Annotated in this window: 51 protein-coding genes, 1 rRNA gene and 1 riboswitch (1 of these 53 cut by a window edge); of the genes, 28 read left to right on the top strand and 24 right to left on the bottom strand. The window is 64.6% G+C overall.

Annotated elements, in window-relative coordinates; all coding sequences use genetic code 11:
- The 7 genes from Q0D31_RS12665 to Q0D31_RS12635 form a co-directional block, all read right to left on the bottom strand.
- On the bottom strand, window positions 1–788 hold the 5' portion of the coding sequence (locus tag Q0D31_RS12665) for a phospholipase (protein ID WP_291850856.1). The gene continues 286 nt to the left of window position 1, outside the view; 788 of the gene's 1,074 nt are visible here — the first part of the coding sequence; the start codon lies at window positions 786–788; its stop codon lies beyond the left edge, outside the window.
- A 15-nt stretch (window positions 789–803) separates the two neighbouring features.
- Complete coding sequence (locus tag Q0D31_RS12660; RefSeq protein ID WP_291850853.1) at window positions 804–1,775, bottom strand: S1C family serine protease; 972 nt, start codon at window positions 1,773–1,775, stop codon at window positions 804–806.
- A 156-nt stretch (window positions 1,776–1,931) separates the two neighbouring features.
- The gene (locus Q0D31_RS12655) at window positions 1,932–3,449 is read right to left on the bottom strand and encodes an AMP-binding protein (RefSeq protein WP_291850848.1); all 1,518 of its coding nucleotides are present in this window, start codon (window positions 3,447–3,449) and stop codon (window positions 1,932–1,934) included.
- 120 nt (window positions 3,450–3,569) lie between these two features.
- On the bottom strand, window positions 3,570–4,127 hold the full coding sequence (locus Q0D31_RS12650; protein ID WP_291850844.1) for an HNH endonuclease: 558 nt from the start codon (window positions 4,125–4,127) through the stop codon (window positions 3,570–3,572).
- 209 nt (window positions 4,128–4,336) lie between these two features.
- Window positions 4,337–5,314, bottom strand: coding sequence for a peptidyl-alpha-hydroxyglycine alpha-amidating lyase family protein (locus Q0D31_RS12645; RefSeq protein ID WP_291850840.1), 978 nt, complete (start codon window positions 5,312–5,314; stop codon window positions 4,337–4,339).
- A gap of 129 nt (window positions 5,315–5,443) precedes the next feature.
- A complete protein-coding gene (locus Q0D31_RS12640) occupies window positions 5,444–7,231 on the bottom strand; it encodes an NAD(P)/FAD-dependent oxidoreductase (protein WP_291850837.1) in 1,788 nt (595 codons plus the stop codon).
- Between the two features lie 178 nt (window positions 7,232–7,409).
- The gene (locus Q0D31_RS12635; protein ID WP_291850834.1) at window positions 7,410–8,057 is read right to left on the bottom strand and encodes a DNA-3-methyladenine glycosylase 2 family protein; all 648 of its coding nucleotides are present in this window, start codon (window positions 8,055–8,057) and stop codon (window positions 7,410–7,412) included.
- A 37-nt stretch (window positions 8,058–8,094) separates the two neighbouring features.
- Between Q0D31_RS12635 and gluQRS the strand changes: the two genes are divergently transcribed.
- A complete protein-coding gene (gene gluQRS, locus Q0D31_RS12630; protein WP_291850831.1) occupies window positions 8,095–8,979 on the top strand; it encodes a tRNA glutamyl-Q(34) synthetase GluQRS in 885 nt (294 codons plus the stop codon).
- An 85-nt stretch (window positions 8,980–9,064) separates the two neighbouring features.
- Window positions 9,065–10,318, top strand: a complete 1,254-nt coding sequence (locus Q0D31_RS12625; protein ID WP_291850828.1) for an ATP-binding protein — start codon at window positions 9,065–9,067, stop codon at window positions 10,316–10,318.
- Here Q0D31_RS12625 and Q0D31_RS12620 read toward each other — a convergent pair.
- Window positions 10,245–11,138: a YihY/virulence factor BrkB family protein gene (locus Q0D31_RS12620; protein WP_291850825.1), complete on the bottom strand. Its 894-nt coding sequence runs from the start codon at window positions 11,136–11,138 to the stop codon at window positions 10,245–10,247. The genes Q0D31_RS12625 and Q0D31_RS12620 overlap by 74 nt on opposite strands.
- A gap of 134 nt (window positions 11,139–11,272) precedes the next feature.
- Between Q0D31_RS12620 and Q0D31_RS12615 the strand changes: the two genes are divergently transcribed.
- The 6 genes from Q0D31_RS12615 (at window position 11,273) to Q0D31_RS12590 (ending at window position 15,178) form a co-directional block, all read left to right on the top strand.
- Window positions 11,273–11,467 (top strand): twin transmembrane helix small protein, encoded by a 195-nt coding sequence (locus tag Q0D31_RS12615; protein WP_291850821.1) that lies wholly within the window; start codon window positions 11,273–11,275, stop codon window positions 11,465–11,467.
- Window positions 11,468–11,490: 23 nt separating this feature from the next.
- Window positions 11,491–12,063 (top strand): cob(I)yrinic acid a,c-diamide adenosyltransferase, encoded by a 573-nt coding sequence (locus Q0D31_RS12610; RefSeq protein WP_291850818.1) that lies wholly within the window; start codon window positions 11,491–11,493, stop codon window positions 12,061–12,063.
- A 111-nt stretch (window positions 12,064–12,174) separates the two neighbouring features.
- Window positions 12,175–12,924: an electron transfer flavoprotein subunit beta/FixA family protein gene (locus tag Q0D31_RS12605; protein ID WP_291850815.1), complete on the top strand. Its 750-nt coding sequence runs from the start codon at window positions 12,175–12,177 to the stop codon at window positions 12,922–12,924.
- Window positions 12,924–13,868, top strand: coding sequence for an FAD-binding protein (locus tag Q0D31_RS12600; RefSeq protein WP_291850812.1), 945 nt, complete (start codon window positions 12,924–12,926; stop codon window positions 13,866–13,868). The genes Q0D31_RS12605 and Q0D31_RS12600 overlap by 1 nt, the downstream gene beginning before the upstream one ends.
- Before the next feature lie 41 nt (window positions 13,869–13,909).
- Entirely contained in the window at window positions 13,910–14,791 is an 882-nt protein-coding gene (locus tag Q0D31_RS12595; RefSeq protein WP_291851392.1) for a 3-hydroxybutyryl-CoA dehydrogenase, read from the top strand.
- 189 nt (window positions 14,792–14,980) lie between these two features.
- The gene (locus Q0D31_RS12590) at window positions 14,981–15,178 is read left to right on the top strand and encodes a putative motility protein (protein ID WP_291850809.1); all 198 of its coding nucleotides are present in this window, start codon (window positions 14,981–14,983) and stop codon (window positions 15,176–15,178) included.
- A 71-nt stretch (window positions 15,179–15,249) separates the two neighbouring features.
- Here the strand turns inward: Q0D31_RS12590 and Q0D31_RS12585 are convergent, their stop codons facing one another.
- Window positions 15,250–15,912 carry a TlpA disulfide reductase family protein gene (locus Q0D31_RS12585; RefSeq protein ID WP_291850806.1) on the bottom strand — a complete coding sequence of 221 codons (663 nt, stop codon included), beginning with the start codon at window positions 15,910–15,912 and terminating at the stop codon, window positions 15,250–15,252.
- Window positions 15,913–16,031: 119 nt separating this feature from the next.
- Here Q0D31_RS12585 and argH point away from each other — a divergent pair, with 119 nt between their 5' ends.
- The 3 genes from argH to lysA all read left to right on the top strand — a co-directional run bounded on the left by argH (window position 16,032) and on the right by lysA (window position 19,064).
- Window positions 16,032–17,429: an argininosuccinate lyase gene (gene argH, locus Q0D31_RS12580; protein ID WP_291850803.1), complete on the top strand. Its 1,398-nt coding sequence runs from the start codon at window positions 16,032–16,034 to the stop codon at window positions 17,427–17,429.
- 101 nt (window positions 17,430–17,530) lie between these two features.
- Window positions 17,531–17,791 (top strand): lipoprotein, encoded by a 261-nt coding sequence (locus tag Q0D31_RS12575; protein WP_291850800.1) that lies wholly within the window; start codon window positions 17,531–17,533, stop codon window positions 17,789–17,791.
- A gap of 7 nt (window positions 17,792–17,798) precedes the next feature.
- On the top strand, window positions 17,799–19,064 hold the full coding sequence (lysA, locus tag Q0D31_RS12570; RefSeq protein ID WP_291850795.1) for a diaminopimelate decarboxylase: 1,266 nt from the start codon (window positions 17,799–17,801) through the stop codon (window positions 19,062–19,064).
- Here lysA and Q0D31_RS12565 read toward each other — a convergent pair whose 3' ends face one another.
- Together Q0D31_RS12565 and Q0D31_RS12560 are read right to left on the bottom strand one after the other, a co-directional pair.
- On the bottom strand, window positions 19,065–22,298 hold the full coding sequence (locus Q0D31_RS12565) for an efflux RND transporter permease subunit (protein ID WP_291850791.1): 3,234 nt from the start codon (window positions 22,296–22,298) through the stop codon (window positions 19,065–19,067).
- Entirely contained in the window at window positions 22,295–23,284 is a 990-nt protein-coding gene (locus Q0D31_RS12560) for an efflux RND transporter periplasmic adaptor subunit (RefSeq protein ID WP_291850788.1), read from the bottom strand. Before Q0D31_RS12560 ends, Q0D31_RS12565 begins: the two co-directional genes overlap by 4 nt.
- A gap of 299 nt (window positions 23,285–23,583) precedes the next feature.
- Between Q0D31_RS12560 and Q0D31_RS12550 the strand changes: the two genes are divergently transcribed.
- From Q0D31_RS12550 to Q0D31_RS12530, 5 genes are all read left to right on the top strand, one after another.
- Window positions 23,584–24,027: a thioredoxin domain-containing protein gene (locus Q0D31_RS12550; protein ID WP_291850785.1), complete on the top strand. Its 444-nt coding sequence runs from the start codon at window positions 23,584–23,586 to the stop codon at window positions 24,025–24,027.
- Window positions 24,028–24,068: 41 nt separating this feature from the next.
- Window positions 24,069–24,272, top strand: coding sequence for a DUF2892 domain-containing protein (locus tag Q0D31_RS12545; RefSeq protein ID WP_291850782.1), 204 nt, complete (start codon window positions 24,069–24,071; stop codon window positions 24,270–24,272).
- 274 nt (window positions 24,273–24,546) lie between these two features.
- Complete coding sequence (locus tag Q0D31_RS12540; RefSeq protein WP_291850780.1) at window positions 24,547–25,707, top strand: efflux RND transporter periplasmic adaptor subunit; 1,161 nt, start codon at window positions 24,547–24,549, stop codon at window positions 25,705–25,707.
- A 1-nt stretch (window position 25,708) separates the two neighbouring features.
- The gene (locus tag Q0D31_RS12535) at window positions 25,709–26,845 is read left to right on the top strand and encodes an ABC transporter permease (RefSeq protein ID WP_291850777.1); all 1,137 of its coding nucleotides are present in this window, start codon (window positions 25,709–25,711) and stop codon (window positions 26,843–26,845) included.
- Between the two features lie 2 nt (window positions 26,846–26,847).
- Window positions 26,848–27,546, top strand: a complete 699-nt coding sequence (locus Q0D31_RS12530) for an ABC transporter ATP-binding protein (RefSeq protein WP_291850774.1) — start codon at window positions 26,848–26,850, stop codon at window positions 27,544–27,546.
- Window positions 27,547–27,726: 180 nt separating this feature from the next.
- Here the strand turns inward: Q0D31_RS12530 and Q0D31_RS12525 are convergent, their stop codons facing one another.
- Both Q0D31_RS12525 and Q0D31_RS12520 read right to left on the bottom strand, forming a co-directional pair.
- Window positions 27,727–28,635 (bottom strand): NAD(P)-dependent oxidoreductase, encoded by a 909-nt coding sequence (locus Q0D31_RS12525; RefSeq protein ID WP_291850770.1) that lies wholly within the window; start codon window positions 28,633–28,635, stop codon window positions 27,727–27,729.
- 124 nt (window positions 28,636–28,759) lie between these two features.
- Window positions 28,760–29,140 carry a carboxymuconolactone decarboxylase family protein gene (locus tag Q0D31_RS12520; protein WP_291850766.1) on the bottom strand — a complete coding sequence of 127 codons (381 nt, stop codon included), beginning with the start codon at window positions 29,138–29,140 and terminating at the stop codon, window positions 28,760–28,762.
- Between the two features lie 164 nt (window positions 29,141–29,304).
- Here Q0D31_RS12520 and Q0D31_RS12515 point away from each other — a divergent pair, with 164 nt between their 5' ends.
- A complete protein-coding gene (locus tag Q0D31_RS12515; RefSeq protein ID WP_291850763.1) occupies window positions 29,305–31,887 on the top strand; it encodes a TIGR02302 family protein in 2,583 nt (860 codons plus the stop codon).
- A 286-nt stretch (window positions 31,888–32,173) separates the two neighbouring features.
- Here the strand turns inward: Q0D31_RS12515 and Q0D31_RS12510 are convergent, their stop codons facing one another.
- Window positions 32,174–33,649 carry a multicopper oxidase domain-containing protein gene (locus tag Q0D31_RS12510; RefSeq protein WP_291850759.1) on the bottom strand — a complete coding sequence of 492 codons (1,476 nt, stop codon included), beginning with the start codon at window positions 33,647–33,649 and terminating at the stop codon, window positions 32,174–32,176.
- Between the two features lie 494 nt (window positions 33,650–34,143).
- Between Q0D31_RS12510 and Q0D31_RS12505 the strand changes: the two genes are divergently transcribed.
- Together Q0D31_RS12505 and Q0D31_RS12500 are read left to right on the top strand one after the other, a co-directional pair.
- On the top strand, window positions 34,144–34,626 hold the full coding sequence (locus Q0D31_RS12505; protein WP_291850753.1) for a DoxX family protein: 483 nt from the start codon (window positions 34,144–34,146) through the stop codon (window positions 34,624–34,626).
- Window positions 34,610–34,906, top strand: a complete 297-nt coding sequence (locus Q0D31_RS12500) for a DUF302 domain-containing protein (RefSeq protein WP_291850750.1) — start codon at window positions 34,610–34,612, stop codon at window positions 34,904–34,906. Before Q0D31_RS12505 ends, Q0D31_RS12500 begins: the two co-directional genes overlap by 17 nt.
- Before the next feature lie 384 nt (window positions 34,907–35,290).
- On the opposite strand, the gene Q0D31_RS12495 is transcribed toward Q0D31_RS12500, so the two are convergent.
- Window positions 35,291–35,668: a response regulator gene (locus tag Q0D31_RS12495; RefSeq protein ID WP_291850747.1), complete on the bottom strand. Its 378-nt coding sequence runs from the start codon at window positions 35,666–35,668 to the stop codon at window positions 35,291–35,293.
- A 32-nt stretch (window positions 35,669–35,700) separates the two neighbouring features.
- Window positions 35,701–36,573: an MJ0042-type zinc finger domain-containing protein gene (locus Q0D31_RS12490; RefSeq protein WP_291850744.1), complete on the bottom strand. Its 873-nt coding sequence runs from the start codon at window positions 36,571–36,573 to the stop codon at window positions 35,701–35,703.
- Between the two features lie 249 nt (window positions 36,574–36,822).
- On the opposite strand from Q0D31_RS12490, the gene ftsE reads away from it, so the two are divergent.
- The 3 genes from ftsE to Q0D31_RS12475 all read left to right on the top strand — a co-directional run bounded on the left by ftsE (window position 36,823) and on the right by Q0D31_RS12475 (window position 39,234).
- Entirely contained in the window at window positions 36,823–37,482 is a 660-nt protein-coding gene (gene ftsE / locus Q0D31_RS12485) for a cell division ATP-binding protein FtsE (protein WP_291850741.1), read from the top strand.
- On the top strand, window positions 37,475–38,446 hold the full coding sequence (locus Q0D31_RS12480; RefSeq protein WP_291850738.1) for an ABC transporter permease: 972 nt from the start codon (window positions 37,475–37,477) through the stop codon (window positions 38,444–38,446). The genes ftsE and Q0D31_RS12480 overlap by 8 nt, the downstream gene beginning before the upstream one ends.
- A gap of 74 nt (window positions 38,447–38,520) precedes the next feature.
- Window positions 38,521–39,234 (top strand): YdcF family protein, encoded by a 714-nt coding sequence (locus Q0D31_RS12475; RefSeq protein WP_291850735.1) that lies wholly within the window; start codon window positions 38,521–38,523, stop codon window positions 39,232–39,234.
- 28 nt (window positions 39,235–39,262) lie between these two features.
- Here Q0D31_RS12475 and Q0D31_RS12470 read toward each other — a convergent pair whose 3' ends face one another.
- On the bottom strand, window positions 39,263–40,036 hold the full coding sequence (locus Q0D31_RS12470) for a class I SAM-dependent methyltransferase (protein WP_291850732.1): 774 nt from the start codon (window positions 40,034–40,036) through the stop codon (window positions 39,263–39,265).
- A gap of 77 nt (window positions 40,037–40,113) precedes the next feature.
- Entirely contained in the window at window positions 40,114–40,707 is a 594-nt protein-coding gene (locus Q0D31_RS12465; RefSeq protein WP_291850727.1) for a gamma-glutamylcyclotransferase, read from the bottom strand.
- A gap of 109 nt (window positions 40,708–40,816) precedes the next feature.
- On the opposite strand from Q0D31_RS12465, the gene Q0D31_RS12460 reads away from it, so the two are divergent.
- The gene (locus Q0D31_RS12460) at window positions 40,817–41,998 is read left to right on the top strand and encodes a DUF2125 domain-containing protein (RefSeq protein ID WP_291850724.1); all 1,182 of its coding nucleotides are present in this window, start codon (window positions 40,817–40,819) and stop codon (window positions 41,996–41,998) included.
- Between the two features lie 148 nt (window positions 41,999–42,146).
- On the opposite strand, the gene Q0D31_RS12455 is transcribed toward Q0D31_RS12460, so the two are convergent.
- From Q0D31_RS12455 to Q0D31_RS12445, 3 genes are read right to left on the bottom strand one after another with little or no spacing between them, the layout of a single operon-like run.
- Window positions 42,147–43,091 (bottom strand): prephenate/arogenate dehydrogenase family protein, encoded by a 945-nt coding sequence (locus Q0D31_RS12455; protein ID WP_291850721.1) that lies wholly within the window; start codon window positions 43,089–43,091, stop codon window positions 42,147–42,149.
- On the bottom strand, window positions 43,088–44,185 hold the full coding sequence (gene hisC, locus Q0D31_RS12450; protein ID WP_291850718.1) for a histidinol-phosphate transaminase: 1,098 nt from the start codon (window positions 44,183–44,185) through the stop codon (window positions 43,088–43,090). Before hisC ends, Q0D31_RS12455 begins: the two co-directional genes overlap by 4 nt.
- A gap of 26 nt (window positions 44,186–44,211) precedes the next feature.
- A complete protein-coding gene (locus Q0D31_RS12445; RefSeq protein WP_291850715.1) occupies window positions 44,212–45,057 on the bottom strand; it encodes a chorismate mutase in 846 nt (281 codons plus the stop codon).
- Between the two features lie 175 nt (window positions 45,058–45,232).
- A riboswitch (SAM riboswitch) is annotated at window positions 45,233–45,312 on the top strand.
- A gap of 81 nt (window positions 45,313–45,393) precedes the next feature.
- Between Q0D31_RS12445 and Q0D31_RS12440 the strand changes: the two genes are divergently transcribed.
- Window positions 45,394–46,596 (top strand): homoserine O-acetyltransferase, encoded by a 1,203-nt coding sequence (locus Q0D31_RS12440; RefSeq protein WP_291850712.1) that lies wholly within the window; start codon window positions 45,394–45,396, stop codon window positions 46,594–46,596.
- 1 nt (window position 46,597) lies between these two features.
- Window positions 46,598–47,266, top strand: coding sequence for a methionine biosynthesis protein MetW (gene metW, locus Q0D31_RS12435; RefSeq protein ID WP_291850709.1), 669 nt, complete (start codon window positions 46,598–46,600; stop codon window positions 47,264–47,266).
- A 114-nt stretch (window positions 47,267–47,380) separates the two neighbouring features.
- Here the strand turns inward: metW and Q0D31_RS12430 are convergent, their stop codons facing one another.
- Window positions 47,381–48,241, bottom strand: coding sequence for an alpha/beta hydrolase (locus Q0D31_RS12430; protein ID WP_291850704.1), 861 nt, complete (start codon window positions 48,239–48,241; stop codon window positions 47,381–47,383).
- A 257-nt stretch (window positions 48,242–48,498) separates the two neighbouring features.
- Between Q0D31_RS12430 and Q0D31_RS12425 the strand changes: the two genes are divergently transcribed.
- Window positions 48,499–49,164 (top strand): TIGR02594 family protein, encoded by a 666-nt coding sequence (locus Q0D31_RS12425; protein ID WP_291850701.1) that lies wholly within the window; start codon window positions 48,499–48,501, stop codon window positions 49,162–49,164.
- A 43-nt stretch (window positions 49,165–49,207) separates the two neighbouring features.
- Here Q0D31_RS12425 and Q0D31_RS12420 read toward each other — a convergent pair whose 3' ends face one another.
- On the bottom strand, window positions 49,208–49,993 hold the full coding sequence (locus Q0D31_RS12420; RefSeq protein ID WP_291850697.1) for an MOSC domain-containing protein: 786 nt from the start codon (window positions 49,991–49,993) through the stop codon (window positions 49,208–49,210).
- 223 nt (window positions 49,994–50,216) lie between these two features.
- Between Q0D31_RS12420 and clpB the strand changes: the two genes are divergently transcribed.
- On the top strand, window positions 50,217–52,856 hold the full coding sequence (clpB, locus tag Q0D31_RS12415) for an ATP-dependent chaperone ClpB (protein ID WP_291850693.1): 2,640 nt from the start codon (window positions 50,217–50,219) through the stop codon (window positions 52,854–52,856).
- Between the two features lie 43 nt (window positions 52,857–52,899).
- On the opposite strand, the gene Q0D31_RS12410 is transcribed toward clpB, so the two are convergent.
- Window positions 52,900–54,966, bottom strand: a complete 2,067-nt coding sequence (locus tag Q0D31_RS12410) for a M23 family metallopeptidase (protein ID WP_291850688.1) — start codon at window positions 54,964–54,966, stop codon at window positions 52,900–52,902.
- A gap of 853 nt (window positions 54,967–55,819) precedes the next feature.
- Here Q0D31_RS12410 and Q0D31_RS12405 point away from each other — a divergent pair.
- Window positions 55,820–56,026: ribosomal RNA gene (locus Q0D31_RS12405) — 16S ribosomal RNA — on the top strand; the annotation flags it as partial.

Below are 56,026 nucleotides of genomic sequence, written 5' to 3'. Positions count from 1 at the left end.
GTAACGTAGCAGAAGGTGCCGCCGTCGCTCATGCCCGTCAGCAGCATTCGGCTCGAATCGATGTTCCAGCGCGAGCGCACCGATTCCAGGATGCGCATCAGGTTCGGCGTATCGGCGTCGTCGCCCATCAAGGCCCAGGTGCTGCCGGTGGCCGTTGGCGCGACCAGGATCGCGCCGCGGCTGCGGGCGTCGCGCAGCCAGCTCCACAGGAAGCTGCGGCCGTTGCCGCTGCCGCCATGCAGCGCCATCACCAGCGGCCAGGCCCGCCTGGGCGTGTAGTATTCCGGCACGTAGAGCGAAAAGCCGCCGCGGCCGCCGGGTTCGTCGTGGTCATGTATCACGCCGGTATCCTCGCCGGACGGCGCTGCAAGCCGCGCCATGAGTCCAGCGTCCTGGCGCAGCGAAGGATCGACGAAGAACTCGCTCACCGGCGGCAGCTTCGCCGATAGCGCATAAAGCGCTTCCTGCGCCCGCGGGACGTGGCGCAGCGCGCGAAACACGCCGACCAGATCGCCATTGCCGTGTTGCACGATCCGCAAGGCATCGAACGCCGCGAGGGCTGCGTCGCTGGCGATTTCAAGCGGCGTCCTGATGTCGGCGAATCCGTCGGGCCATTGCACCAGCCGCGGACGCACCGCCCGCAAGGCTGCGTCAGGCTGGCCTGCGGCTTCCATCACGCGGTCGAAATCCGGCGGATGGAGGTGGCGCGCAACAAAGCCGAGGGCTTCGAGCGACTGCAGCAACGGCGGCAGCACGGCCACGATGTGGTCCACCACGGCCTCGCTCATGGGCGGTGTCCAATCTCAGTGCAGCCGTGGCGCCTTCAACAATTTGGCGCGATCGATCGAGGTCAGCGCCACGTCGAAGGTGACGCCCTCGTGATAGACCGTAAGCGGCACGTCGACGCCGGCGGCGCCGAGTGACCACAGCTTCCGGTAGAATCCGGCCTGGCTGACGACATTCTCGCCGTCGACGGCGAGGATGACGTCGCCAGTCTTGATCTCGGCCCGCGCCGCCGGTCCCTTGCCGGCGATGCCGACCACCACGACGCGGCCGTCGATTTCGGTCGTGTACATGCCGAGCCAGGGCCGCGCCGGCTTGTTGACGCGGCCGAATTTCCTGATGTCGTCGAGCACCGGCTTCAGCAGGTCGATCGGCACGATCATGTTGACGTGCTCGGCCTTGCCGTCGCGCTCCCGTTCAAGCTGCAGCGAACCGATGCCGATCAGTTCGCCGCGGTTGGAGATGAGCCCGGTGCCGCCCCAGTTCGGATGCGCCGGGTGGGTGAAGATCGCCTCGTCCAGCAGATATTCCCAATAGCCGGCGAATTCCTGCTTGGCGGCGATCCGGCTCGCAACCGATCGGGTGCGGCCGCCGGCGCCGCCGACCACGACGCGGTCGCCGACCGCGGCGGCGGCCGAAGAACCGAGCGGCAGCGGTTGGAGATCGAGATTGCCGAGCGCCTGCACCAGGCCGAAGCCGGACTCAAAGTCGAAGCCGAGCGCGTGGCCTTCCACGACCCGGCCGTCGCCGCGATGCAGCCATACGGCTTCCGCCTCGGTAATGAGATAGCCGATGGTCAGCACCAGCCCGTCATCGATCAGCACGCCATTGCCGGCCCGTTCGGTGCCGAGCGTCTCGGCGCTGAAAGCGTCGGGCGGGATGATGGAATGCAGCCCGACCACCGACGACAGGGTGCTGTCGAGGTCGAATCCATAATCGCCCTGACGGGGCTGGTTTGCGGGCGGCACTCTCCATTCGGTCAAAGAGGGCATGGTGGTCTCCTGTCGAACCGGCCGGGCTGCGGCGAGCAAGCGCGCGAATTCGTTACAATCTATGCCGCAAATGTCGGCCTTGAAAGTGTCTCGCAGAACGAGCCGTCAAGCGACTGTTATGAGGGCATATTTACACATGTTCTGCAGCGTTTGCGGTCATTCCACCCTTGCCCGTGCGCGGGAAGGCATGATCCGGAACTTGCGGTTTTCCTTCAGCCAGCCGGCGCGCTCGTCGCGGAGCAGGGTGCGGCGAACTTTCCCGGAATCGTCGCGCAAGCCGACGGCAACGATCTCGAAACTTTCCGGATGCTTGTAGCGGCTGAGCCGGTCGGCCAGGAACGCCGCCATGCCGTCGGCGACGGCTTGCGCGTCGCTCGCCGGCGCAAGTTCGAGGATGGCATGCACGCGCTGCCCGAATTCCGGGTCGGGCAGGCCCACCACGATGCAGGAACGCACCTCCGGATGCGCCGATATCGCGGCCTCGACCTCGGCCGGATAGATGTTGGCGCCGCCGCGCAGGATCATGTCGGCGAGCCGATCGCCGAGATAGAGATAGCCCTCGGCGTCGAGCCGTCCGATGTCGCCGAGCGACTCCCAGCCGTCCGGCCGACGCTTCGGCTCGGCGCCGAGATAGTGGTAGGTGCTGCCGGCGCCGTCATTGGGCAGGAAATAGATTTCGCCGGTTTCGCCTGTTGCCACATCGTTGCCGTCCTCGCCGATGATCCGCAGCCGGCAAGTGTCGCCGATTTTGCCGACGGAGCCCCTGTGGGCGAGCCATTCCGTGCCGGAAATGATCGTGGCGCCCTGCCGCTCGGTGCCGCCATAGAGCTCGTAGATGCGCTCGGGCCCGAGCCACCCGATCCATTTTTCCTTTAGCCAAGGCGGCATCGGAGCCGCCATGTGAAACACGGTCTGCAGGCTGGAGAGGTCGTAGCGGTTTCGAACTTCGTCGGGCAGGGCCCAGATCCGGTGCATCATGGTTGGCACGAAATTGACCCATTGCACCCGGTTGGCCTCGATCAGGCGCAGCGTCTCCTCGGCGTCGAACTTGACCAGGCCGGTGACGCGCCCGCCGTTGAACAGCGCGGTGTGCGACACGATGAAGGGCGCGTTGTGATAGAGCGGCCCGGGGTTGAGCAGCGACACATTCTGCACGAGGCCGAGCGGGGACGGCGCCGTCGTCTCCACCACTGCCGGCATGTGATCGAGGATCACCTTGGGCCGCCCGGTCGAGCCGCCGCTGGTCATCGCCTTCCAGTAGCGCGCCACCGGGTTCGTCACCGGCTCGTCCGACAGGCCTTCGGGCACGAAATCGGCGGGCAGCGAATTCGGCGCATTCCAGTCGGGCTGGCCACCGACCACCAATGATGGCTTGAGGATGTCGAGCACCGCGGCCGCCTCACCGCGCGGCAGCCGCCAGGTCAGCGACGTCGGCGTCGCGCCGCACTTCCACACCGCAAAGGTGGTCTCGAAAAACAGGTTGCTGTTGGGCAAGCCGATGGCGACGAAGTCGCCGGGCTTGACGCCCCTGGCGGCAAAGGCGCGGGCGCGGGCATTGGCGTTGCGCTCGAGCTGGTCCCAGGTGAGCGTGTCCCTGCCGTGGCTGATCGCGATGGTGTCCGGATGCTTGCGCTCGGCATACCAGCGCGGCACGTCGGCGATGGGGATCAGCATGGGGCGCGGTCTTCCGTTGGCGGCGTTTGGCGGCCGCGCTTGTGCTTCACCAGGAGGCGAAAGCCGCCTTGTCAGGTACTTCACCAACAGGCGCCGTTGCAAGTCAAGCTGCGCCGGAGCCTACGGATCGAGCTCGGTATCCCAGTATAAATAGTCGAGCCAGCTGTCGTGCAGATAGTTCGGCGGAAATAATCGCCCGTTGCGGTGGAGCTGGTGCACGGTCGGCGCAAACGGGGTCTGCCGCGGAAACATCCGCGCCTGCTGCGGCGTCAAATTGCCCTTGCGCAGGTTGCAGGGCGAACAGGCCGCGACCACGTTTTCCCAGGTGGTCTGGCCGCCCTTGCTGCGTGGAATGATGTGGTCGAACGTCAGGTCGTCATGCGCGTGGCAATACTGGCAGGCGAAGCGGTCGCGCAGGAAGACGTTAAACCGGGTGAAGGCAGGATGCGTCGTCGGCTTGACGAAGGACTTCAGCGACACCACGCTTGGAAGCTGGATCTCGAAGGTCGGGCTGCGCACGGCGCGATCGTAGTGCTCGACGATGTTGACGCGATCGAGGAACACCGCCTTGATCGCGTCCTGCCACGACCAGAGAGACAGCGGGTAGTAGCTCAGCGGCCGGAAATCCGCGTTCAGCACCAGTACCGGCCAACCGCCCTGCGAGACATGTGCGTTCAAGTAACGCTCCTGACTCCTATGTTAGCTGCGAAGCAGCATGCTCGTTGCATACTACAGTCAGCGTGACGGGATTGTGAAGAGCGTTCCGGGGCTTATCCAGCAGAGCGCAGGCGTGGCGTGAGGCCATTTCGATGGAATCGGCTTCGAATCCCCGTGTCTCGGATGCAAGCCGTTCATGGGCGATCCCGCGCGACAGCGCGGGATCGCGCTCAGGCCCGGACCCTCTCCAGCTTTTGCAGGCAGCGGCTGACGGCGACTTCAGGCGGCATCGGCGTATCCGGAAAGCTGGTCTTCCAGTCGGTGACGCCGACCTCGCCGAGATAGATGTCGCCCCTGGAATCCATCGCGATTCCATGCGGGGCGAGGAACTTGCCCGCCTCCAGCCCCGGCCCGTTCTCGCCGCCGAGCCGGGCGATGCGCTTGCCGCCGGCGTCCACGATCGACAGCCGCGGGCCGAGATTGGGCACCTTGCGATTGACCGCCATGCCGGGGCCGAGCTCGCCGATGATGAAGGTCGAGGCCATGCCGCTGCCGCAGCGGCACAGCGCGCAGGGCCGGTGCAGATTGTTCCACTGCGTCTGGTATTTGCCGTTGCCGTCGAACACCTGGACGCGATGATTTTCGCGGTCGGCGACATAGACATATCCGTCGGCGTCGGTTGCGATGTTGTGCACGATGTTGAACTGGCCGGGATCGGTGCCGGGCTCGCCCCAGGTCTTGAGCAATTTCCCATCCGGAGAGTATTTATGGACGCAGGCATTGCCGTAGCCATCCGAGACGTAAATCTCGCCCTGTGGTGACAGCGCCGTATGGGTGCAGCGGTGAAACGGCTCGCCGCTCATGAACGGCGCGGGCTTGTTCGGGATACCGATCGTCAACAGCACCTTGCCGTCGGTCGAGCACTTGCGCACGGTATGGTCGCCGTCATCGGTGCAATAGAGATTGTCGTCGGCATCGATGTGTAGGCCGTGGGCGCGGTTGAACAGGCCTTCACCCCAGCTGCGCAGGAAATTGCCCTCGCGGTCGAGCACGATCATCGGATGGGCGCCGCGGTTGAAGACGTAGACACGGTCCTTGCTGTCAACCGCCACCGAAGCGGCATCGGTCAGGCTCCAGCCGTCAGGCAGCTTGGCGAAATTCTCCACCACGCGGTAACGGTGCTCGCCCGAGCCGAGAATGGTCGGCATCTGTGTCTTCCTTTCTGTTCGTCACTCCGGGGCGACGCGAGCGTCGAACCATGGTGCGCAATTGCGCACCTGAGAATCTCGAGATTCCGGGTCTGCGCTTCGCGCATCCCGGAATGACGGTGTGTGAAATCACCCAATCGCCGCCCGCGGCCCGACGTCGCGCGGCAACAGGCCTTCCTCGATCGCCTTGATCTGCAGCGCCAGATGCTTGGAGCCGATGCGGCATTGCGCGAGGCCGCCGGCGATCAACCACAGGCCGGGCTGGCCGGTGCGGGTGTACATGTTGCGCAGTTCCTGTTCCTCGCCGAAGCCCCAGATCGTGCCGACCCGCGCCTCGATCGCCTCGCCGAACAGCTTGCGCACCAGTTGTTCCTGGCGCTTGTAGCCGGTTGCCAGCACCACGAGGTCGGCGGCAATGGTTTCGCCGCCCTTCATCATGGCGCCCCCGGGCGCGAATTTCTCGATATCGGAGAATTGCCGGAGCGCGATGTCGCCTTTGACGATCAGGTCGGAGCAGCCGACGTTGAAATAATAGCCGCCGCCGCGGGTCAGGTACTTGAACTGCCAGCCGGTGTTGTCCTCGCCGAAATCGAGCTTGAAGCCGACGCGCGCCAGGCCCTCCAGTAACTCGGTGTCGAGCGCCTTGGATTTCTCCGCCGTCAGCGCGTGGCTTTTGCGCGCGAGCTTGAGCGGCATCGAGGTTGCGATCAGGTCATTATCCTCCAGCGTGCCTTCATTATAGGGCGCATAGACCAGTTGCGCCGATGGTTCGATGCTGACGACCAGCGTGGAGGAGCGCTGGAACATGGTGACGGCAGCGCCGCTGGAATGCAAGTCCTGCGCGATGTCGTGGCCGCTGTTGCCGGTGCCGACCACGATCGCGCGCTTGCCCTTCCAGTTCTCGCCGTCGTCATACTGGCTCGAATGCAGCACCTTGCCGCCGAAATCCTTCAGGCCCGCAATGTCAGGCACGCTCGGTATGCCGCTGACCCCGGTCGCCAGCACGACATGGCGCGGATGCATGACGCGCTTGCTGCCGTCGGCGCGGCGCAGCATCACCGTCCAGCGGCCTTGCTGCTCGTCGTAGCTGCCGCCCTCGAACTCGGTCTCGGTCCAGAAGTTCAGCTCCATCGCCTCGACATAGGCCTCAAACCAGTTGGCGAGCTTGTCCTTGGGGATATAGGTCGGCCAGTTCGGCGGGAAATGCAGGTAGGGCAGGTGGTTGACCTGGACTTGATTATGCAGCGTCAGCGCATGGTAGCGCTTGCGCCAGTTGTCGCCGATGCGCTGTTCGCGGTCGACGATCAGGGTATCGACGTTCAACTGCTTCAGGCGTGCGGCGATGCAAAGCCCGGATTGGCCGCCGCCGATGACGAGGACGGTCGGGTCGCGGTCGGCATAGGCGGCGGATTGCTTGCGCAGGTCGAGCCAGTTGGGGCCGCGGAAATCGCGTGAATAGGCGTTGCCGCGCGGCCGCTGGACGCCAAGCTGCTCCTCAAAGCCTTTCAGCTCGCCAAGCTCGGTCAGCAGCGTCCAGGCCTTGAGGCGATTGCCGTCGTCCGGGTCCGGAATAAGCCGGAGAACGCCGCTGCCACGCCCGACCATTGTCTCGAATTTGAAGATCGCCTCGACCGCATCGGTGCCCGCGCGCATCACCTTGCGCGGCTGGGCGCGATCGGGGTCGATCGCAAAGCCCGAGGGCGTCGCGCGTCGGGCCAGCGGCGGCAGCGCGTTGAGGATCGCGTCGGCGCCGTTCAGTGTCTGGATGTTCCAGCTCAGTGCCAGAACGTCGCGCCAGTAGCTGTCGGGGTGAAACAGCGCCTTCAGCGCGCCGCCGTCCGGCTTGGCCAGTGCCTCCTCGAACCGGTTAAGCCAATCGTCGGCGGCTACCGAAATGTCGTCCGTCCTGTCGAGCATGCGCGTTCCCATCATCGGCCGTCTGTGCGGCGCGTTCCCCGGTGAACCTATACCCAATCGGGAGGACGCAGAAAGGGGCGCGACGGGATGCCGGCTATTCCGATAAGGGCAGGTCGGCACCCGCCGGCGGCGCGTTTTGGTTCCAGACATCCCATAGGCAACGATTGATCGAACGAAATCACCCTGCAAGCACGCCTTCGCGCTTTTTCATCACCCGGTAATAACTCCACCACAGATGCGCCGCGGCGCCGCGATAGGGTCGCCACGGCTCCGCCAGCGGCGCCATCTGTTTCGGCGTCGGGCGCGTTTTCAGGCCGAGCCCGATCTTCACCGCTTCCTGCACCGCGAGGTCGCCGGCCGGCCAGGCGTCGCCGTGCCTCAGGCAGAACAGCAGATAGATATCGGCGGTCCAGGGACCGATGCCGTGCAGCGCGATCAGCGTGTTGTGGGCGGCATCGGCATCCTCGTTCGCGAGAACGTCGAGATTGAGCCGTTCGGCAGTGATCTCGCGCGCCAGGGTCTTCAGCGTCTTGATCTTGGCGGCCGAAAGCCCGAGGCGGCCGAGCCGGTCGGCCCGCGCTTTCCGGATGGCGTGATGGTCGAACGGATCGAACGCCGCACTGACCCGTCCCCAGATCGCGGCCGCGCTCGCGGTGGATACTTGCTGACCGCAAACGATGTGCGCAAGCCCGGCAAAACCCGGCTCGCGCTGTCGCAGCGCCGGCATACCCGTCAGCGCGAGGATCGGCTTGAGCCGCGGGTCCTGCTTGACCAGGACGCGGATGGCCTCTTCGAGGTCGTCCTGGGTGTTGAGGTGGATGAGCATTGCGGCATAAAACGACCATGTCCCGCGGAAGAGATCAATGCCGCCACCCGTTTTCCGATTCGCGCCGAGCCCGAACGGCTATTTGCATCTCGGCCACGCCTATTCGGCGCTGCTGAATGTCGACCTGGCGCGGCGGGTGGGCGGAAAGTTGCTGTTGCGGATCGAGGATATCGACGCGACGCGTTGCCGTCCGGAATTCGAGGCGGCCATCTACGAAGACCTGGCCTGGCTCGGGATCGGCTGGGAAAAGCCGGTGCGGCGGCAATCGGAGCATTTTGCGCGCTACCTTGAGGCCGTCGACGCGCTGTCGGCGCGCGGCCTGATCTATCCGGCCTTCGAGAGCCGCGCCGAGATCGCCGCTCTCGTCGCGGAAAGGGAGCGCGCAGCGCCCTGGCCGCGCGATCCCGACGGGACCCCGCTGTATCCGGGTATGGCTAAATCGCTCGCGCCGGCGGCGCGAAGGCGCCTGCTCGAGCAGGGCGTGCCCTACGCATTGCGGCTCGACATGGCGGCGGCCTGCGAGGGTGCGCAAGACCTTGCCTGGACCGAGCGCGGCGAGGGGCCCGGCGGCGAAACCGGCAACGTTGCCGCGCGGCCGCAGGCCTGGGGCGACGTCATCCTGGCCCGCAAGGAGACGCCGACCAGCTATCATTTGGCGGTGGTAATCGACGACTCCTTGCAGGGCGTCACCGATGTGGTGCGGGGCCGGGACCTGTTCTGGTCGAGCAGCGTGCACCGGCTGCTGCAGCACCTGCTGGGATTGCCGCAACCGGCTTATCGGCACCATCCGCTCGTGACGGACGCGTCCGGCCAAAAGCTTTCCAAGTCGACCGACGCCACCGCCCTGCGCGAATTGCGCCGGCAGGGCGCCACGCCAGCCGACATCCGGCGCCTGGTCGGTTTGCCGGAAGGGCCCCCGTAGTTTCCGCTGGGGGTTGCCGCAAACGTCTCCGTGACTCCGGCCGTCGCGGCGTGTCATGCTGGCGACGCGCGGGGTAAGGAGGATTATGTCGCCAAGGCAGCGCTCTAGGCGCGTCACACGGCCGGTCAAGACGCGGCTCACGAAAAAACGCGTCTCCGGCGCGGCTGCGCAGACGCGTGGCCGGCGCAAATCCTCAGTCGTCGCGCCCGGCATGGTCGAGGCCGCGCTCGCCGCCTTTGCGCACGAGGTTCGCACGCCGCTGACAGGCATCCTGGCGATCAGCAACCTCCTGGCGACCTCCGATCTCGATGAGCGGGAACGGCGTTGGGTCGACACCATCAGGGCAGGCGCGGAGCATCTGGCGAGCCTTGCGACCCTGTTTGTCGACGCCGCCCGAAGCGGCGGTCCCGGGCTAAAGGTGCGGCAGGACTTCTTCGACCTGCGGACACTCGCGCGTAACGCCGGCGATTCGCTGACCGGCCGCGCTGCGGCCAAGGGCCTGGAGGCGTCGGTCGATATTTCCGGACGACTTCCGGCATTTGCGATCGGCGACCCGGTCCGGCTTCGCGCCGCGCTGGAGAACCTGATCGACAATGCGGTCAAATTTACCGACCAGGGCAGCGTGGCACTGCTGGTCACGCCGCTGCGCAGCACCAAGGGCAAGATCGCCGTGGCATTCGCGGTCTCCGACAGCGGCATCGGCCTCACGCTCAATGAGGTCAAGCGCCTGTTCCGTCGCTTCTCTCAGGCCAATGTCTCCATCGCTTCACGCTTCGGCGGCGCCGGGCTCGGATTGGCCTCGGTCAAACAGCTCGCGCGCGCGATGGGCGGCGACATCCTCGTGACCCAGCGCAAGGGCGGCGGCACCACCTTTACGCTCAAGGCCGTGATGGCCTCCGCAGAAGACACGCTGACCGTTTCGTCACGCACGGTGGACGATGCGCCGTCGGTCTCGCAGCAATCGCTGCGACTGCTGAGCGTCGAAGACAATCCGTTCGGGCGGGTGGTGCTCAATGCGATCCTGACCGAACTCGGCCACCAGACCGAGTTCATCGGCCAGGGCGAGGCCGCGCCGCAGCGGATCGCCCAAGGCGCGTTCGACGCGGTGCTGATGGACATGGTGCTGCCGGGGATCGACGGCATCGAGGCCATCCGGCGCATTCGCGCGCTGGCTCCGCCGCTCGGCGGCATCGCGATCATCGGCGTATCGGGGCGCGGCGACGACGAGGCGGCATCGCGCGACGCCGGCGCCGACGCCTTTCTGGTCAAACCTGTGTCTCCGCGTGCGCTAGCGACTGCGCTGCTTGAAGCGACACGCCGGAGGGTAGCCGCGACTTGATGATCGCCGCGTTCAGTTCGCCGCCATAGACGAAGATCGCGGCGATGAAATACAGAAACACCAGCGCGATGATCACCGATGCGAGCCCGGCGTACATCGTGACGTAATTGTTGGCGAACCGCGCCAGATACTGGCCGAATACGACGCCCGAGAGCATCGACGCGACCATGGTGAAGATGATGCCGGGCAGAATCTGCAGAAAGCTGCGACGGCCGGCCGGCAGCCAGGTGTGCAGGATGATGAGCGCGACGATCAGCGCCGCGACGGTGATGCCGTAACGGGCGACGTTGAGGACGCTCTCGTTGGTTTCGACGAAGAACGGAATGTGACGCCGCGCCGATTCGAGCAGGAGCGGGCCGAGCACGATCAGGAACGCCATCGCCAGCGCGGTGAAGGCGGCGACCAGCGTATAGCCGATCGACTCCAGCCGCAGCCAGTACCAGCTTCGCACTTCGATCACAGAATAGGCGCGGTTGAGCGCGACGCGCAGGGCTTCGACGCCGTTCGACGCGAAATAGACCGCCAGCACCGCGCCGATGGTCAGCACGTCGCTGCGGGTCGTGGTCAGCACGTCGTGGATCTCCCCCGACAGCGCATCCGCCACCTGTTTGGGCCAGACCTGCAGCAGCAACTCGGCGGCCTGGTCGGCGAGTTCCTTGGAGCCGGCAAAACCGGCCAGCGAGGTCAGCACGATCAGGAACGGAAACAGCGCCATCAAGGTCGACAGCGCGATGTGGCTGGCGATCGCCCAGCCGTCATCGGCGAGAAACGTATAAAACGCGTCCATTGCGACGTGGTAGACGTAGCGAAGCTGCTTCACATACCACCTCAAGCTCGCGAACGGCGGTTCGATCCGAAACCCCTTGAGCTTCGGACATTATCGGTCAAAAAGCCAGATCGGCGAGCCATTGTGAACGTGTGGAAGTTGACCTTTTGCGGTGTTATGTAGCACCCATGGCATCCTTCCTCAGTACGATCGTTCTGCCCATCGCGGTCGCGGCCGTGGCGCTGGTCCTGCTGCTCGGCCTCGTCAACATGATGCGTGGCGGCTCGCCCAGTCGTTCGCAGAATCTGATGCGGCTGCGGGTCTTGCTGCAGTTTGTCGCCGTCGTCATCGCCATGGTCGCCGTCTGGGCGATCGGCAAGTAAAGTCCGGAAAGAAGGAATCGCGAATGGTCGTGCTCAACCGCATCTACACCAGGACCGGCGACGACGGCACCACCGCGCTCGGCAGCGGCGAGCGCCGTCCGAAGTACGATCTGCGGATCGCCGCCTATGGCACCGTGGATGAAACCAACGCCGCTATCGGCGTGGTGCGGCTGCACCTCGGCGCGGCGCGCGAACTCGATGCGATGCTGGGCCGGATCCAGAACGACCTGTTCGATCTCGGCGCCGACCTGGCGATGCCCCAGCGCGACGGCAAGGCGGAGCGGCTGCGGATGCTGTCGAGCCAGGTCGAGCGGCTCGAACGCGACATCGATGGTTTGAACGAGCAGCTTTCGCCGTTGACCTCGTTCGTGCTTCCGGGCGGCACCCCCGCCGCGGCCTACCTGCACCTGGCCCGCACCATATGCCGCCGGGCGGAGCGGATCATGGTGGAACTCGCCGCCCGCCCCGACGAACCTGTCAATGCGGCGGCCATTCACTATATGAACCGCCTGTCCGATCTCCTGTTCGTCGCCAGCCGCGCGGTAAACGACAACGGGGCCGGCGATGTGCTTTGGGTGCCGGGCCAGAATCGCTAGGCTGTCTCTCCATGGGCCGATTTTTGGCCCTGGCGCGTTGACCGCCGATGGCGGGACCTTTAGGTTCCGCGCCCAAGCCAATTAACCCGGAATTGAAGTGAAAGTGGATCGATGAAGGTTCTTGTGCCGGTCAAGCGGGTGGTCGACTACAACGTCAAGGTTCGCGTCAAGAGCGACGGGACGGGCGTGGAACTCGCCAACGTCAAGATGTCGATGAATCCGTTCGACGAAATCGCCGTCGAGGAAGCGCTGCGGCTCAAGGAAGCCGGCAAGGCGACCGAGGTGGTGGTGGTGTCGATTGGCCCGGCGCAGGCCTCGGAGACGATCCGGACCGGTCTGGCGATGGGCGCCGATCGCGGCATCCTGGTCAAGGCCGAAGGCCATGTCGAGCCGCTGGCGGTCGCCAAGATTCTCAAGGCCGTGGTGGATCAGGAGAAGCCTGGCCTCGTCATTCTGGGCAAGCAGGCGATCGACGACGATTCGAACCAGACCGGCCAGATGCTGGCGGCCTTACTCGGCTGGTCGCAGGCGACCTTCGCCTCCAAGGTCGAGGTCGACGGCGCCGATTTCAAGATCACGCGCGAGGTCGATGGCGGCCTGCAGACCGTGAAGCTGAAGGGACCGGCGATCGTCACCACCGACCTGCGGCTGAACGAGCCGCGTTACGCCTCGCTGCCCAACATCATGAAGGCGAAGAAGAAGCCGATCGACGACAAGAGCGCGGCGGACTACGGCGTCGATCTCACGCCGCATCTCGAAGTGCTGAAGACGACGGAACCGCCCGGCCGCAAGGGTGGCGTCAAGGTCAAGGACGTCGCCGAACTGGTATCCAAACTCAAGACCGAAGCCGGGGTTCTCTGATGACGACGCTGCTGATCGCCGAACACGACAACGTCTCGATCAAGGACGTCACCAACAAGGCGCTGACGGCGGCCGCCGCACTCGGCGCCGACGTGCATGTGCTGGTCGCCGGTGAAAACGCCAAGGCGGCGGCTGATGCCGCAGCCCGGCTTGCCGGCGTCAAGAAGGTGCTGCTGGTCGACAACGCCGCCTACGCCCACGACCTCGCCGAACCGCTGGCCGCGCTGATCGTTGCGCTGGCGCCGTCCTATGACGCGTTCGTCGCGCCGGCGACCTCGCGCTTCAAGAACGTGATGCCGCGCGTCGCCGCCCTGCTTGACGTGATGCAGGTGTCGGAGATCATCAAGGTGATTTCGCCGGACACCTTCGAACGGCCGATCTATGCCGGCAACGCCATCCAGACGGTGAAGTCCAGGGACGCCAAGAAGGTGATCACGGTGCGGACCTCGACCTTCGCCGCGGCCGGTGACGGCGGCAGCGCTCCGGTCGAGAACGCGGCCGCAGCCGCCGACCCCGGCCTCTCCAGCTTCGTCGGCGAGGAAGTCGCCAAGAGCGATCGTCCCGAACTGACGTCGGCCAAAATCATCGTCTCCGGCGGCCGCGCGATGCAGAGCCGCGAGAATTTCGCCAAGTATATCGAGCCGTTGGCCGACCGGCTGGGCGCCGGCGTCGGCGCCTCGCGCGCCGCGGTCGACGCCGGCTATGCGCCGAACGACTGGCAGGTCGGCCAGACCGGCAAGGTGGTCGCGCCCGAACTCTATGTCGCGATCGGAATCTCGGGTGCTATCCAGCATCTCGCCGGCATGAAGGATTCCAAGGTGATCGTTGCGATCAACAAGGATGAAGACGCGCCGATCTTCCAGGTTGCCGATTACGGCCTTGTGGCGGACCTCTATCAGGCGGTTCCTGAACTGACCGAAGCGCTCGGCAAACTCGGCAAGTAGTCACGGCGGACAACGGCCGGAACGTGAACGTGGATGACAAGATGGCGGTGACAATCAAGAAGGTCGGCGTGATCGGCTCGGGCCAGATGGGCAACGGCATCGCGCATGTGGCGGCGCTGGCCGGCCTCGACGTGGTGCTCAACGATGTATCGGACGACCGGCTGAAATCGGCGATGGCGACCATCAACGGCAATCTGTCGCGCCAGGTCGCCAAGAAGGCGATCACCGAGGGTGCGCGCAAGCAGGCGCTCGACCGGATCTCCTCCACCGTGGCGCTCGACGGATTGTCGGATTGCGATCTCGTGATCGAGACCGCGGTCGAAAAGGAAGAGGTCAAGCGCAAGATCTTTCACGATCTCTGCACGGTGCTGAAGCCGGAAGCGATCATCGCCTCCAACACCTCGTCGATCTCGATCACGCGGCTTGCCGCCTCGACTGACCGGCCCGAGCGCTTCATCGGCATTCACTTCATGAATCCGGTGCCGCTGATGGAGCTGGTCGAACTGATCCGCGGCATCGCCACCGATGATGTCACCTTCGATACCGCCAAGGAGTTCGTCACCCGGCTCGGCAAGCACATCGCAGTCTCGGAGGATTTCCCGGCCTTCATCGTCAACCGCATCCTGCTGCCGATGATCAACGAGGCGATCTACACGCTCTACGAGGGCGTCGGCAATGTCGAGGCGATCGACGCGGCGATGAAGCTCGGCGCCCACCATCCGATGGGACCGCTGGAACTGGCCGATTTCATCGGTCTCGACACCTGCCTGTCGATCATGCAGGTGCTGCACGAGGGATTGGCCGATTCCAAGTACCGCCCGTGCCCGCTGCTGGTGAAGTATGTCGAGGCCGGCTGGCTCGGCCGCAAGACCCAGCGCGGCTTCTACGATTACCGCGGCGACAAGCCGGTCCCGACGCGTTAGGCGCGGCGTTGGCGTCATCTGTTGGGGGTACTGAGCAAGCGTACCCACCATTTCCTGAATCGAAACGAGTAGACGGTGGGTACGACGCGCTGTGCATGCGACACCAATTCTCAAATCGATGGCGAATTCACGATCTCCAGCATTCGTTAACCATCGCCGGGTAGGCTCCGCGCGTTAGGAGTCGAGCGAATGGACATGATGGCTATGGTATCGAGCCTGCTCGCCATGAAGGCGGGCGGCGTGCAGCAGCAAGTCGCGGCGACGATCCTGAAATCCAATGCGGACGCGGAGAAGTTCGCGGTCCAGACCCTGCTCGGCGGCCCGGCCGCGCCGTCATCGGCCAATCTCGCGCCCGGGGTTGGCGGCAATCTCGATATCGCGGCGTAGGTCTATTCTCCCGTCATTTCAGGATTCCGGGTTCGCGCGAAGACGCGCGCCCCGGAATGACGATTCCTAGACTAGGGCTGCACCGCTGCCTTGATCAGCTTGATGGCGTCGTCGCTGGCCCATTCGGCGGGGCCGGCGAGGTTGGCGATCTCGCAGCCCTGGCCGTCCACCAGCACCGAGGTCGGCATCCCCAGCGCCTTGCCAACGCTCTTAAGATCCTGAAAAACCTTGGCTTTTGAATCGGCGAAATATGCGAGCCGGGTCAGATTGGCCTCTTTCAGGAAGGTTCGCGGCTTGTCGGGATCGCGGGTGTCGATATTGATCGCGACCACCTCGAACGCCTTGCCGCCGAGCTGCGCCTGCAGGCTGTCGAGCGCCGGCATTTCCTTGCGACAGGGCACGCACCAGGTGGCCCACAGGTTCACCAGCACGGTCTTTCCGCGCCAGTCCGAGAGCTTTCTGGGCTTGCCCTCGGCGTCTTCAAAGGCAAGGTCCGGGAGCCGCATCGGGCTTGTCGCCATGGTCAGCGCGGCCACCTCGCCATGGGCCAGCGGCGCGAGCTTGCGGGCCAGTTCGACTGCCCCGCTGCAGGCGGAATCGCCGCCCGGCCCGCGCTTGAAGCCGCCGAAGCCGTAGAAGGCGGCAAATCCGGCCAGCGCCAGGGCCGCCGCCGCGCCAATGGCGATCGGGATCCGGCGGTTGGCGGCCGGGAGGGGCGGGGGCGTGTCGGGCATATCGTTTGTCATCCTGTATCGGATACGGCTATGCAGGGCGCATGTTACGGTCGGGGTTCGGTCGCGAAGGGCCCGGCGTTTCGCTGGATCCGACGTTAAATGGCAGGGCGCGAGAAGTCATGAGCAACAAGATGTGGGGCGGTCGTTTCACCGGGCGGCCCGACGCGATCATGGAGGAAATCAACGTCTCGATCGACGTTGACCGCCACCTCTACGCCCAGGACATCGCCGCGTCCAAGGCCCACGCCGCGATGCTGTCGGCGCAAGGCATCATCACCGCGAGTGATGCGAAAAATATCGGCAAGGGTCTAGACACGATTTTGTCAGAGATCGACAACGGCGCGTTCGATTTCAAGCGCGCGCTCGAAGACATCCATATGAACGTCGAGAGCAGGCTGTCCGAATTGATCGGGCCGGCCGCTGGGCGCCTCCACACCGCCCGTTCCCGCAACGACCAGGTGGCGACCGATTTCCGGCTTTATGTGCGCGACGAGATCGACGAGATCGACGCGGCGCTATCAGCGTTCCAGCAGGCGCTGGTGACGCGGGCGCTGGAACATGCCGCGACCGTGATGCCGGGCTTCACCCATCTGCAGACCGCCCAGCCGGTGACGCTCGGGCATCATCTGCTCGCCTATGTCGAAATGGCCGCGCGCGACCGCGGCCGCTTTGCCGATGCCCGCCGGCGGCTGAACGAATCGCCGCTGGGCGCTGCGGCGCTGGCGGGAACCTCGTTTCCGATCGACCGGGCGGCGACCGCCAAGGCGCTCGGCTTCGACCGGCCGATGGCCAATTCGCTCGACGCGGTCTCGGACCGCGACTTCGTGCTGGAGGCGCTGTCGGCGGCGTCGATCGCGTCCGTGCATTTGTCGCGCTTCGCCGAGGAGCTCGTGCTCTGGACCTCGCCGCTGGTGGGCCTGGTGCGGCTCTCCGACAAGTTCACCACCGGCTCCTCGATCATGCCGCAGAAGCGCAATCCGGACGCCGCCGAACTGGTGCGCGCCAAGACCGGGCGGGTGATCGGCGCGCTCACCGCGCTGCTGATCGTGATGAAGGGGCTGCCGCTCGCCTATCAAAAGGACATGCAGGAGGACAAGCAGGGCGCAATGGAGGCGTTCGGTGCGCTGTCGCTGGCGATTCGCGCCATGACCGGCATGGTGCTGGACCTCGTGCCCGACGAGGCGCGGATGAAGCAGGCGGCCGGCGAGGGCTACGCCACCGCCACCGATCTGGCCGACTGGCTGGTGCGGACGCTGAAAATGCCGTTCCGCGACGCCCATCACGTCACCGGCCGCATCGTCGCTTTGGCGTCGAAACAGGGCGTGGCGCTGCATGAGCTGCCGCTGCAGGCGATGCAGGAGGTCGAGCCCAAGATTACCGCCGACGCCTTGCGCGGGCTTTCGGTGGAGGCTTCGGTCAGGAGCCGGACCAGCTATGGCGGCACCGCGCCAAAGAACGTGCTGGCGCAGGCAAAGGCCTGGGCCAGACGGCTGGAAAAAGCGCGAAAAAGACCCTGAGAGATAATTTTCGCTGCAATTTCATGGTTATCCCGCGGCCATCAGCACTCGCCAGAGCGCGGCAATCTTTGTATGGTGCGCCGCGTATTGGGGATTCCATCGTGATCATCAACGACCGCCCTTCGTCCTCGAGATGGGCCATCATTTTCTTGAGCGCGGCCGCGCTCATGCTCGCGGGTTGCGGCCGCAAGGGCGGGCTCGATCTGCCGCCGAACGCGCCGCAGCTGTCGGGCGCCCCGGATACCGAGGCCGAGCGCGCGGCGCAGCCCGGCGTCTTCAGTTCGACCTACGGGTCCGATGCGGCGCCGACGGCCCCCAAAGGCAGCAAGAAGAAATTCGTTCTCGATCCGCTGCTGGACTGAGCCCGCCATGAATCACTTCGACTATCGCAACGGCGTGCTGCACGCCGAAGCCGTCAACCTGTCCGACCTCGCGGATGCCGTGGGTACGCCGTTCTATTGCTATTCGACGGCGACGCTGGAACGCCATTATCGGGTCTTCACCGAGGCCTTTGCCGGCGAGAAGACGCTGGTCTGTTATGCGATGAAGGCCAATTCCAACCAGTCGGTGCTGCGCACGCTGGCGAAACTCGGCGCCGGCGCCGACGTGGTGTCCGGCGGTGAGCTCAAGCGCGCGCTGGCGGCCGGCTTTCCGCCGGAAAAGATTCTGTTCTCCGGCGTAGGCAAGACAGAGGCCGAACTGCGCGCGGCGCTGGCGGCGGACATTCTCTGCATCAACGTCGAGTCCGAACCCGAACTGGAATTGCTGGCCAGGCTCGCGGTCGAGGCCGGCAAGACCGCGCGGATATCGGTGCGGGTCAATCCGGATGTCGATGCCGGCACCCATGCCAAGATCGCCACCGGCAAGTCCGAAACCAAGTTCGGCGTTCCGATCGCGCGCGCGCGCGCCGTTTATGCCCGTGCGGCCAAACTGCCGGGGATCGTGGTGACGGGCGTCGACATGCATATCGGCAGCCAGATTACCGATCTCGGCCGGATGGAAACCGCGTTCCGGATTCTCTCCGATTTCGTGCAGACGCTGCGCGCCGACGGCCACGCGATTTCGCATATCGATTTCGGCGGTGGGCTCGGTATCCCCTATCACGCCGACCGCGAAGCGCCGCCCCTGCCGTCCGCCTATGCGGCGATGGTCAAGCGGGTGACGCACAATCTCGGCTGCACCCTGATGTTCGAGCCCGGGCGGATGATCGTCGGCAATGCCGGCATCCTGGTTTCCCGCGTCATCTACCTGAAGCCCGGCGAGGCCAGGAATTTCGTCATCATCGACGCGGCGATGAACGATCTGATCCGGCCCACTTTGTATGAAGCCCATCACGACATCGTGCCGGTGCGCGAGCCGGCCAAGGGCGCGCCAATGATCAGGGCCGACGTGGTCGGCCCGGTCTGCGAAACCGGCGACTACATCGCGCTCGACCGCAGCCTGCCCGAGCCGAAGGCCGGCGATCTCATCGCGATCATGACCGCCGGCGCCTATGGCGCGGTGCAGTCCGGCTTCTACAATACGCGGCCGCTGGTGCCGGAAGTGCTGGTCAAGGGCGACCAGTACGCCGTGGTGCGCCCGCGCATCGAGGTCGACGACCTGATCGCGATGGACCGAACGGCGCCGTGGCTGTGATCAGTTTGCGTTCCTGACGTCGGCAGGCGGCGTTGGCGGCGTACGGTCCCGGAGCACAATGTAGATGGCGGGAATGACAAGTACCGTCAGCAGCGTCGATGACGCGAGCCCGAACAGCAGAGAAATCGCCAGCCCCTGAAAGATCGGATCGAGCAATATGGTCGCGGCGCCGATCATGGCCGCGAGCGCGGTCAAGAGGATCGGCTTGAAGCGCACGGCGCCGGCTTCCAGGACCACGTCGCGCACCGACTTGCCCTGTCCGCCGCTGTGCCGGATGAAATCCACCAGCAGGATTGAATTGCGGACGATGATGCCGGCGAGTGCAATGAACCCGATCATCGAGGTCGCGGTGAAGGGAGCGCCGAACAGCCAGTGGCCGATCAGGATCCCGATCAGCGTCAAGGGAATCGGCGTCAGGATCACCAGCGGCAACCGGAAGCTGCGGAACTGGGCCACGACCAGCACGTAAATGCCAAGTATGGCGGCGCCGAATGCCGCGCCCATGTCGCGGAAGGTCACATAGGTGATCTCCCATTCGCCGTCCCATAACAGCGTCGGGCGAGACTCATCCGCAGGTTGACCGTGCAGGCTGATGGCGGGCTTCGGCAACGCGCCCCAATCGTGGGCGTCGATACGGGTGGCGACCTCGAGCATGCCATACAGCGGAGCCTCGAAGCGGCCGGCGAGTTCGGCCATCACCATGTCGGCAAAACGGCCGTCGCGGCGGAAGATGGCCGGCGAACCCTCCTCGACGCTCGCCTTCACGACCTGGCCCAGTTCGACCACCGTCTTGCTGCCGGGGAGCGTGTTGGCGGGCACCGGGGTCGAAGCCAGCGCTTCGGTCCAGGCCAGATCGCGCTTCGGCAGGCGGACCGCGATCTCGATGGGATTGCGGTCTTCGCCGCGGTGGGAGTAGCCGACCGAAACGCCGCCGAACAGCGTCTGAATGGTGTCGTAGACGTCGCGCTGCTCGACGCCAAAGAACTCGAGGCGGTCCTGGTCGATCGACAGCCGCAGCCGTGGCCGCTTCTGGCCGATCGAATCGTCGATATCGACAATGAACGGCACCTCGGCGAACACTTTCTTGAGTTCGCCGGTGACCGCCCGCCGTGTCGCCGCGTCGGGTCCGTAGATCTCGGCGAGCAGGGTCGCCAGCACGGGTGGGCCGGGCGGCACCTCGACCACCTTGATGCTGGTGCCGGCGGGAACGCTGACCGCTTTGAGCTGCTGCCGCAGATCGAGCGCGATGTCATGACTTGCCCGCTTGCGGTCGGCGCGCGCGGCGAGATTGACTTGCAGTTCGCCAAGTTCGGGCCTCTGCCGCAGGTAATAGTGCCGCACGAGGCCGTTGAAATTGAACGGCGCCGGCGTGCCGGCGTAGGACTGCACCGAGGTGATCTCGGGCAATCCGCGCGCGATATCAGCTGCGGCGAACAGCGTTCGCTCGGTGTCCTCCAGGCTCGCGCCTTCGGGCAGATCGAGCACGACTGCGATCTCGGACTTGTTGTCGAACGGCAGCAATTTGACGGTGACGGACTTGGTCGCGAACAGCGTCATCGACAGCAGCGTCGCGACACCGACCGCGATCAGGAAGATCCAGGACGAGCGCTTGCTGCGCACGATCGGGGTGGCGAAGCGACGGTAGATGCGCCCGAGCATGCCTTCGTCATGCGCCGCGTGAGCCGCGCCCGCGGCGCCTTCTCTCGGCGCCAGCCGCAGCATCAGCCACGGCGCCACCACCATGGCGACAAAGAACGAGAACAGCATGGCGGCCGACGCGTTGGCCGGGATCGGCGCCATATAGGGCCCCATCAGTCCCGAGACGAACAACATCGGCAGCAGCGCAGCGACGACCGTCAAGGTGGCGACGATGGTCGGATTGCCGACCTCGGCGACGGCCTCGATCGTGGCCTGCACGCGGGGACGCCCGTCGTTCATCGACCAATGGCGGGCGATGTTCTCGACCACCACGATGGCGTCATCAACCAGGATGCCGATCGAGAAGATCAGCGCGAACAGGCTGACGCGGTTGATGGTGTAGCCCATCAGGTTGGCGGCGAACATCGTCAGCAGGATCGTGGTCGGAATAACCACCAGCGTCACCAGCGCCTCGCGCCAGCCGATGGCAATCGCAATCAGAACGACGATCGAGACGGTGGCAAGGCCGAGATGAAACAACAGTTCGTTGGCTTTTTCATTGGCGGTCTCGCCATAATCTCGCGTGACCGTGACTGCCACACCATCGGGAATCAGGCGCGATTTCAGTCCTTCGAGCCGGTGCGAGATTTCCTCCGAGACAACCACCGCATTGGCGCCCGCCCGCTTGGCCAAAGCCAGGCTGACCGCGGGCACTCGCTGCCAGTTTCCCTTGCCGTCGCGCGCATCGTTCCAGACGCGGTGCTCGGTGGTGTTTGGCCCGATCACCACCGAGGCGACGTCCTTGACGTAGACGGGGCGACCGTCCCGGGTCGAGATCAGCAACAGGCCGATGTCGGGAATTCCTGACAGCGTTTGCCCGGCCGCGACGCCGCGGACGATCCCGGCTTCGCGGACCTGACCCGCCAGGAACGAACGATTGGCATCCCTTACCTTGCCGACGAGTTGCTGCAGCGTGACGCCAAACAACGACAACTTCTCCGGATCTGGTTCGACCCTGATCTGCTGGGGGGCACCGCCGGAGATATAGGTCAGCCCGATGCTGTCGACCTTCATCAACTCGGCGCGCAGTTTGTCGGCAATCTCGTAGAGGTCCTTGTCCGACCAGCGGTCGGCGACTTCGGGTCCGGGCGAAAGCGTGAGCACGGTGACGGCGACGTCGTTGATGCCGCGCCCGACGATCAACGGCTCGGGAATGCCGACCGGAATACGATCCAGATTGGCGCGCACCTTCTCGTGGACGCGCAGGATCGCATCCTCCGACTTGGTGCCGACCAGAAAACGGGCCGTGACCAGGACGCGGTCGTCTTCGCTCTGGCTGTAGACATGCTCCACGCCATCGATGCCCTTGACGATGGCCTCGAGCGGCTTGGTGACCAGTTCGACCGCATCAGGCCCCCGCAATCCGTCGGCGTTGACGCGGATGTCGACCATGGGGACGCTGATCTGCGGCTCTTCCTCACGCGGAATTGCGATCACGGCCATCAGGCCAACGATGAGCGAGGCGAGCAGAAACAGCGGCGTCAGTGGCGAACCAATGGTCGCGCGCGTGAGCCGTCCGGACAGGCCGAGGTTCATGGCTGGACCAACTGGTCGCCGGCGCGGATCCCGGAGAGAATCTCAAGACCGTTCGGAATTTCCGGCGAAGGTCGATCGCGGCCGCGCTGCACCGGCGCGTTGATGGCGCGATCGCCCTGGCGGATCTGGACGTAGTCGATGCCGTAGCGCGTGGTCACGTAGGAGGAGGGGATCACGAAGGCGGTACGCTCGCCGCCCGAGATCCAGACCCGGAGCCGGTCGCCGACGAAATATTCGCCGAGGTTCTCCACCGTCGCATCGGCGATGACGCGGCCGTCCTCGATCTGCGGATAGACCAGTTCGATCACGCCGATTCTTGAGATCTGTTCGCCGAACTCGGCGCCATCGACGCGGATCTTGTCGCCGGCTCTCAGGAAGCGGGCATGACGCTCCGGCACCCGCAGCCGGAGCTTGAAATTCTGCTGCGCGATCATCGCAACGGGGTCGCCGGGCAGCACCACCGAGCCGACCGCCACGAGCTTTTTTAGGACACGCCCGCCAGCAGGGGCAAGTACCTGGCCTTCATTCAATTGCTGCTGGATCACCGCGCGCTCGGCGACCCGCGCCCGCAGCCCGTTTTCGGCGACGTTGAGCGCGGTCCGCGCCTCGTCCAGCCTGATCCGGGGCAGCGTGCCGCGCTCCACCAAACCCTCGATGCGGTTAAAGTCGATCTGCGCTTGGCTCGATTGCGCCTGCAATGCGTCGATCTGCGCGTCGAGCGCCTTCATCTGCAGCGCGAGCTTTTCGTCTCCGATCGCCGCGATCGCCTGGCCGCTGGTGACTGAATCGCCTTCACGGACATGGAGCTGGGCAACGGTGCCGCCAATGCGCCCGCGCGCCGGCACCACGCTGACACTCTCTACGGTGGCGAATACCGCCTTCTCGTCGGCGACCGTCCGCGCAGCGACTGTAAGGGTCTCGGCGGCGGCTGGCGGAGCAACCAAAGCGCCGGCGGCAAGAATGCCCGACATCATCAATCTACGCATGTTCTATCCATCTGGTAGGCGGCATGCCGCACGATAGCGCCTTGATTTTCGCGGAGCTCGCCGCCGTCATGTTGATCTGCCTCAACGCGCCGCGCGGCCGGCTCTATAGTTTTTGTTTGAATTTCCCGGCTTTCGGGACGCGCAATAGATTTGATAAAGCGTTCTCAGCACCTCGTGCGGGGGCTCGCGGGCGATCGAGTAGTAAATCGTCTGGGCATCCCGAAGTGCAGCCACCAGGCCGTTTTATGAGCGCTCCCTGCTCTACAGAATTGTCGCCAAGAGTCAGGGAGGACAGGGACATGAGTGAAACCCGAAAAATCGTTTGCGGCGGCTGTGGAAAGACCAACCGGCTGCCGACCGAACGGACGCCGGCGGCGGCGCGCTGTGGATCCTGTCATCGGCCGATCTTCAGCGGCCATCCGGTCGAGGTCGACGAGGCCGGCTTCGGCCGCCATCTGGCGAACAGCGATATTCCGTTGCTGGTGGATGTCTGGGCGCCGTGGTGCGGTCCGTGTCGCGCGATGGCGCCGATGTTCGAGCGTGCCGCCAGCGAGCTCGAACCCGACGTTCGCCTGCTGAAGCTCAACTCCGACAATGCGCCTGCCGTTTCCTCACGCCTCGGCATCAGCGGTATCCCGACGCTTCTGCTGATGCGCGGCGGCCGCGAGATTGCCCGCACCGCAGGCGCGATGGACACGCAGCGAATTGTAGCCTGGACAAGGGCGGGGCTGGCCCGGTCCTGACTCCAAGAACTGGAATTCAACCCCAAGCAAAGGAACGCATCATGAATATCGATAGAGCCGTGCTGATGTTCGCCGGCGTCGTCGTGTTGCTCGGGCTCACGCTCGGCTGGCTCGTCAGTCCATACTGGTTTCTCCTGACGGCGTTCGCCGGGCTGAACATGATCCAGGCGTCGATCACCGGCTTCTGCCCGGCGGCGATGGTGTTCAAAATGTTCGGCGTGCGCGGCGGCAGCGCGTTCTCGTGACTACTACTGATTAAGTCCGCGCGGGTGCGCGAGCGGAAACGGTCGGCGAGAGCAGGCTTGCGATCTCGGCTTTCGGAAACACGAACTACACGATGCAAAGGGGCCGTTGCTGAGCAGCGACGTCGGGACGTATTCGAGCAACGGATGAGCAACCTCGTAGTCGCTCCTGGGTCGTCTTGATCTAACTCAACTGGCGCCCTTTGATATTCACCGAGACTATTTTGGAAGATGGACAGATAACGGCCAACCTCGTGGTCGGCGCTGGGTGGGCGAAATGAGTTCGCGGGCATTCAAGGTGGGGGCCGCGCTGGTCGTCGTCATCTCTCTTATTTTGGCCGGCGGCTATTATTGGCGTTTCATCCGGGAGATTCCGGTCCGGACGATTGTGCCGGAGCAAAACGTGGAAATCCGCGTCTTCGGGGTCGGCACCATCGAGGCGCAGGTCGTTTCGAAAGTGGGATTTCAGATCTCCGGAAAAGTAGTTGCCGTCGAGGCTGATCAGGGCGACTTCGTGAAGGCGGGTTCGCTGCTGGCAAAGCTCGACGATGCTGCCCAGATCGCCAAGCTGAAGAGGAGCGAAGCCGCGCAGCGACAGGCGGCCGCCAATCTGGCCAAGACCGAGGCCCAGCGCGAGCGCGCCGAAATAGCCTACCAGCAGAAGAAAAGCGTCAATGCGCGCCGGCAGACGCTCGTTGGTCGTGGGAGTGTGTCGCGTGAGGCTGCCGAGGATGCCCAGGCCGCGGAAGAAATCGCTCTTGGCGATGCCAGGATTATCGAGGCCGATACCAAGGTTGCCTCCGTGCTGCAGGAGGACGCCGCGTCGCAGCGTCAGCTCGATTCAGTCGTGCTTGCTCAGCATGAACTTCGAGCTCCGTTCGACGCCAGGGTTATTGCGCGCAGCAAGGAGCTCGGCGGCATCGCGAACGTGGGCGAGGCGGTGTTCACCCTGATTGCGCCCGAGTCCATCTGGGTAAAGGCTTATGTCGATGAAGCATTGGCCGGGGGCCTCGCAATAGGCCATCCTGCCCTCGTGCGCCTGCGATCCGACATGAACACCCCGGTCGAGGCGGAAATCGTCCGCATCGATCAGGAGAACGATCGTCTAACTGAGGAGCGCCGCGTCTATGTGCGGTGCCGGGCTTGCGATCCGCGGCATCAGCTCCGGTACCTTGGTGAACAGGCCGAAGTCGAGATAGTCAAGGCGACAGCGAGCGGTTTGTTTGTCCCGCTAAGGTTCATAGAAGGCTACGGCGGCCGGTCGGGCACGATCTGGTCGCTGCATAACGGTCGGCTCGCCCGGCAGCCGGTACAGCTCGGCGAACGCCTGCTCGACGGGCGTGTCCAGATTATCTCCCGGGTTGCCGGTGAAGTGGTGGCCGACGACCGGATCGATTTGCGTGAAGGCCGCGCGGCACGCCGCTACGATGGCTCATGAAATGAATCTCGCGCTCAAGGACATCAATCACAATCTCGGGCGCTTCCTGTTGACGTGTCTCGGGCTCAGTCTTCTGCTTGGTATCGTGCTTGCAATGGTTGGAATCTACCGCGGCCTGATCGTGGAATCGCTCGGGCTCGTTCGCGCGGCAGGCGCGCAGGTCTGGGTCGTGGAAGGCGGAACGCGCGGTCCCTTCGCCGAGGCTTCACGGCTTCCAGGGGATACCCGCATCGCCATCGCCGCACAGTGGGGTGTCGCCGCAGCCGGGGGTGTTTCGTATCAGAACGTCGAAGCCCAGCATCGTGGGCAAACCAAACGGCTGCTGGTTGTCGGTGCACAGATCGCACGGCCGGGCGAAGCGAAGTCGGTGGACGAAGGCCGGCCAATCATTCGCAGCCGTTACGAGGCCGTTGTGGACCGTGGCGCGGGACTCATGCTCGGAGAGCAGATCAAGCTCGGGCGCAACAAGTTTACCGTGGTCGGACTGACCACTAACCTTGTGGCTTCGGGCGGAGATCCGGTCATATTCATCACGCTGAGAGACGCCCAGAAGCTGCAATTCGATCTCACGCCGGCGGCGGCGCGAAGGGAAGCCGCACGCAGTTCCGGGACAGCAGGAGCGACCGACACGGTGAACGCCATCCTGGTGAGACTGATGCCCGGCGTGGACGCAAAGCGTTTCGCGCAGGACATCACGCGGTGGAAGCATCTCGCGGCGCTAACCCAGGAAGACCAGGAAACCGTCCTGGCGCGTTCCGTCGTCGATCGGGCGCGGCGTCAGATTGGCTTGTTCACTACCCTGCTCCTCACCGTTTCCACAGTGATCATCGGTCTCATTATCTACACCATGACAATCGACAAGAAGAAGTCGATTGCAACATTGAAGTTGATCGGAGCGCCCGATCGACGCATCGTTGGGCTGATCGTTGAGCAGGCCCTTGCTATGGGAATAATCAGCTTCGTCGCCGGTGCTGCGTTGATAAGTGCCGGCCAGGGCTATTTCCCGCGTCGGGTGGTTCTGGAGCTTACGGACGCTGCGATGCTGTTCGGAGTCGTGCTTGCGGCCTGCCTGATCGCAAGTGCGCTGGGGGTGCGCACGGCGCTCAGAATTGACCCTGCGTCAGCACTCGCGGGGTGACCATGGCCGAGCCACCTGTCGTCGAAGTCAGAAGAATCAGCAAGCATTTTGGCGAGGGGTCGGCCCGCGTCGATGCGCTTCGTGAGGTCTCGCTGGATGTCTTTCCAGGAACGGTGGTCGGCTTGCGTGGACCCAGCGGGTCGGGCAAGAGTACGTTGCTCAATGTAATCGGCTGCATTCTCGAGCCGAGCTCCGGCGCGATGCGGCTCAGCGGCGAATTGGTTTATGACGGCAAATGGCTGCGCGCCGACCTGCGCGGTTTACGGCTGGAGAAGATCGGCTTTATCTTCCAGTCGCACAATCTTCTGCCGTTCTTGAATGCCTGGGAGAATATCGCCGTGGCTCGCATACTGGCGGGCGCCAGCCCGGCACAAGCCAAGGGTCGCGCCCTCGAACTGCTCACCTATTTGGGGATCGAACGACGTCAAGACGCCATGCCGGGTGAGCTCTCCGGCGGGGAGGCGCAGCGAATCGCGATTGCCCGGGCGCTTGCCAATGATCCGCGCATCATTCTGGCAGATGAGCCAACGGCGGCGCTTGATTCGCCGCGCGCGGGAGCCGTCATGGACCTGTTGAGGAAGGTGGCCACGGAGCGTCGCACGGCCGTGATCGTGGTCACGCATGATGAAAAGATCTTCGACCGGTTCGACCATATCTACTCGCTCCGAGACGGGGCACTAACTCCTCCAATCGCCGCGTAATTACCGACTGAATCCGGCCGGCGGCGATAGACGCCAAATGTGTGGGGGTTCATCGCGACTACGCTGGCGGGCGGCAAGCTGCACCTCGATCGGCGGCTGAGCGAAGATGCGATTCGCATCCATATCGGAGGACCGCAGGGAAAAACTGCATCGGCCCGACGTGCTGCCACAAGCCCTCCGTCACTTCGCCGCGTGGCCGCCCTTGGCGCCGCCGACCACGACGCCCGCCGCTTTCTCGATCGGCTTGATCGCGGCGGTGAAGTCCGATTCCGCTCCCTCTTCGCGGATGATGACTTCCCACAGGCGGCCGACCGCCTCGGCGACTTCCATCGACAGCCCCAGCGACTTCATCTCCTCCAGCGCGAGCCGGACGTCCTTCACCATCAGGCCGGTGGCAAAGCCGAAGTCGAAGGTACGCGGCAGCACCGAGCGCGGAAACTTGTCGCGGCTGGCGGTGTTGAGGCCGGAACCGGCGTTGATGACGTCGATCATGATGGAGGGATCGAGCCCCGCCTTGACGCCCATCACCACGGCTTCCGACGTCGCCACCATGGCGGTCGCCGACAGGAAGTTGTTGGCGAGCTTCATGGTCTGCGCGGAACCCGGCTTCTCGCCGATGAAGAATACCTTGCCGATCACCCCAAGGGCGGGCTTGACCAGCTCGCAATCGGCGCGCGGGCCGGAGACCATCACCGCCAGCGTTCCCTTTTCGGCGCCGCCGACGCCACCGCTGACGGGGCTGTCGATCTGCACGATGTTCTGTTTCGCCAGCAGGCCATGAATTCTGGCCGCCATGTGCGAGCCGACGGTGGAGAGATCGACGAAGCGCCTGACCCGCTTGCCCTCGATCACGCCGCCGGTGCCGGTCGCGACCTCCAGCGAGGCCTGCAGCGACGGCAGGCTCGCCAATACGGTCTCGCAGCGGTCGGCGACATCCTTTGGTGACGATGCCGCTTGCGCGCCGAGCGCGGCGAGCCTGTCGACCGCCTCCTTGCGGGTATCGAACACGGTGAGTTGATGCCCGGCCTCGATCAGCCGGCGCGCCATCGGAAAACCCATTTTCCCGAGGCCGATGAATCCGATTTCCATGGCGATTTTTCCTCTGTTCCGTCATCGCGAGGAGCGAAGCGACGAAGCGATCCATTCTTTCTTGCTGCGGTGAAGTGGATTGCTTCGCTTCGCTCGCAATGACGGATAAAATTTCGGGCGGCCTCTACGCCTTGTCCAGTTCGGCGAATACTTCGCGCGCAATGCGGAAGCTGTCGACGCCGGCGGGGATGCCGGCGTAGATCGAGACCTGCATGAAGATCTCGCGGATCTCGTCGCGGCTGACGCCGTTGGTGAGCGCGCCCTTGATGTGCGCTTTCAGCTCGTGCGGCCGGTTCAGGATCGAGATCATGGCGAGGTTGAGCATGCTGCGGGTCTTGCGCGGCAGTTCCTCCCGGCCCCATACCGCGCCCCAGCAGTATTCGGTGACCAGTTCCTGGAACGGCTTGTTGAAGCTGTCGGCATTCTTCATTGCGTTGTTGACATAGGCCTCGCCGAGCACGGCCTTGCGGATTTCCATTCCCTTGTCGTGGGTCTTCTGGTCCATGTCGTTTCCTCGCCTTTTTTCGGTTCGGGGCCGACGTTACGGGGTGGCAGCCCCACAGTCACGCGTTCGTGTTATGCGTATTTCCCGGTGCGGGACCCGCTGGAAGCGGGTGCCTCATTGCCGCCGCCGTGCTAGGGTGATTTGTCGGCAACCCGGAGAGTTTGTTGAACGGCGCACCCCCTGATCCCTTACCCCCCGCGCGCGAGCCTGACTTCGCGCGCTTGCAGCTGGCGCAGGCCCTGCGACGGGCTCAATATGCGATCGCTTGGGAACGCGCATGGCCGGCTCTGGCTCGGTTGCTAAGCATTGTCGGGCTGTTTCTGGTGGTGTCCTGGGCCGGACTGTGGCTGGGACTACCGTTTCCGGCCCGCGCCGCCGGTATCGCCCTTTTCGCAATGCTGGCGCTTTGGGCGTTGTTCCCGCTCGCGCGATTTCGCTGGCCGACGCGCGAACATGGCCTGACTCGACTCGACCGCGGGACCGGCATTCGCCACCGTCCGGCGACGGCGCTGACCGATACGCTCGCGACGGCCGATCCGGTCGCGCAGGCGCTGTGGCGGGAGCAGCGCGAGCGCACGCTGGCCTCGATCAAGCGGATCCGCGCCGGGTTGCCGGCGCCGCGGCTGGCGCTCCATGATCCCTGGGCGCTGCGCGCGCTGGTGATGGTGATGATGGCGGCGGCCTATGTCGCGGCCGGCGACGAGCGCGCGATGCGCGTTGCCGCGGCGTTCGACTGGAACGGCGTAATGACGCCGGTCAACGTCCGGGTCGACGCCTGGGTGACGCCGCCGGCCTATACCGGCAAGCCGCCGGTGATTCTTTCGGCCGCCAACCGGGATGCGGCCGCGCCCGACAGCGGGCCGCTCCAGGTTCCGGCCGGCAGCACGTTGCTGATTCGGTCGAGCGGGGGCGCCCTCGATGTCGTGGTCGGCGGCGGCCTGACCGAGGTCGCGCCGAGCGAAGCCGCGCCCAAGGGCACCAGCGAGCGGCAATTCAAGATCGCAGGCAGCGGCACCGCGCATGTCCGCGCGCCGTCCGGCCCGCCGCAATGGCGGTTCGCGGCCACCCCTGACCGTGCGCCGACCATCACGCTGGCCAAGGATCCGGAGCGCCAGGCCCGCGGTTCGCTGCAAATGTCCTATCGGCTCGAGGATGATTACGGCGTGACCGAAGCGCGCGCCCAGTTCGCCGCCCGCGCCGGAGAAGCCGGCAAGGAATCCAGCAAGGAAGCCAACAAGTCGGCGGAGCCGCGGCCGCTGTTCGAGCCGCCGCAGTTTGTCCTGGCGCTGCCGAACGCGCGCACCCGCAATGGCGTCGGCCAGACCCTGAAGGATCTCACCGAAGACCCCTATGCCGGCGCCGACGTCACGCTGACGCTGACGGCAAAGGACGAGGCCGGCAACGAGGGCAAGAGCGAGCCTTTCAACATGCGGTTGCCGGAGCGGCTGTTCACCAAACCGCTGGCGCGCGCCTTGATCGAACAGCGCCGCATCCTGGCGCTCGACGCCAACCAGAATTCGCAGGTCCGTGCGGCGCTGGACGCGCTGATGATCGCGCCGGAATTGTTCACGCCGGAGACCGGCCATTATCTCGGGCTCTTCAGCGTCGCGCGGCAACTGGAGGCGTCCCGCACCGACATCGCCCTGCGCGAGGTGGTCGCCAGCCTGTGGGCGCTTGCCGTCACCATCGAGGACGGCAAGATCAGCGATGTCGACAAGGCGCTACGCGCAGCCCAGGAGGCGCTGAAGCAGGCGCTGGAGCGCGGCGCGACCGACGAGGAGATCAAGAAGCTCACCGACAATCTGCGCGCCGCGCTGGATAATTTCCTGCGTCAGCTTGCCGAGCAGTTGCGCAACAATCCGCAGCAATTGTCGCGTCCGCTCGATCCCAATACGAAAATGCTGAGCCAGCAGGATCTCAAGAGCATGCTCGACCGGCTGGAGCGGCTGTCGCGCTCCGGTGACAAGGATGCCGCCCGGCAGTTGCTGGAGCAGTTGCAGCAGATGCTGGAAAACCTGCAGATGGCGCAGCCCGGCCAGTCCGGCGACAGCGACATGGATCAGGCGCTGAACGAACTCGGCGACATGATCCGCAAGCAGCAGCAATTGCGCGACAAGACCTTCAAGCAGGGCCAGGATTCGCGGCGCGACCGCAGCCGCGGCAAGCAGGGCAAGCAGGGCGAGCAGGGCATGGGCGAGTTGCAGCAGGACCAGCAGGGTTTGCGCGACCGGCTCAGGAAACTGCAGGAAGAACTCGCCAAGCGCGGCATGGGGCAGGGTCAGCGCGGCGAGAAAGGTCAGCGCGGCGAGCAGGGTCAGGGCCAGCAGGGTCAAGGCGACGGCGAGGACGGGCTGGACCAGGCCGATTCGGCGATGGGCGACGCCAGTGGCAGGCTCGGCGAGGGCAACGCCGATGGCGCGGTGGACTCGCAGGGCCGGGCGCTCGACGCCTTGCGCAAGGGCGCCCAGAGCCTCGCCGAGGCCATGCAGCAGGGCGACGGCGACCAGCCCGGCGATGGTCCAGGCAATCCCCGCGGCCGCCAGCAGGGCGCGGCCAATGGCACTGATCCGCTCGGACGACCGCTGCGTCACAACGAGTTCAACGACGACCACTCGGTCAAGATACCCGGCGAAATCGACGTGCAGCGGGTGCGACGGATTCTGGAGGAACTGCGCCGCCGCCTGGCCGACCCGTCCCGTCCGCAGATCGAGCTCGACTACATCGAGCGGCTGTTGAAGGATTATTAGGGTTCAGTGCTCCGGATTTTCTCCAGGCAAACTGTCATCACCCGCGAAGGCGGGTGATCCAGAGCTTCTCCATCAGAATTTTCCGGCCAATCGTGAAAGGCGGGAGAGCGCAGGTAAGCGACGAACTCCTTGGCCGCGGAATTGCCTTGACCTCGACGGGTGAGGCCCGTGTTTCAGCACGGTAGATTCTAAGGCGAGGAACCCTCCCCGAAGCGACAGTGCTACGGCAGTTGCGTCGAAAAGACGATGATTCGACCCTCGGGCATTCTGGGCCGCTCTATCGATGTCAGATTGTCCGAAACTGCCCCATCATGCCGTTATCCTCGTGCTCCAGGATATGACAGTGATACATGAATGGCGCCTTTTCGGCAGGCTGATCGAAATGCACGAGTAACTCTACCGGCTCTTTCACGAGAACGGTATCGCGAGCACCGGTATCACGAAGGATTGGCTTGCCGCCGTTGCGACTAAGGACCTCGAACTGCACGCCGTGGATATGGAAAGGGTGGGACATCATCTCTCCCGAGACCTCCCAGATTTCGGTTTCACCCAGTCGGACGTCTTCGTCGATGCGGTTCATATCGAACGGACGACCGTTGATGACCATGCCGCCACCCGAGCGCGTCCCACCGCCCATCATACCCCCCATACCCAGAACAAATCGGCGTCGTGTGTTGGCTTTCGATGGATCTGCACGCGGACGCTCGACAAGGCGTTCCGGAATTTTGCTGGGCGTGCCCAGACCCCCAACGGGGACAAACTGCAAAACCGCTTCGCCTTGACCGCCAAGAATTTCCTTTGCGAGTTTACGTGCTTGCGCCAGCGGTCCTATCATCATCGGCATGTTCATGTTGGTGTCGGGAGCCGTCTTGAGAGACACCGCTTGGCCATTTGAAAAATCCACCAACACCTCGCCGCGCTCGCCCGGCGCAAGTGTGAGCGAGCGAACGCTTATCGGGCGATCGAGTAGACCACCCTCGCTTGCGATCCAGTGAAACGCTCGATTGTCGCCGAACGAAAGGTCATAGATTCTGGCGTTAGAACCGTTTACCAGCCGCAGACGCACCAATCGATTTGGAACACGCGCCGTGGCGTTCGGCGTACCATTGGCCAAGATCGTATTGCCACGACGTCCCTGCATCATCGTCATCATCCCTTGCGGGACCACCATCAGCCCGTCGTCGAACTGCCTGTCTTGAATGACAACGGGAAGGTCATCGACACCATATTCAGAGGGCAGCGCCAGAGCCCGCTCGCCCTCATCGGTAACAAGCAGCAGGCCTGCCAGTCCGGAATACACCTGTGCTCCGGTCCGCCCGTGAATGTGAGAATGATAGAACAGAGTTGCGGCAGGCTGGCGAATGGGCAACCTCGGACGCCAAGTGTCTCCGGGGACGATTATTTGATGGGGCCCGCCGTCGAGTTCGGCGGGAATGAGAAGGCCATGCCAATGAACTGTGGTGTCTTCCTTTAACGTGTTGGTTACGGCGATTTCGACGTTGTCGCCCCGATAGATTCGAATTGAGGGACCCAAATAGCCCCCACTGTATCCCAGACTGGCGCTCGCACGTCCCGGAAAGAATTCGGTAGCGCCCGCCTGAACGCGCAGCGCAACCGCGTTCCCTTCCTTCCGCGCGTCAACAAGCGGAGGAATCCGCAGGGGCTGCCGTTCCACTGCCGCATCTCCCGCGGTCCAACCCGCATAAGTGAAGGCGCCAGCGCCTATGGCGCCGGCTAGAACGGATCGACGACTGAGTGTCATAGGTACGCCTACTGGTCAGCTGAAGTCATTCGAACCCATGGCGCGGTGGTGATAAACGGATAGCCGCCCAGGTTTCTGTTAATATTGTGTCGGGTGCCGCACTTTATCGTGAGCAGAAGGACCCCCAAGATGTCGAGAGCTCGACAACCATTCCCTTATACAAAGGCAGTTCCTGACCGGAAATCCGATCGAGGCACTTGAACTAATATCATTGTTGGCTAAATTAGCGATTGCTAATTGTTTGCTCCTGTAACGACAAAGCGGCAGGGCTGCCGGTCGTCAAAGATTGTCGGCAACCGACGAATAATCAGCGGGTTCAGGCCGCCGTTGGCAGCCTCGTGATTCTTGGCGTTGGTTTGGGCGCGCTAGCTGCATGGATTGTCATCGTCATGGGCTGGCGTTGGCAGGTGCAGCGTTCGCCAGATACCTGCCTCTGGTCGATAACGAGAGCGTTAACTGGCGTGCGCTGGGCCATTTATGTCAAGGATTGAAGAGTGACATCTATCACGCAACTGAAGCGGTTCTTAAAAACCAACTCGAGTTTCCCCGACCTTATTTTTCGCGTTTGCCTCAGCCTCATATTCATCGTTGGCGGGCTTGGACATTTCGTAGAGCACCGTCAGATGCTCGAGCGGATGGCTGAATCGCCGTGGGCAAGTACGATCAATTCGATCGGCGATCCATCTGCTTTGCTATGGATTTCCGGAGCCGTTTTCGTCCCAGCCGGCGTCGCGCTTGCTGTTGGATTCATGACCCGGTTATCATCTGTCGCGCTTTTCGTGACGCTGGCGCCAATTACGATCACAATGCACCTGGCTCCGGGCCACGCCGGGCCGTTGTTCAAGAATATCGCTATCCTTGGCGCGTTGGTTCATTTCGTCTTTAACGGATCGGGTGCGTTTGCGATCGACCGGGCGTTTGCATTGACCGTTGAACCCACCGATAGGAGTTCGGGAGGACGTGCGCGGGCGAGCTAGGAAATCGCTTCTTGGCCACGGCTATGGGGATTGCGGATTACCGCGCGTTGCTGGCGCCATCGCGGCACTACAAGCTGAGGATAAAATCGGCGTCATGCTTCCATGCAACGTGGTCCTGCAGGAGCTTCACTCGGGCCGAACTGAAATTTCAGCGGTGGATCCGGTTGCGTCTATGCAGGCAATTGAGAACCCCAAGCTCGCCGAAATCGCATCAAGCGTCCGCTTGGCGCTGCAGGAAGTAATTGCAGACATTGGAACCAAGCAAGGCTCGCCAGCGTAGCGGGGGTCGAATGACAGAACCCCACCGAAAATCCCGGCGGCCCGTGGTTCTCGACAGCGGCGGTGCGTTGATGGGACTCACCCCGCCGCCGTCGCAAGTCACGGCGAAGCTTTGATCCCGACCGTCCACACGTTGAACGAGACGCCATCAAGGAATTGGGAGTTTTCTTGGGCGCTGCCCACTTCCGCAAGTTAGTCGATCGACATGACTATTCGATGCCCGCCCTCAGCTGCTTAGGGAAGGCGTCCCGCGACCGAGTTTTCCCAGTAACGATGGTTCCGGGCTAGTATTCCCGAGACATAAATAGTTGAATCGAAAGGCTACCGCGTGCCTGCCTTCACGAGGGGCGGCGGGTGCTTTTGGCTACGCCAACCCGCCTCGCAGCTACCCCGTCTTCCGCGCCGACAACGCGTCCGCCACTGCGGTGCGGATGTCGGCGACCGCAAACGGTTTGGTCATCACGTCATGCACGATGGCGTTGAGGCCGGAGGCGCGTTCGCGCTGGTCGGCGAAACCCGTCATCAACAGAATTTTGAGGTCCGGAAAATCACGCGCCGCCGCCAGCGCCAGCGCAATGCCGTCCATGACCGGCATCTGGATGTCGGTCAGCAGCAGGTCGATGGCGCCGTTTTCGCGAGTCAGGATATCCAGCGCTTCGGCGCCGTCCGCAGCGGTTACTATCTCGTGCCCGTCCATGGCGATCGCGCGCGCCACAAGCGAGCGCATGGAATCCTCGTCGTCGGCAATTAGCACCCGTGGCATCGATCCATCGCCTCCGTGACGGTGCGGCCTGTTCAGGCACGGCCGCCGGCCAGGTCCCGCCTGTTGAAGAAGCGTATATCGATATTGCGGCCTTCGGGCGGCGGCGAAGCCAGCCGCGATTTGAATTGGGCCCGCTCGCCCGGCCGCAGCATCGGCTGCTCAAGCACGGAATTCCAAGCGTAGATCTCCGCGCCCTGCGCGTCGCGCAGGGAAAAGCGTAGCCGCGGCAGCTCCACCGGCTTTTTGGCTTCGGCGACGATCACCCCCTCGATGACCAGCACCGGCTTGCCTTCCACGATTTCGTTGCTGATTTTGACGTCCCTGAACGCCAGCCCGCGCAGGTTCACGTCCAGCCCGACCATCCTGTAGAAGGTCGCGGTCTGTGGCAGCAGGCGCACGATTTCGGCGCGCCAGATCAACAGCGCCAGCACCAGCGCGCCCATCGCAACGCAGGCCGTCTGGAGGCTCACTGACGGCATGCCGGGAATGCGGGGCAGGGGCGGAAAGACCAGGCGCCCCGAAAACAGCGAAGCGCGCTTGGGGATATCTTCCTCATGGTCGCCGGCATCCTGTCTTGCGGCCGCCGGCCAGGCGTCATCATCGTCTTGAGGCTTGGTTTTGGCCTCGGCGGGCCAATCCGCCGAAATCGAGGGGCTTTCGACCACCGGGGTGCCTTGTCCCTGTTCCTCGCGGGCGAGGGCTTCCCATTCCGCCGCGGCATCTTGCGCCCCAGGCGGGCTGGATTCCGCCATGGCGGGTGCCGCCGCCGGCACCTCGACGGCATCCTCGGGACGTGCAAGCCAAGTCTCCTTGCAGCGAGAACAGCGCACGTTTCGTCCGGCCGCGCCGAGGGCGGCCGGATTGATCGCAAAAGATGTTGTACAATGAGGGCAAACGATGTGCATGGAGCCCGTATCCACAGTGTCTTTGCCGGGATGCTACCTAGCGAGCGTTAACGAATCGGAAACCATAACGGTCGCACAACCGTTTTGTCCGGCCGGAGCCCAGGCCAGCGGGTTGCGCGCCCGTAATTCAGATTCGGGAGCAAGTCCTGTTCCAAGTCTTGGCCCAGGGACGGACTCAAGTCCGGGGTTTCCGGCCACGGCCCACGTCGAGCGGAGTTCGACCACGGCCCATGTCGAGCGGAGCTGAGCTTGGTTCGGTTCGAAAATGTCGGTTTGCGATACGGGCTTGGCCCGGAGATTCTGCGCGACCTGTCGTTCCTGATCCCGGCGCATTCGTTCCAGTTTCTCACCGGTCCATCCGGCGCGGGCAAGACCTCGCTGCTGCGGCTGCTGTTCCTGTCGCTGCGCCCCACGCGGGGGCTCGTCAACCTGTTCGGCCAGGACGTCTCGCTGCTCGGCAAGGACCAGGTCGCGGATTTGCGCAAGCGCATCGGCATCGTGCTGCAGGATTTCCGCCTGCTCGACCACATGACCACCTATGAGAACGTGGCGCTGCCGTTCCGCGTCATGGGGCGGGAGGAATCCAGCTATCGCCGCGAGGTGATCGATCTCTTGAGGTGGGTCGGCCTCGGCGAGCGGATGGATGCGCTGCCGCCGATCCTGTCGGGCGGCGAGAAGCAGCGCGCGGCGATCGCGCGCGCGGTGATCTCGCGCCCGCAATTGTTGCTGGCGGACGAGCCGACCGGCAGCGTCGATCCGACGCTCGGCCGACGCCTGCTGCGGCTGTTCATCGAGTTGAACAAGTCCGGCACCGCCGTGATCATCGCCACCCACGACATCACGCTGATGGATCAATACGAGGCGCGGCGGCTGGTGCTGCACCAGGGACGGTTGCACATCTATGAGTAGGAACGGTGACGAGCATGGACCGCTGGTGGACCTCGGGAACGAGCGTCCGCTGCTGCCCTCGCGCGCCCGCAACATGTCGCCGATCGTGCCGCGGGCCTCGATCTCGGGCCGGGCGCTGGTCGCCGTCGTCGCCATCATGACGTTCCTGGCCTCGATCACGACCGGCACGGTACTGCTGGTGAGCGCCTCGGCGGCGGAGTGGCAGTCCGAGGTCGCCAGCGAAATCACCGTCCAGGTCCGCCCGGTGGCTGGACGCGACCTCGATCGCGATGTGGCGGCCGCGACGCAGGCGATGCGGGCGCAGCCCGGCATCGTCCAGGTCAAGCCCTTCAGCAAGGAAGAGTCGGCCAAGCTGCTGGAGCCGTGGCTCGGCAGCGGGCTCTCGATCGAACAATTGCCGGTGCCGCGCGTCATCGTCGCGCGGGTGCAGCCGGGCACCACGCTCGATCTCGCGGCGCTGCGCAGCCGGGTGGCGCAACTGGCGCCGTCGGCCACCGTCGACGATCACCGCGCCTGGATCGAGCGCATGCGCTCGATGACCGGCGCCACTGTCTTCGCCGGCGTCGGCATCCTCGCACTGGTGATCGTGGCGACGATCATCTCGGTTTCGTTTGCGACCCGCGGCGCAATGGCGGCGAACCGCCCGATCGTCGAGGTGCTGCATTTCGTCGGCGCCGGCGACAGCTTCATCGCCAACCGTTTCCTGCGGCATTTTCTCAGGCTCGGCCTGCAGGGCGGCCTGATCGGTGGCGGCGCCGCGATGCTGGGATTCGGTTTTTCCGAATCGATCGCCGGTTGGTTTTCGGGTACGCCGGTCGGGGATCAGTTCGCAGCCCTGCTCGGGACGTTCTCGCTGCCGCCCTCGGGTTATCTGGCGCTGGCGGTGCAGGCGCTGCTGATCGCCGCGATCACCGCCTGGGCCTCGCGCCGAACCCTGTTCGCCACGCTGGACGATATAGATTGAATTCGCCAAAGCCGATTCCACTACGGCCGAAAACCCTCTAGAATTGCGCCGGGGCAGAGGATCGCCGGAGCCGAATGGGTTTGCTGCACGACGATGGGTCGCCGAACGCGCCGGCCAGGCGGCCGCGGGGATGGTTGCGTGCGACCATCGTCGCCGCCATGGCGTTGGTGTTCGTCAGCGCTGCCGTGGGCTTCATCGGCTTTCTGTCGCAATTGCGCGGCGTCGAAATCAAGCCGGCCCGCAATGCCGATGGGATCGTGGTGCTGACCGGCGGCTCCTCGCGCGTCTCCGATGCGATGGAATTGCTCGCCAGCGGCTACGGAAAGCGGCTGCTGATCTCCGGCGTACATCCGACCAACGCCGCCAGCGACATCTCCCGCTCGCTGCCTGACAGCCAATCGCTGCTCGGTTGTTGCGTGGACCTCGACCGCTCCGCAGTCAATACCCGCAGCAACGCCGCCGAGGCGCGGCGCTGGGCCCGCGAGCGCGGCTTCAAGTCGCTGATCGTGGTGACGTCGAACTACCATATGCCGCGAGCGATCGTCGAATTGTCGCATGCGATGCCTGAGATCACGCTGATCCCGTTCGCGGTGGTCGGCGACCGCTGGCGCGACGAACCGTGGTGGACCAGCGGCGTCACCCTGCGCCTGCTGCTGTCGGAATATGCGAAATATGTCGCCGCCGAACTGCGGGTCCGGCTGGCCGACGCCGGCATCGACGTGTTGCCCGAGTCCCTGGATCAGCCCCCGCTGCCGCCGCGCCGACCCGCCACCGCGCAGGCCAATTGATCCCGCGTTCGCGGTTCAGCGCAGGGAATCAGGTTGATTTCTTGACCGCGTAGACATTGTGCCCGAAAATCGAAAGCCCGAAGGTTTCCGCCACAGCGCGCGGGAAGAACTTCCAGTCCTGCAGCGAAAGCGGCGAAAACCTGAAGCGCCTGGCCTTCAGTCCCACACGCTGGAACATCCGGTCGATGTCCGGCGCGGAGAAGTAGTTGATATGGTCCGGCGGCACCCAGAGATTCCGCGCTCGCCACGAAGGTGAAACGGCGCGGATGTCATGGACGTTCGGCGTAATCACGATGAGCAGCCCGCCGGGATTGAGCGAGGCAGCCGCGATCTCCAGCATCCTTGCCGGTTCAGCGACGTGCTCCAGCACATTGTCGATCACGATGGCGTCCGCCGTCTGCTCGCCGTTGAACACGCGCTGGACGATTGGGACGCCGGCCCTGATGCCGAAATCGGAAAGCCCGCGCGCCGGTTCATAGGCGACGTACCGGACCGGGTCTGACCGCAAGAGATAGCCAACCTCGCCTCGGCCGCATCCGATCTCGAGAACCTGTTGCCCGGCTGACAGGTGCGCGAGCAACATCCGCCTGATCTGGAAATGCCGGGGGCGGAACGCCCAGTCGATCTTGTCGATGTCGATGTGATTGGCCGTATCCGCCTCCGGATCGGCCACAAAGATGAAGCGGCAGTCGCGGCACGACACGATCCTGAAGGCCTGGCCGCCGCGCTCCATCGTGAATTTGAGCGAGAAGTCGGGCGCTTTGCAGATCGGGCAATGGGTTCGTTGACTGCGCGCATTCATACCAGGGCGATCCCAAATTCCCGCGAGGCGTGCTTCTACCATCACGGCCTCACGGCGAGCAATAGAGGGCAGATCCGCTAGCGGTTGCCCTGCGCGGCGAGCGGCGCATGCGCCTCATGCAGCATCATGGCCAGTCGATGCAATTGCTGATCGCGGAAACCTTCGGCTTCGATCGCCTTCACGGTCGCCAGAACGTAGTCGCGGTTGACACCGGACTGGCCGTGCCCGTGCAGCACGTGGCGCAATTGCTCGGCCGGCGAAAGCCGCCCGGCATATTGCACATGACCGCGATCGACCACGTAGGCGAGCGCGCTGACGCGCTGGCGCGCCTCGTTCTGCAGCCACACCGACCGCTTGACTTCGCGGTAGACCGAGGTGACCTGCTCGCGCGCGCGCAGATAGGCGACGGTGGCGGCGCGGTTGCGCTCGGCGACGCGGAACGCTATGCCGCGGCAGGCGCCGCCGCGGTCGAGCCCGAGCACCAGGCCCGGCTTCTCCGGCGTGCCGCGGTGAACGAAGGAATAGACGCAGAGCGCACGGTGTTCGCCGATCAGCCGCGCCGGAACCCGCTCGACGAAGTCGAAGCCGGGACGCCACATCAGCGAGCCGTAGCCGAACACCCAGAGGTCGCCGGGCGAGAATTCCGTTTCTTTCAGGATCATTGCGGACATCGGAGCGGAGCGCTACCAGAACGGTTCGGCAAAGCGAAGCGGATTCAGCGCCTGCTTCACCGCGCCGGGGTACTTAGATTCGCCGGAATCGCCAGCCAAAGGACGCCGCATGCCTGAGATCACTCCCGCGCCGCGCCGGCGTCCGCTGTGGCACCTGTTCTTTCTCCCCGTGCTGCTCGTGGCCGCCGCCGCCGCATGGAGCGCGTTCTGGCTCTACGCGGCCTCCGAAGTCGGCGCGCGCGCCGACGCGTGGGCGGCGCGGGAGGCAGAGTCGGGGCGGGTCTATGCCTGCGGCAAGCGCTCGGTGGCCGGTTACCCGTTCCGTCTCGAAGTTCGTTGCGACGACGCCAGCGTTTCGCTGGTCGCGCAGACGGCCGGCGCGGCGGCGCCGTTCACCGCGCGGCTCGGCGAGATCATGGTGATCGGGCAGATCTACCAGCCGGGATTGCTGATCGCCGAATTCAAGGCGCCGGCGATGGTCGCCGATCGCGGCGAGACGCCGTCGATGAAGGTGAACTGGAGCAGCGGCCGCAGCAGCGTCAGCGGTCTGCCTGACATCCCGCAGCGCGCCTCCGTGGTGTTCGAAAATCCCTCGATCGAGCGCGTCAACGGCCCGGTGCTGACGCCGCTCGCGCGCGCCGGTCGGGTCGAGTTGCACGGCCGTCTGGTCGAGGCCGGGAACAATCCGGTTATCGAAGCCGTCCTGCAGGTGGCAGGCGGCAGCGTGCAGGAAGTGCACCCGCTGCTGGCGACGCCGTTCAGCGCCGACGTCCAGACCCGACTTGCGGGGCTGAAGGATTTCACGCCAAAACCGTGGCCGGAGCGTTTCAGGGAGATCCAGGCCGCCGGCGGCCAAGTCGAGATCGTGCGCTCGCGCATTCAGCAGGGCGAGGTGGTCTCGGTCGCCGCCGGAACCCTGCGCCTCAACGCCCAGGGGCGGATCGACGGCGAATTGCAGATGACGGTCGTGGGCCTCGAGAAAGTGATCCCGGCGCTGGGCCTCGAAAAGATGCTGGAGGAGGGCGTGCCGCAGGCCACGCTCGATCGCGTGGCGCCCGGCGTGAAGACGCAGGACATCAACAATCTGCTGGGCGCGCTTGAAAAGGCGATCCCGGGATTGGGCAGGGTGGTCAAGCAGAACGCCAATGTCGGCGTCGCCGCCGGCATCAACGCGCTCGGCAAGGAGGCGGAACTGGAAGGCAAGAAGGCGCGGGCCTTTCCGCTTCGCTTTGTCGACGGCGCGGTGTTTCTCGGGCCGCTGAAAGTGGCGCAGCTCCCGCCGCTGTTCTAGCTTTCGGCGGCTGCGGACGAATCGTCCACGTCATTGCGAGCGAAGCGAAGCAATCCACGCCTCTGCGCGTGGAAAGATGGAATGCTTCGCTTCGCTCGCAATGACGGCTCGCGAGCGCGACGCGCTGGCGACGAAAACACAGTGAGTCTCACTCCGCCTTCTTCGCCATCGGCGGATGCGGCCGGCCGAAATCGGGCGCGGCGGAATCCTGGCCGATCTCGACGATGCCGCGGCGGATGGCGCGGGTGCGGCTGAAATGCTCGAACAGAGCCTCGCCGTCGTTGCGGCGGATGGCGCGGGTGAGCTTGGAGAGGTCCTCGTTGAAGGTGCCGAGCATTTCCAGCACCGCCTCCTTGTTGTTGAGGAACACGTCGCGCCACATCGTCGGGTCGGAGGCGGCGATGCGGGTGAAGTCGCGAAAGCCGCCGGCGGAGAATTTGATCACCTCCGACGAGGTGACCTGCGCCAGTTCATCGGCGGTGCCGACGATGGTGTAGGCGATCAGATGCGGCAGGTGGCTGGTGATCGCCAGCACCAGGTCATGGTGGTCGGGCGTCATGATCTCGACCCTGGCGCCGAGCGCGGTCCAGAACGCGCGCAGCGCTTCCACCGCGGCGGGATGGGCGCCTTCGGGCGGCGTCAGGATGCACCAGCGGTTGATGAACAATTCGGCGAAGCCGGAATCGGGCCCGGAATGCTCGGTGCCGGCGACCGGGTGGGCGGGAACGAAATGAATGTCGGACGGCAGATGCGGCGCCATTTCCCGGACGATGGCGGCCTTGACCGAACCGACGTCGGAGACAATTGCGCCGGCCTTGAGAAAGGGCGCGATCTCCGCGGCGACCGCGCCGCAGGCGCCGACGGGGATGCAGAGGATCACGAGGTCGGCGTCCTTCACGGCCTCCGCGTTGCTCTCCAGCACGCGGTCGACGATGCCGAGTTCGGCAACCCGCGCGCGGGTCTTGGCCGAGCGCGCGGTGGCGACGATCTCGCCGGCGAGCCCCTCGGCCCGCGCGGCGCGCGCGATCGAGCCGCCGATCAGGCCGAAGCCGATCAGCGCGAGGCGTCGGAAGATCGGCGCGGCGGCGTTCATTGGCCGGCCATGAAATCGCGCAGACCGTCGACGACGAGGCGGTTGGCCTCCTCGGTACCGATGGTCATGCGCAAGGCGTGCGGCAGGCCGTAATTGCCGAGCGCCCGCAGCACCAGGCCGCGTTTGGTCAGGAACGCGTCCGCGTCCGCCGCGGTCTTGCTCTTCTGCTGCGGGAAGTGGATCAGCACGAAATTCGCCACGCTCGGCGTCACCTTCAGCCCGAGTTTTGTCACTTCCTCCGTGATCCAGTTGCGCCACTGCTCGGTGAACGCCTTCGACATCCGGACATGCGCGGTGTCCTCGATGGCGGCGACCGCCGCCAGCATGGCCGGACTCGAGACGTTGAACGGCCCGCGGATCCGGTTGACGGCGTCGACGATGTGCGCCGGGCCGAACATCCAGCCGATCCGCAGAGCCGCCAGCCCGTGGATCTTGGAGAAGGTGTGCGTCATCACCGTGTTCTCGGTGGTTGCCACCAGTTCGAGGCCGAGCTCATAGTCGTTGCGCGATACGTAGTCGGAATAGGCGGCGTCGAGCACCAGCAGCACCTGCGGCGGCAGGCCGGCGCGCAGCCGCTTGACCTCGTCGAACGGCAGATAGGTTCCGGTCGGGTTGTTCGGGTTGGCCAGCCATACCAGCTTGGTCTTGGCGGTGACGCGCTCAAGAATGGCGTCGACATCGGCGGTGAAGTCGGTCTCGGGCGCGACGACGTTGCTGGCGCCGTTGGCCATGGTGGCGATCGGATAGACCAGGAAGCCGTGGGTGGTGGAGATCGCCTCGTCGCCGCGGCTGAGATAGGCGTGCGCGAGCAGGTTGAGGATTTCATCCGAGCCGGCGCCGCAGATGATGCGGTTGGGATCGAGCCCATAGGCGCGGCCGATCGCCTCGCGCAGCACCCGCGAGGTGCCTTCCGGATAATCCTCCAGGTGCGCAGCCGCCTGCTTGTAGGCTTCGATCGCCTTTGGCGAAGGTCCGAACGGGGTCTCGTTGGCGGACAGCTTGAAAACCTTGCGGCCGGGCTCGGCGACCGGGCTTTTGCCGGGCGTGTAGGGCGCAATATCGAGGATGCCGGGATTCGGCACGGGACGGGACATCTTCTGGCTCCGGATATGCAGGGCGGTCAGGATCTGGCTGCCCCGTTCGGGGGCACCGTATAGCGCGTTGCGTGGCTGCCGACGAGGGCCGACGAACGCACCGAGGCGCCGGCCTGCACCAGGGCGGCCTTGATCTTCTCAAAGCCGGTGCCAGCGTCCGACACCAGCAGCGCCGCGCCGTCGAAGGCAGTGTCGGGAACGGCGACGATCTCGGCCAGCGGCGCCAGCGCGCGGGCAGTATCGGCGTTCCAGCCGGCGACGCGCACGCTCCAGGTCTGCACTTCCGTCACCATGGCGTCGTCGGCGACCCTGGAGATCACAAAGACCGGGAGCGCCGCCGGATGGTCGGCGCGTTCCAGGAACGGCAGCCGGGCGATAATCTTCGGCGCGCCGTCGGCTTCCAGCGCGATCCACCAAGGCGTGCGGCTGGAGGTCGCCGAGACCAGCGCCAGGTCGCCCTTCGACGTCGCCACCGCCTCGACCGCCGCCTGTGCGCTGAAATGGGCCACGTAAGGCACCACGAAGCCGAAATGAAATCGCGCCGAATCCCGCATCGCCGGCTCGCCGACGGACACATCCGCATGCACCGCGAACGGCGCCTGAACATAGGTGAAGGTCGAGATGATGACGCGCCAGATACCCTCGATGGTGTCGAGCGGCAGGATGCCGCGATGGCGCTGCACCAGTTGCCGCATCATGCTGGCCTCGCGCGCGGGGCGGAACGCGGAGCCGACTTCCTGGGTCTGCTTGACCTGGATCAGCCGGTCGATGATATCGCCACGCGCCATCAGCAGGCGATGGACCTGCTCATCGATCGCGTCGATCTCTTTGCGTAGTTCCTGCAGCGATGGCGGAGCCGGGGGCTTGGGCATTTCGGGCAACCTGACGAGAGCGTCATCCTTCGGCCGCGGCGCGTGCCACGTCTTCGAGGATGGCTCGTTCTCCCCCAAGGTTTGCGACGGCGCAAGGGCGTCGCCTGCCGCGAGGGTGCTGAACAGGGTTAACCACGCGCCCGCCTTGACGGAAAGCCCGTCTGGGACTAGCCTGATCCCATTCCGTGGTCATTTGAGCCGGCCGGCTTGCAGCCACGTTAAACAACTTGCTAAACAGGCCGGGGACAGAAGTGATCCCGGCCGAACCATTGTTCAGGCCGGGTTTTTTATGGCCTGATTTCCGTGCGAAAACCTTCGCGCGGGGGAAGGCCGTCGATGACCAGTGTGCATGCGATCCCCAGCCCGTCGATCCACCGCGAGGATCGCGCCCATGAGGCCGATCATCCGACATCGGCGGTGGCGAAGTTCGGCATCGAGCAGCCGCTGAAGCTCGATTGCGGCGTCGATCTCGCGCCGTTCCAGATCGCCTACCAGACCTATGGCGAACTGAACGCCGACCGTTCCAACGCCATCCTCGTCTGCCATGCGTTGACCGGGGATCAGCACGTCAGCAATGTTCATCCGGTCACGGGGAAGCCGGGTTGGTGGGAAACCATGGTCGGACCGGGCCGGCCGCTCGATACCGACCTCTATTTCATCATTTGCAGCAACGTGATCGGCGGATGCATGGGGTCGACCGGACCCGCATCGAGCAACCCCGCCACCGGAAAGCAGTGGGGCCTCGATTTCCCGGTGATCACCATCCCCGACATGGTGCGCGCGCAAACCATGCTGATCGACCGGCTCGGAATCGAGACGCTGTTCTGCGTCGTCGGCGGTTCGATGGGCGGCATGCAGGTGCTGCAATGGACCGCTGCGTACCCTGCACGCGTATTTTCGGCATTGCCGGTCGCGTGTTCAACGCGCCACTCGGCGCAGAACATCGCGTTCCACGAACTCGGCCGCCAGGCCGTAATGGCCGATCCGGACTGGCGCGGCGGCCGCTATTTCGACGAGGGCAGCCATCCGCATCGCGGCCTCGGCGTGGCGCGGATGGCGGCGCACATCACCTATCTGTCGGACGCGGCGCTGCATCGCAAGTTCGGACGCCGGATGCAGGATCGCGACCTGCCGACCTTCTCGTTCGACGCGGATTTCCAGGTCGAAAGCTACCTGCGCTACCAGGGCTCGTCGTTTGTCGAGCGTTTCGACGCCAACTCCTATCTCTACCTGACGCGGGCAATGGATTACTTCGACATCGCCGGCGACCACAATGGCGTGCTGGCGCACGCGTTTCGCGGCATCAAGACCCGCTTCTGCGTGGTGTCGTTCACTTCGGACTGGCTGTTTCCGACTTCGGAATCGCGGGCGCTGGTGCATGCGCTGAACGCCTCGAGCGCCCGGGTGTCATTCGCCGAAATCGAAACCGATCGCGGCCACGACGCGTTCCTGCTTGACGTGCCCGAATTCTTCGACATTGCCCGCGCCTTCCTGCAATCCGCGGGCAAGGCGCGTGGACTCGGCGGTACGGGTAACTGACATGGCGCTTCAGGAACAGGCCTTGCCGCTCGGCGGCGTCGCTCCGGATCGCACCGGTAAATATCGCAGCGATCATCTGCTGGTCGCCGAAATGATAGCTCCCGGTTCGAAGGTGCTTGACGTCGGCTGCGGCGACGGCGAGCTGCTGCAGCTATTGGAGAGCCGCGGCATCGACGGCCGCGGCATCGAACTGTCGCGGGAAGGCGTCAACCGCTGCGTCGCGCGCGGACTCGCCGTGGTGCAGGGCGACGCTGATACCGACCTCGTCAACTATCCCGACGACGCCTTTGACTACGTGATCCTGTCGCAGACGCTGCAGGCGACGCGGCAGCCGAGACTGGTGCTGGAGAACCTGCTGCGGATCGGCCGGCGCGCGATCGTCTCGTTCCCGAATTTCGGCTTCTGGAAGATGCGGCTGCAGTTGCTGGTCGGCGGCCACATGCCGCGCACCGAGAACCTTCCCGCGACATGGTACGACACGCCGAACATCCACTTCTGCACCATCAAGGACTTCGTGCAGCTCTGCGACGAGATCAACGTCAGGATGGAGCGGGCGGTCGCGCTCGACCTGTACGGCCGTCCGCTGCGGCTCAGCATGCCCTGGTGGTTCTGGAATATGTTCGGCGAGCAGGGCGTGTTCCTGCTCAGCCGCGGCAAAGCGGGGAAATGACGCCAAAGGCGTCATTCCGGGGCGCGTCGAAGACGCGAACCCGGAATCTCGAGATTCCCCGATGTGCAATTGCACATCTGAGGTTCGATGCTTCGCATCGCCCCGGAATGACGATCACCCCACCGACCTCGGATCGCGCACCGGCCATCGTCCGGCTTCCACCAGCGCGATGAAGCGCTCGACCATTTCGTTGAACAGCGCCGGCTCCTCGAGATTGAGCACGTGGCCTGATTTGGGAAAGAACGAAAGTCCGGCCGCGGGCAGATGCTGCTTCAGGAACAGGCTCGGCCCGACGCAATTGTCGTCCTCGTCGCCGCACAGGATCAGCGCCGGCGTCGGCACTTTCCGGATCGCGTCGGTCAGGGTGTAGATCGAGGGACGCGTTCCCTGAAAGCTTCGCATGGTGTTGGCCGAGCCCTTGGCGTCATGCCGCGCAAGCGCGGCGTAGAAATCGGCGTGGCCGCGCGGGTCCTTCAGCAGGAATGGAATCCGGCTCGGAGCCTCGCGCGTGGCTTTTGCGACTTCCACCGAACCGATCGTCTCATACTGCACGGCGTTGGCGACGCATTGCTTGCGAAAGGCGTCGAGGTTTTCCAGGTCCGAGCCCGCCCCGACAGCGGCCAGCGTCATCGAGAGCGCCCGCTCCGGCGCGTTGAGGCTGACCTGCAGCGACGAATAGGAGCCCATCGAGAGACCGACGAAATGCGCCTTGTCGATGCCGAGGTGATCGATGACCGCCAGCGCATCGGTATAGAAATGCTTGTAGGTATAGACCTCGGCCGAGGCTGGGACATCGGAGGGCGGGTAGCCGCGCGCAGAATAGGCGATGCAGCGGTGACCGCGCGAGAAGTAGCGCAGCTGCGGTTCCCAGTTGGTGTGGTCGGCGGCGAACTCGTGCAGGAAGATGATCGGGGTTCCGCTTCCCGCCTCCTCGAAATAGAGCCGAACGTTATCCTTGGCGACGGCGTAGGGCATTTACCTTGTCTCCCGAACTTATTTTTCCGCGCAACTTCATTGCGCAGCGGCGCTGAAAATTGCAGTTAATTCGCGTCTCTGCAACGCGGCGCGACACTTTATTTTTGGACGTCAAATGCGCGCGGAATGGCCTTGAAATGGTTTTGCCACCGCCATACCAGGTCTTTCTCCCGTCACATCCCCGCACAAAACCGCCCGCGCATCCGCCCATCGCGGACGCGAAACGGGGAATTCGGGGTGCTACAGAAGGATCAAGTATGTTTCAATTGTTGGGGTTTCGCTGGCCGCTTCTTGTCATCGCGCTGGCACTGAGCTCGGCTTCCATCATCGAATCTGTCACTCCGGCCCAAGCGCGGCCTCAGCATGGCACCGGGCGCCACGTTCGCGCCGATCACGCCGGCCATCACGTAAAGCGGTATCGTGCGCCTCAACATCATCGGTATGCCGCGCAGTCGCGCTGGGAGCGCGGCGTCGCGCGAATGCAGGCCGGCGGCTTTGCCGACACCCATGCACGCGTTGCCCCGAATGCAGGCGTGACGCCCGGCGCAGACGCGGCTGGGCCGGGCTTTGGCTCATCCGGGGTCGTCGCCGAGGCGCGCCGTCATCTCGGCGGCAACCCGACGGGGCGCGGACGGCTGTGGTGCGCGCGGTTCATGAACATGGTGCTGCAGCGGAGCGGCTATCGCGGCACCGGTTCGGACATGGCGAGTTCGTTCGCCCAATACGGCCAGCGCGTTTCCGGACCGCAGGTCGGCGCGATCGCGGTGATGTCGCGCGGTCGTCGCGGCGGCCATGTCGGCGTCGTGACCGGCACGGACACGGCGGGAAATCCCATCGTGATCTCGGGCAACAACGGCAACCGAGTCCGCGAAGCGACGGTGTCGCGCGGACGAATCTACGCCTACGTCATGCCCAGGAGCTGAAGTCGCCTGCTCGCTCGGCCAAAGCGGGCCAACGGTAACGATCTCAAAGCAACTCGGCTTGTTCAGCGGCGATCGTCTCGCCGGCGCCAATGATGCCGCCGGCGATCACCTCGGCATAAATCCCGCAATCGGCGTGGCCGAGCCGGCGCATCAGCGCCTGCGGAATGGCAAGGTCGCGTGCGGCCGTGTCGGGGTCGACATTGACGGCGGCGCAACGGACGATGCGCTTGACGACCTTGATCCTCGCCTCGCCGATGGCCAGCGTCCTGTCGAGCAGGTCGAATTCGTGCCAGGCCGGCCATCCCTCGACATAGAGGTTGGCGCGGAAACGAAGCGGATCGACAGGCGCGCCCACCATGGTCTCGACGGCGCGGACGCTGGCGAGGTTGATGATCGAGACAACTTTGCGGGCGACGTCCGAAAAGCTGTGGCCGGGGCTCGTGAGCACTTTTGGCGGGCCTTTGATCTGGCCGGCAAAGGTCGTGGCGAAGAAGGTCTCGATGGCCTGCCGGCCCTCGGCGGTTCCCAGATCGCCCTCGGCCACGATCCGGCCGCCATGGTCAATCGAAAGCACGTTGCTGGCGTCGTCGAAACGGGTCCGGAGGCCAGCCAGCCATTCATCCCGCATCAGCATCAGAAAATGCGGCTTCGGCAGCCAGTTCGGCGCGGCCGGGTCGAACCCGGAGGGGCCGTTTTCGATGGCGTAGCGGCGGTCGGCCGTCAGGGTCTCGCCAGGTTTCAGCGCGGCGCGGCCAAGCTGCTCCGGGCTCAGGCCCTTGACGGGGTAACGGTATATTCCGGCAATCCGGGCGGGGGTTGGGGCGCGCATGCAGCTTCTTAACGGATTAGGCGGTCATGCACCATCGCTCCCGAATTTGCGGGGGCCGGGCTCTTCCGTTTTCTCGGGTGATGCCCACATTCGTATCAAGCCTAAAATAGAGGCGACGACCCGCGGCCGCTTGAGGAATGTCAATGCGGCATCGGCGGAAACCCAGTGAAGATGCCGCAACCATGCCTTCGGGGTGGGGACGGCAGGCCGAGGGAAGTAACCCATGAATATTGAAAAATACACCGAGCGCGCGCGCGGCTTCATCCAGTCCGCGCAGTCGCTGGCGATGCGCGACGGACACCAGCAATTTTCGCCGCTGCACATGCTCAAGGTCCTGCTGGATGACGGCGAGGGGCTCGCCGGGGGCCTGATCGACCGCGCCGGTGGCAACTCCCGCGCCATCCTCAAGGCGACCGAGGAAGCGCTGAACAAGCTGCCCAAGATATCTGGAAGCGGCGCCGGGCAAGTTTACCTGGCGCCCGAACTGGCGCGCGCGTTCGATGCGGCGGAAAAGGCCGCCGAGAAGGCGGGCGACAGCTTTGTCACGGTGGAGCGGCTGCTGCTCGGCCTGACGCTCGAGAAGGGCAGCGAGGCCGGCGCCATTCTCGGCAAGGGCGGCGTCACGCCGCAGAACCTCAATGCGGCGATCGAGGCGCTACGCAAGGGCCGCACCGCCGACAGCGCGACCGCCGAGAACGCCTATGATGCGCTGAAGAAATATGCACGCGACCTGACGCAGGCGGCGCGCGAGGGCAAGCTCGACCCGGTGATCGGCCGCGACGAGGAAATCCGCCGCACCATCCAGGTTCTTTCCCGCCGCACCAAGAACAATCCGGTGCTGATCGGCGAGCCCGGCGTCGGCAAGACCGCGATCGTCGAGGGCCTGGCGCTGCGCATCCTCAATGGCGACGTGCCGGAGAGCCTGAAGGACAAGAAGCTGCTGTCGCTCGACATGGGCGCGCTGATCGCAGGCGCCAAATACCGCGGCGAGTTCGAGGAGCGGCTGAAGGCGGTGCTGCAGGAAGTCACGGGAGCCGCGGGCAGCATCATCCTTTTCATCGACGAGATGCACACGCTGGTCGGCGCCGGCAAGGCCGACGGCGCGATGGACGCGTCGAACCTGCTGAAGCCGGCGCTGGCGCGCGGCGAATTGCATTGCATCGGCGCCACCACGCTCGACGAATATCGCAAGCACGTCGAAAAGGACGCGGCGCTGGCGCGCCGGTTCCAGCCGGTGTTCGTTGCCGAGCCGACGGTCGAGGACACGATCTCGATCCTGCGCGGCCTCAAGGACAAGTACGAGCAGCACCACGGCGTCCGGATCACCGATTCGGCGCTGGTGGCGGCGACCACGCTGTCGAACCGCTACATCACCGATCGCTTCCTGCCCGACAAGGCCATCGACCTGATGGACGAGGCGGCGGCGCGGTTGAAGATGCAGGTCGATTCCAAGCCGGAAGAGCTTGATTCGATGGACCGGGAAATCATCCGCCTGAAGATCGAGCAGGAGGCCCTGAAAAAGGAAACCGACACCGGCTCGAAAACCCGGCTGCAGACGCTGGAGAAGGAACTGGCCGAACTCGAGAAGCAGTCGGCAGATCTCACCTCGCGCTGGAGCGCGGAGAAGAACAAGCTGTCGAATGCGCAGAAGCTGAAGAGCGAGCTCGACGGCCTGCGGATCGAACTGGCGAACGCCCAACGCCGCGGCGAGTTCCAGCGCGCCGGCGAACTGGCCTATGGCCGGATTCCCGAACTGGAGAAGACGCTCGCCGACATTGAAGCCAACGAAAACCCGGGCGAGATGATGGAGGAAGCGGTCACCGCCAACCACATCGCCCAGGTGGTGTCGCGCTGGACCGGCGTTCCCGTCGACAAGATGCTGGAAGGCGAAAAGGACAAGCTCCTGAAGATGGAGGGCAGCCTCGGCCAGCGCGTGGTCGGTCAGGCCGAAGCGGTGCGGGCGGTGGCGACGGCGGTGCGCCGTTCGCGCGCGGGCCTGCAGGACCCGCACCGGCCGATGGGCTCGTTCATGTTCCTGGGGCCAACCGGCGTCGGCAAGACCGAACTGACAAAGGCGTTGGCCGAGTATCTGTTCAACGACGAGACCGCGATGGTCCGCCTCGACATGTCCGAATACATGGAGAAGCATTCGGTTTCGCGGCTGATCGGCGCGCCGCCGGGATATGTCGGCTATGACGAGGGCGGCGCGCTGACCGAAGCGGTACGGCGACGGCCCTACCAGGTGGTGCTGTTCGACGAGATCGAGAAGGCCCATCCCGACGTCTTCAACGTGTTGCTGCAGGTGCTGGACGACGGCCGCCTGACCGACGGTCAGGGCCGCACCGTGGATTTCCGCAACACGCTGATCATCATGACCTCGAACCTCGGTTCGGAATTCCTGGTGAGCCAACCCGAAGGCGAGGATGTCTCGGCGGTGCGCGAGCAGGTAATGGGCATGGTGCGTGCGCATTTCCGGCCCGAATTCCTCAATCGGGTCGACGAGATCATCCTGTTCCACCGCCTGCAGAAGAGCGAGATGGGACGGATCGTCGAGATCCAGTTTGCGCGCCTGCAGAAGCTGCTGGAGGAGCGCAAGGTCGTGCTCACGCTCGACGCGGCCGCGCGCGACTGGCTGGCCGCCAAGGGTTGGGATCCCGCCTATGGCGCCCGCCCGCTGAAGCGGGTGATCCAGCGCCATCTGCAGGACCCGCTGGCGGAGATGATCCTGGCCGGGGAGGTCGCCGATGGCGACCGCGTCGTGATCTCCAGCGAAGGCAATGTGCTGACCTTCAACGGCAAGGCGCCGCAGACCGCCGAGATCGCGCAGTTCGAGGCGCCGGTGCCGAAGCGCAAGCTGAATTGAGCCGGTGTCCGGCGCAGATGGCCGTGGTACGCTTTGATCGAAGCTAGCGGCTGACCTGGCGCGGGGCCGGGGCGGCGCCGGCGGCGTCCGATACGCGCGCGGTATTGCCGCGATTGTTCATCTGGGCATCGAGCCGATCCCGCTCTTTTTCGAAATTCGCCATCAAGGTGCCTTCGAGGGAGCGGCCGCGCGGCAGCTTGACGCGCATCGGATCGACGAAGCGGCCGTTGACCAGAATTTCGTAATGAACGTGCGCGCCGGTCGACATGCCCGTTGACCCGACGAAGCCGATCACCTGGCCCTGCCGCACGCGTTTGCCGGGCTCCATGCCCTTGGCATAGGCCGACATGTGGCCGTAGGCGGTTTCGTAACCGTTGTTGTGCTTGAGGCGGACATATTTTCCGTAGCCGCCTTCCCAGCCGACCTTCTCGACCACGCCGTTGCCGGAGGCGAAGATCGGCGTGCCGTAAGGCGTGGCCCAGTCGACGCCGGTGTGCATCTTGGTATAGCCGAGAATGGGATGGCGTCGGCCGCCGAATCCCGAACGCATGATGGCGTTGTTGACGGGCTTGCGAACCAGGAACTTCTTCGCGCTCTTGCCGGTCTCGTCGTAGTAGTCAACGACGGCGTCGTCGGGGGTCTGGAAGCGATAGTATTTTTTCGTCTCGCCGCCTACGGTGAGCGAGGCGAACAATACCTCGGTCTTCTCGGTGCTTGTGCCCTCGTCCTCGCCGGCAAAAAACACGTCGAAGGAATCGCCGGGCTGCACCTTGCGCTGGAAGTCCACGTCGTAGGAGTAGATCCGGACCATGTCCTCGATCACGGCAGCCGGCACCTTGTTGCGCAGCGCGGTCTCGTAGATGCTCTGATAGAGGCGAACGCCGCTGCCGTCATCCTCCTCGTCGTCGTCGTCCTTGCTGTTGGCGGTTTCGGCAACGCTGTTCAGGCTCTGCACGTCGACGGCGACATACCGGCCAATGTCAGACAACGCGGCCACGGCCTCGATGGTGGCCTCGTTGGCGACAATCACGCGATAGGGCAGCAGCCGCGCGGCGGGGCCAATGCCCGAGGGCGCCATCAGGATGCGCAGCTTCTGGCCTTCCTTCAGGCCGCCGTCGCGGCCGCGGGCGCCCAGGGTCAGCGCGATCGCCCGCGCTTCGTCCGGCGTCGCGCCCTGGTCGCGCAGGATCGAGGCGACGGTATCGCCCTTCTTGACGATGTGAACCCGCTCGCCGATGGGGTTGCCGCCGGTGATCTGCTCCTTGGTCTTGGGAAGCTGCGTGACATTTTCGGGCACCACGCGGGTTTCGAAGCCGGCATAGGGGTCGGAGACGTTGCCCTCGGTCGCATAGGCAAGCTTGATGTCGGACTGGACGCCGGTGGCGCCGCCTGCGGCGTTGGCCAGCGCCGTGTAGCGGACACCGCTGCCGGCGCCGCGCCAGTTCGCGGCATCGCGCACCCGCATCAGAACTTCGTCGAGCGCAACCACGGCGGCGAGTTTCGCCTTTGGCAACACCGTCGCGAGGTCCTTGGTGACGAAGGAAACCTCGGCGTCGGGTTCGATGGCGTCGGGGTTGTTTGGATCCTCGGCGGCCGCCGGCGTCGCGGCGCCGACGTCGCTGAGCATGCGCTGGGCGTTGAACGGCGGGATCTTGGAGCTGAGATCGCTGGTCGTCATCGATAAATTGCCGGAGATCCGCACAAACGGACGAACCCGCATCACGTCGCGGTTGCCGACCCGGGTAACGGTGGATACCCGCGTCACGCTGCGCGAGGCGCTGGATTCGCTGGGCGGCGGCAGCCGATCGCTCTTGTGCAAGCTTGCGGCGCGGTCGGTGGCCCCAAGGGCACCGCGCAACGCGCCTTCGACACGCTCCGGTACCTTGGCGAACGTCATCTCGCCGTCCAGCGAAGCAAACACGGCGCCGCCGATGAGGGCCGCGCCGCACAGGCCGGTCAGGATGGTGCCGCTGAACCACTGCACCGAGATGCGGCGGCGATCGATCACCGCGGCCTCGGAGCCATCGACGGAAAGCGGTGGCTCGTGACCGAGATCGATGATCCCGGTCTCGCGCCCGTAGCCGCTTGCGCGTGACGCCTTCTGGCTCAACCCTGTGTCCCCCCCAGTTCCATCGACATTCGAAAGAGCTCGCCCGATAAAGACCCGACGTTTCCGTCCTTTTTGAGGGCGCGATTCCGGCGGTTAGCGTGCCGCACACATCGAGATTCGCGAATCAAAGGCCAGAAGAGGGCCGGCCGGAGTCTCGAACGTCAATGCCGTGCAGATCTCTCGAAGTTTCTCGGCCATCTAGGCCAGCGACGGGTTCATCGCCTGCCCCGGGCAAGTGATCACCGGCAGCCCCCACTGACATCCGGCGATTCAATGCTTACCTTAGTGCCAGAACGTCGTAGGATTGTGGCTCAAGTACGGCCGAAGGTTCTCAAACACCGGGACCTCGCGGCCCGCCAATTTCTTCGACGCGATGCGACAATTTGTTGACCATGGCCGTTGACAAGCGTCATGGGGCGGGCCTATAAACCGACCACTGAGCGCGGCGATGCATTGGCCCTGAGGCCAAGGCATATGTTCGCGCCCGTGAAGCTCCTCATTGCGATGAGTGAATCAACAGCCGACAACCATCGGTTGTTATTTGCCGTCCGGTGGGTTCTTCCGGAACCTTCCCGAGAGGGAAGGATGGGATCCAGAGCGGTCCCGGGCTGTTTGACAAGTGAAGATGAAGAAAGAGAAACGTGGACGGCGGAGTCCTTGCGTAGTCTCGAATGGTTGAAAGCTTCGGCTTTCATCTTTCGAGGCTGGACGAAAGACTTCGGCGGTACACGTTTACATAGGTTACACCATGATCTCTTCATTGAGATCGTGCCGTCAGCGATGTGAATCGCGGGCGACATATATGGTGGGACCTCGTCAAACGTTGTGATCAGCCGGTTTAAAGTTTCAAGTCCAACTTGAGAGTTTGATCCTGGCTCAGAGCGAACGCTGGCGGCAGGCTTAACACATGCAAGTCGACGGCTCACCAAGGCGACGATCAGTAGCTGGTCTGAGAGGATGATCAGCCACATTGGGACTGAGACACGGCCCAAACTCCTACGGGAGGCAGCAGTGGGGAATATTGGACAATGGGCGCAAGCCTGATCCAGCCATGCCGCGT

It is taken from the genome of Bradyrhizobium sp., from assembly GCF_022844465.1.
Taxonomy (GTDB): domain Bacteria; phylum Pseudomonadota; class Alphaproteobacteria; order Rhizobiales; family Xanthobacteraceae; genus Bradyrhizobium.
This window is presented reverse-complemented; position numbering and strand designations above follow the sequence as displayed.

Bases quoted from the DNA above. Each gene is read 5' to 3' on its own strand.
- Q0D31_RS12440 (WP_291850712.1), top strand. From the start codon at position 45,394: ATGACCAGTGTGCATGCGATCCCCAGCCCGTCGATCCACCGCGAGGAT.
- Q0D31_RS12590 (WP_291850809.1), top strand. From the start codon at position 14,981: ATGGACATGATGGCTATGGTATCGAGCCTGCTCGCCATGAAGGCGGGC.
- Q0D31_RS12595 (WP_291851392.1), top strand. From the start codon at position 13,910: ATGGCGGTGACAATCAAGAAGGTCGGCGTGATCGGCTCGGGCCAGATG.
- Q0D31_RS12425 (WP_291850701.1), top strand. From the start codon at position 48,499: ATGTTTCAATTGTTGGGGTTTCGCTGGCCGCTTCTTGTCATCGCGCTG.
- Q0D31_RS12550 (WP_291850785.1), top strand. From the start codon at position 23,584: ATGAGTGAAACCCGAAAAATCGTTTGCGGCGGCTGTGGAAAGACCAAC.
- metW (WP_291850709.1), top strand. From the start codon at position 46,598: ATGGCGCTTCAGGAACAGGCCTTGCCGCTCGGCGGCGTCGCTCCGGAT.
- gluQRS (WP_291850831.1), top strand. From the start codon at position 8,095: ATGCCGCCACCCGTTTTCCGATTCGCGCCGAGCCCGAACGGCTATTTG.
- Q0D31_RS12465 (WP_291850727.1), bottom strand. From the start codon at position 40,707: ATGTCCGCAATGATCCTGAAAGAAACGGAATTCTCGCCCGGCGACCTC.
- Q0D31_RS12660 (WP_291850853.1), bottom strand. From the start codon at position 1,775: ATGCCCTCTTTGACCGAATGGAGAGTGCCGCCCGCAAACCAGCCCCGT.
- lysA (WP_291850795.1), top strand. From the start codon at position 17,799: ATGAATCACTTCGACTATCGCAACGGCGTGCTGCACGCCGAAGCCGTC.
- Q0D31_RS12605 (WP_291850815.1), top strand. From the start codon at position 12,175: ATGAAGGTTCTTGTGCCGGTCAAGCGGGTGGTCGACTACAACGTCAAG.
- Q0D31_RS12420 (WP_291850697.1), bottom strand. From the start codon at position 49,993: ATGCGCGCCCCAACCCCCGCCCGGATTGCCGGAATATACCGTTACCCC.
- Q0D31_RS12510 (WP_291850759.1), bottom strand. From the start codon at position 33,649: ATGACACTCAGTCGTCGATCCGTTCTAGCCGGCGCCATAGGCGCTGGC.
- Q0D31_RS12475 (WP_291850735.1), top strand. From the start codon at position 38,521: ATGGGTTTGCTGCACGACGATGGGTCGCCGAACGCGCCGGCCAGGCGG.
- Q0D31_RS12445 (WP_291850715.1), bottom strand. From the start codon at position 45,057: ATGCCCAAGCCCCCGGCTCCGCCATCGCTGCAGGAACTACGCAAAGAG.
- Q0D31_RS12430 (WP_291850704.1), bottom strand. From the start codon at position 48,241: ATGCCCTACGCCGTCGCCAAGGATAACGTTCGGCTCTATTTCGAGGAG.
- Q0D31_RS12565 (WP_291850791.1), bottom strand. From the start codon at position 22,298: ATGAACCTCGGCCTGTCCGGACGGCTCACGCGCGCGACCATTGGTTCG.
- Q0D31_RS12455 (WP_291850721.1), bottom strand. From the start codon at position 43,091: ATGAACGCCGCCGCGCCGATCTTCCGACGCCTCGCGCTGATCGGCTTC.
- Q0D31_RS12480 (WP_291850738.1), top strand. From the start codon at position 37,475: ATGAGTAGGAACGGTGACGAGCATGGACCGCTGGTGGACCTCGGGAAC.
- Q0D31_RS12535 (WP_291850777.1), top strand. From the start codon at position 25,709: ATGAATCTCGCGCTCAAGGACATCAATCACAATCTCGGGCGCTTCCTG.
- Q0D31_RS12625 (WP_291850828.1), top strand. From the start codon at position 9,065: ATGTCGCCAAGGCAGCGCTCTAGGCGCGTCACACGGCCGGTCAAGACG.
- Q0D31_RS12610 (WP_291850818.1), top strand. From the start codon at position 11,491: ATGGTCGTGCTCAACCGCATCTACACCAGGACCGGCGACGACGGCACC.
- clpB (WP_291850693.1), top strand. From the start codon at position 50,217: ATGAATATTGAAAAATACACCGAGCGCGCGCGCGGCTTCATCCAGTCC.
- Q0D31_RS12545 (WP_291850782.1), top strand. From the start codon at position 24,069: ATGAATATCGATAGAGCCGTGCTGATGTTCGCCGGCGTCGTCGTGTTG.
- Q0D31_RS12525 (WP_291850770.1), bottom strand. From the start codon at position 28,635: ATGGAAATCGGATTCATCGGCCTCGGGAAAATGGGTTTTCCGATGGCG.
- Q0D31_RS12495 (WP_291850747.1), bottom strand. From the start codon at position 35,668: ATGCCACGGGTGCTAATTGCCGACGACGAGGATTCCATGCGCTCGCTT.
- Q0D31_RS12655 (WP_291850848.1), bottom strand. From the start codon at position 3,449: ATGCTGATCCCCATCGCCGACGTGCCGCGCTGGTATGCCGAGCGCAAG.
- Q0D31_RS12640 (WP_291850837.1), bottom strand. From the start codon at position 7,231: ATGCTCGACAGGACGGACGACATTTCGGTAGCCGCCGACGATTGGCTT.
- Q0D31_RS12585 (WP_291850806.1), bottom strand. From the start codon at position 15,912: ATGCCCGACACGCCCCCGCCCCTCCCGGCCGCCAACCGCCGGATCCCG.
- hisC (WP_291850718.1), bottom strand. From the start codon at position 44,185: ATGTCCCGTCCCGTGCCGAATCCCGGCATCCTCGATATTGCGCCCTAC.
- Q0D31_RS12540 (WP_291850780.1), top strand. From the start codon at position 24,547: ATGAGTTCGCGGGCATTCAAGGTGGGGGCCGCGCTGGTCGTCGTCATC.
- Q0D31_RS12530 (WP_291850774.1), top strand. From the start codon at position 26,848: ATGGCCGAGCCACCTGTCGTCGAAGTCAGAAGAATCAGCAAGCATTTT.
- Q0D31_RS12635 (WP_291850834.1), bottom strand. From the start codon at position 8,057: ATGCTCATCCACCTCAACACCCAGGACGACCTCGAAGAGGCCATCCGC.
- Q0D31_RS12645 (WP_291850840.1), bottom strand. From the start codon at position 5,314: ATGCCGACCATTCTCGGCTCGGGCGAGCACCGTTACCGCGTGGTGGAG.
- Q0D31_RS12600 (WP_291850812.1), top strand. From the start codon at position 12,924: ATGACGACGCTGCTGATCGCCGAACACGACAACGTCTCGATCAAGGAC.
- Q0D31_RS12460 (WP_291850724.1), top strand. From the start codon at position 40,817: ATGCCTGAGATCACTCCCGCGCCGCGCCGGCGTCCGCTGTGGCACCTG.
- Q0D31_RS12560 (WP_291850788.1), bottom strand. From the start codon at position 23,284: ATGCGTAGATTGATGATGTCGGGCATTCTTGCCGCCGGCGCTTTGGTT.
- Q0D31_RS12490 (WP_291850744.1), bottom strand. From the start codon at position 36,573: ATGCACATCGTTTGCCCTCATTGTACAACATCTTTTGCGATCAATCCG.
- argH (WP_291850803.1), top strand. From the start codon at position 16,032: ATGAGCAACAAGATGTGGGGCGGTCGTTTCACCGGGCGGCCCGACGCG.
- Q0D31_RS12615 (WP_291850821.1), top strand. From the start codon at position 11,273: ATGGCATCCTTCCTCAGTACGATCGTTCTGCCCATCGCGGTCGCGGCC.
- Q0D31_RS12470 (WP_291850732.1), bottom strand. From the start codon at position 40,036: ATGAATGCGCGCAGTCAACGAACCCATTGCCCGATCTGCAAAGCGCCC.
- Q0D31_RS12520 (WP_291850766.1), bottom strand. From the start codon at position 29,140: ATGGACCAGAAGACCCACGACAAGGGAATGGAAATCCGCAAGGCCGTG.